Source organism: Pseudomonas brassicacearum, assembly GCF_003732225.1.
In the GTDB taxonomy this organism is placed as follows: Bacteria; Pseudomonadota; Gammaproteobacteria; order Pseudomonadales; family Pseudomonadaceae; genus Aquipseudomonas; species Aquipseudomonas brassicacearum_E.
In genome coordinates this window covers 226,219-283,889 of sequence record NZ_MOBJ01000001.1, presented here as the reverse complement: position 1 = coordinate 283,889, position 57,671 = coordinate 226,219, and the positions used below count along the sequence as shown (strand labels likewise).

The following is a 57,671-nucleotide window of genomic DNA, read 5'->3' as shown; positions in this document are numbered from 1 at the left end:
GGTGTGATTGCCGCTGGGTGTCAGGCCGCGCGTGGTGGAGTTGTCGCTATAGCCGCGTCCGTAAGCGGCACTCAGATCGATGCTTGGGTAGTAGCCTCCTTTGGCAACTTTCACGTCCTCATTGGCAGACAGGCGATTGTCTTGCGCAGCGCGCAGCTCCGGGTGGTTGTCCAGCGTGCTTTGAATCGCTTCGGTCAGTGACATGGCCTGGGTCTGATGTGAACAAGCCATGGCCAATAAAATCGCGCAGCAGAGGGGTTTCGAAACGCCCATAGTCCCTGATCCTGATGGTGCTTATCAGTCGCCAGATAATTGACGAACTTTATAGGTCAAACCGTTTCAGGCTTGTAACAGAGAGCTAAGAACATCTTGGAGAGAAACCAAGAGGAATTTCTCATAAGGTCTATGTCAAAAAAAGCTAATGCGCTCAGCTACCATTTGGGTTTCGGCTCATTCAAGCCAAGCCGGTGTTGAGTGCCCATGGCCCTCCCGACCCCTTCGCCACAAACAGACCGCCAAAATAACGACAGATATCGGCGCAATAGTATCCATTTGTCGGAATATTGGCGCATTACACCTTTCCCTTCGTGTAACACCTTTACAACACCTGACCCGACAACTAAACAAACATCAAACTGATATCAGGGAAGGCCGTCTCCCTGAGTCAGTGCTACCCCAAGACACGGCCCCACCCAGCCATTATTTCAGGAGTCCCTTCCACATGGGCGCTCTCGGTTTATTGCGCGCTATGCGCAGCGCAGCCTCAGGCTCGGTCCCACGTTCGCCCAACCTGTCCTGCGATCCGCTCCTCAAGCGCGGCGAGCTTCTCCACCATCGTGATACCGACGCCCCTCTGCCGGCAGCGCCCATCCAGTCAGGCCCGGCAGTCGGCTGCCCAGCTGGCCGACGATGTCCGGCGGCCGCCTTGCACCGCTCCTGAACAACCTGAGCGGTACAAAAGCGGGACTTCGCCCTAATCGCTTCACAGGCATCGGATGACAACATCGTGAATGGACAGAACACTGCGCCGGTTTGCTCCAGCAAAGAAGAGTCCGTTTTGTGGCTGTTAGCAGTCTGTAGCGATTCTTAAAAAAATTGGAATTCTCGGGAGAAAGACATGGCTAGCACCACAACTACCAGCGGCGGAACCGTTACTTCGTTTTCCAACACGCCGCAGGCAACGGATGACATCTTCACTACTGGTGTTACTGGCACGGGCAGCGTGACCATCACTGAAGATCTGCAGAAGATCGTGTATCTGGACGTCATGTCCAATGATCTCGGCGGCAACGCGAAGACACTCTGGTCACTCGATAACGCGACCAGTCTTTCTACTGCCACCAAGGTTTATGCTCCGGCCGACCTCCTGACCCAAGACACTGGCAGAGTTGAGGCGACGAGTTCTGACACCAGTTTCAATGGTGCAAAGATCTGGATTACGTCGGATGGCACGGTCGGCTACGACGTCGCTACTTTGTCGGATGCTTTCAAGGTACAACTCCAGGCGCTTGCTGTTGGCGAGTCCCTGACGGATAGCTTTACTTATGCGATTCGTCTCGGCAACGGCACGCTCAGTTGGGCCACTGCGACGGTGCAGTTTGCAGGCAGCAACGACGCGCCGGTGGTGACGGGTACAGTAACCGGTAATGCCACTGAGGACGGGCATGCTGTCACGTTGAACGCGTTAGCACACGCCTCAGACGTCGATCATGGCACTACACTTTCTGTCGTTAACCTCCCGGCCTCCCTCCCGGCCGGTGTGAGCTATGACGCGACAACGCATTCTTTCACGCTTGACCCGACGAACGCTGCCTACCAACACCTCGCAGCAGGCGAGCCGATGACGGTGACGGTGAGCTTTGGTGTTACCGACGGCATTGCCACGACTCCCGGGTCGATGTCATGGTTGATCACCGGTACCAACGACGGTCCGATAGCGGTGGCCGATGTGGCCGCCGGCACGGAAAACCAGCCCCTCACTATCAACGTGCTGGCCAACGACACCGACGTCGACGACGGCCATGTGTTCACGCTGAACTCGGCGAGTGCGCCGGCAAACAAGGGCACGGCCAGCGTGGTCGGCAACCAGCTGCTGTTCAACCCAGGGAGCGACTTCGACCACCTGGCACAGGGTGCGGTCGAGCATGTGACGCTCAATTACCAGATGCAGGACGAACACGGGGCGCTCTCGAGCTCCACGGTGGATGTGACCATCACCGGCACCAACGATGCGCCGGTGGCAGTGGCCGATGTGGCCGCCGGCACGGAAAACCAGACCCTGACCGTCAACGTGCTGGCCAATGACACCGATGTCGACGACGGCCACGCGTTCACGCTGAACTCGGTCAGTGCGCCGGCGAGCAAGGGCACGGCCAGCGTGGTCGGCAACCAACTGGTGTTCAACCCCGGGACCGACTTCGACCACCTGGCACAGGGTGCGGTCGAGCACGTGACGCTCAATTACCAGATGCAGGACCAGTACGGGGCGCTCTCGAGTTCCACGGTGGATGTGACCATCACCGGCACCAACGATGCGCCGGTGGCGGTGGCCGATGTGGCCGCCGGCACGGAAAACCAGACCCTGACCGTCAACGTGCTGGCCAACGACACCGACGTCGACGACGGCCATGTGTTCACGCTGAACTCGGCCAGTGCGCCGGCGAACAAGGGCACGGCCAGCGTGGTCGGCAACCAGTTGCAGTTCAACCCGGGGACTGACTTCGACCACCTGGCGCAAGGCGTGGTTGAGCACGTGACGCTCAGCTACCAGATGCAGGACGAACACGGGGCGCTCTCGAGCTCCACGGTGGATGTGACCATCACCGGCACCAACGACGCGCCGGTGGCGGTGGCCGATGTGGCCGCCGGCACGGAAAACCAGACCCTCACTATCAACGTGCTGGCCAACGACACCGATGTCGATGACGGCCACCTGTTCACGCTGAACTCGGTCAGTGCGCCGGCCAACAAGGGCACGGCCAGCGTGGTCGGCAACCAGCTGCTGTTCAACCCCGGGACTGACTTCGACCACCTGGCGCAAGGCGTGGTTGAGCACGTGACGCTCAGCTACCAGATGCAGGATCAGTACGGGGCGATCTCGACCAGCAGCGTAGACGTGACCATCACCGGCACCAACGACGCGCCGGTGGCGGTGGCCGATGTGGCCGCCGGTACAGAGAACCAGACCCTGACCCTCGACGTGCTGGCCAATGACACCGACGTCGACGACGGTCACGCGTTTACCTTGGTCAGCGCCAGTGCGCCGATCGGCCAGGGCAGTGCCAGCGTCGCGGGCAACCAGCTGGTGTTCAACCCGGGGAGCGACTTCGATCATCTGGCGCAAGGCGCCACGGCCAGTGTCACGCTCAGCTACACCATGACCGACGAGCACGGCGCACCGGCCAGCAGCAGCGTGGTGGTGACCATCACCGGCACCAACGACGCGCCGGTGGCGGTGGCCGATACGGCCGCGGGCACGGAAAACCAGACCCTCACGATTGACGTGTTGGCCAACGACACCGACGTCGACGATGGCCACGCGTTCACCTTGGTCAGCGCCAGTGCGCCGATCGGCCAGGGCAGTGCCAGCATCGTGGGCAACCAGTTGCTGTTCAACCCCGGGGCCGATTTCGACCATCTGGCGCAAGGCGCCACGGCCAGTGTCACGCTCAGCTACACCATGACCGACGAGCACGGCGCACCGGCCAGCAGCACCGTGGTGGTAACCATCACCGGCACCAACGATGCGCCGGTAGCAGTGGCCGATACGGCCGCCGGTACGGAAAACCAGACCCTCACGATTGACGTGTTGGCCAATGACACCGATGTCGATGACGGCCATGTATTCACGCTGAATTCGGCCAGTGCGCCGGCGAACAAGGGCACGGCCAGCGTGGTCGGCAACCAGCTGCTGTTCAACCCCGGGACCGATTTCGACCACCTGGCACAGGGCGTGGTCGAGCACGTGACGCTCAATTACCAGATGCAGGACGAACACGGGGCGCTCTCGAGTTCCACGGTGGACGTGACCATCACCGGCACCAACGACGCGCCGGTGGCGGTGGCCGATGCGGCCGCCGGCACGGAAAACCAGACCCTCACGATTGACGTGCTGGCCAACGATACCGACGTCGACGACGGTCACCTGTTTACGCTGAATTCGGCCAGTGCGCCGGCGAACAAGGGCACGGCCAGCGTGGTCGGCAACCAACTGGTGTTCAACCCCGGGACCGACTTCGATCACCTGGCGCAGGGCGTGGTCGAGCACGTGACGCTCAGCTACCAGATGCAGGACGAACACGGGGCGCTCTCGACCAGTAGCGTGGACGTGACCATCACCGGCACCAACGACGCGCCGGTGGCAGTGGCCGATGTGGCCGCCGGTACGGAAAACCAGACCCTCACGATTGACGTGTTGGCCAACGACACCGATGTCGACGACGGCCATGTGTTCACGCTGAACTCGGCGAGTGCGCCGGCGAGCAAGGGCACGGCCAGCGTGGTCGGCAACCAACTGGTGTTCAACCCCGGGAGCGATTTCGACCACCTGGCACAGGGTGCGGTCGAGCACGTGACGCTCAGCTACCAGATGCAGGACGAACACGGGGCGCTCTCGAGCTCCACGGTGGATGTGACCATCACCGGCACCAACGATGCGCCGGTGGCGGTGGCCGATGTGGCCGCCGGCACGGAAAACCAGACCCTGACCGTCAACGTGCTGGCCAATGATACCGATGTCGACGACGGCCATCTGTTCACGCTGAACTCGGTCAGTGCGCCGGCGAGCAAGGGCACGGCCAGCGTGGTCGGCAACCAACTGGTGTTCAACCCCGGGAGCGATTTCGACCACCTGGCACAGGGTGCGGTCGAGCACGTGACGCTCAATTACCAGATGCAGGACGAACACGGGGCGCTCTCGAGTTCCACGGTGGACGTGACCATCACCGGCACCAACGATGCGCCGGTGGCAGTGGCCGATACGGCCGCCGGTACGGAAAACCAGACCCTCACGATTGACGTGTTGGCCAACGACACCGATGTCGACGACGGCCATGTGTTCACGCTGAACTCGGCGAGTGCGCCGGCGAACAAGGGCACGGCCAGCGTGGTCGGTAACCAGCTGCTGTTCAACCCGGGGAGCGACTTCGATCATCTGGCACAAGGCGCCACGGCCAGTGTCACGCTCAGCTACACCATGACCGACGAGTACGGCGCACCGGCCAGCAGCAGCGTGGTGGTAACCATTACCGGCACCAACGATGCGCCGGTGGCAGTGGCCGATACGGCCGCCGGTACGGAAAACCAGCCCCTCACGATTGACGTGTTGGCCAACGACACCGACGTCGACGATGGCCACGCGTTCACCTTGGTCAGCGCCAGCGCGCCGATCGGCCAGGGCAGTGCCAGCGTCGCGGGCAACCAGCTGGTGTTCAACCCCGGGGCCGATTTCGACCATCTGGCGCAAGGCGCCACGGCCAGTGTCACGCTCAGCTACACCATGACCGACGAGCACGGCGCACCGGCCAGCAGCACCGTGGTGGTAACCATCACCGGCACCAACGATGCGCCGGTAGCAGTGGCCGATACGGCCGCCGGTACGGAAAACCAGACCCTCACGATTGACGTGTTGGCCAATGACACCGATGTCGATGACGGCCATGTATTCACGCTGAATTCGGCCAGTGCGCCGGCGAACAAGGGCACGGCCAGCGTGGTCGGTAACCAGCTGCTGTTCAACCCGGGGAGCGACTTCGATCACCTGGCGCAAGGTGCGGTCGAGCATGTGACGCTCAATTACCAGATGCAGGACGAACACGGGGCGCTCTCGAGCTCCACGGTGGATGTGACCATCACCGGCACCAACGATGCTCCGGTGGCGGTGGCCGATGTGGCCGCCGGTACGGAAAACCAGACCCTCACGATCGACGTGCTGGCCAACGACACCGATGTCGATGACGGCCATGTGTTCACGCTGAACTCGGCGAGCGCGCCGGCGAGCAAGGGCACGGCCAGTGTGGTCGGCAACCAGCTGCTGTTCAACCCAGGGAGCGATTTCGACCACCTGGCGCAGGGTGCGGTCGAGCACGTGACGCTCAATTACCAGATGCAGGACGAACACGGGGCGCTCTCGAGCTCCACGGTGGACGTGACCATCACCGGCACCAACGACGCGCCGGTGGCGGTGGCCGATGTGGCCGCCGGCACAGAAAACCAGACCCTGACCGTCAACGTGCTGGCCAACGACACCGACGTCGACGACGGCCACGCGTTTACCTTGGTCAGCGCCAGTGCGCCGATCGGCCAGGGCACGGCCAGCGTGGTCGGCAACCAGTTACAGTTCAACCCGGGGGCCGACTTTGATCATCTGGCGCAAGGCATCACGGCCAGTGTCACGCTCAGCTACACCATGACCGACGAGCACGGCGCGCCTGCCAGCAGCAGCGTAGTGGTAACCATCACCGGCACCAACGACGCTCCGGTGGCAGTGGCCGATGTGGCCGCCGGTACAGAAAACCAGACCCTGACCGTCAACGTGCTGACCAACGATACCGACGTCGACGACGGTCACCTGTTCACGCTGAACTCGGCCAGTGCGCCAGCCAACAAGGGCACGGCCAGCGTGGTCGGCAACCAACTGCTGTTCAACCCCGGGAGCGATTTCGACCACCTGGCGCAGGGCGTGGTCGAGCACGTGACGCTCAACTACCAGATGCAGGACGAACACGGGGCGCTCTCGAGCTCCACGGTGGACGTGACCATCACCGGTACTAATGACGCGCCGGTGGTGGTGGCCGATGTGGCCGCCGGTACAGAGAACCAGACCCTGACCGTCAACGTGCTGGCCAACGACACCGATGTCGACGACGGCCATGTGTTCACGCTGAACTCGGCCAGTGCGCCGGCAAACAAGGGCACGGCCAGCGTGGTCGGCAACCAACTGGTGTTCAACCCCGGGAGCGNNGAGCACGTGACGCTCAACTACCAGATGCAGGACGAACACGGGGCGCTCTCGAGTTCCACGGTGGACGTGACCATCACCGGTACCAACGACGCGCCGGTGGCGGTGGCCGATACGGCCGCCGGTACAGAGAACCAGACCCTGACCGTCAACGTGCTGGCCAACGACACCGATGTCGATGACGGCCATCTGTTCACGCTGAATTCGGCCAGTGCGCCGGCAAACAAGGGCACGGCCAGCGTGGTCGGCAACCAGTTGCAGTTCAACCCGGGGACTGACTTCGACCACCTGGCGCAAGGCGTGGTTGAGCATGTGACGCTCAGCTACCAGATGCAGGATCAGTACGGGGCGCTCTCGACCAGCAGCGTGGACGTGACCATCACCGGCACCAACGACGCGCCGGTGGCGGTGGCCGATGTGGCCGCCGGCACAGAAAACCAGACCCTGACCGTCAACGTGCTGGCCAACGACACCGACGTCGACGACGGCCACGCGTTTACCTTGGTCAGCGCCAGTGCGCCGATCGGCCAGGGCACGGCCAGCGTGGTCGGCAACCAGTTACAGTTCAACCCGGGGGCCGACTTTGATCATCTGGCGCAAGGCGCCACGGCCAGTGTCACGCTCAGCTACACCATGACCGACGAGCACGGCGCGCCTGCCAGCAGCAGCGTAGTGGTAACCATCACCGGCACCAACGACGCTCCGGTGGCAGTGGCCGATGTGGCCGCCGGTACAGAAAACCAGACCCTGACCGTCAACGTGCTGGCCAACGACACCGACGTCGACGACGGCCATCTGTTCACGCTGAACTCGGCCAGTGCGCCGGCGAACAAGGGCACGGCCAGCGTGGTCGGCAACCAGTTGCAGTTCAACCCGGGGACTGACTTCGACCACCTGGCGCAAGGCGTGGTTGAGCATGTGACGCTCAGTTACCAGATGCAGGACCAGTATGGGGCGCTCTCGAGTTCCACAGTGGACGTAACCATCACCGGCACCAACGACGCGCCGGTAATGACGGCAGGTGGGTCTCTGTCGTACACGGAGAACCAGGCAGCGACAGCGATCAACTCGGCGCTGACGGTCACCGATGTCGACAGTAGCAACCTAACGGGCGCTACGGTATCGATCACCAGCAACTTTGCCTCGGGCCAGGACGTACTCGGGTTCACCAACCAAAACGGCATCAGCGGCAGCTACAACTCAAGCACCGGCGTGCTGACACTAAGCGGGACGTCGTCGGTGGCGAACTATCAAGCCGCGCTACGCTCGGTGACCTACTCCGACACCAGCGACAACCCGTCGACGGCACCGCGCACAATTAGCTTCCAGGTGGATGACGGCTCTGCAGCTAACCACGCGAGCAACGTCGCAACGACGACCGTCACGGTGGCGGCAGTCAATGACGCGTCGATAGTGGACTTGAATGGTGGCGGCGCGGGCAATGATGCAACGGCGAACTATCCAACAGGCACCTCGCAGTTATTGATTGCGCCGTCGGCGACTGTCACCGACGTCGACTCGCCGAACCTGTCGTCGATGACTGTCACGTTGACGAACGCTATGGACAGCACCAATGCGAACGTCAGGGAAACACTCTCCCTGAACGCGCCGGCATCGACCGCTGCTACGGGGTTGACGGTGACCGGTGTTGCCAGTGGCGCAAACAATGGGATCTATACACTGACGATCACGGGCTCGGCTAGCCAGGCCACCTACCAGACTATCCTCAAAGGCGTTCAGTACACCGACACCAAGAGCGGAAACCACAACGTTACCGACCGACTCGTGAACGTGGTGATCAACGATGGAGCGGCAAATAGCCTCCTGCACACAGTCACAATCCATGTGGCAGCTCCGGCTGGCGTAGCCGGCGAGGCTATCAACCTGGCACTGACCGATCCCACGCACGACACCTCCGACCTCATTACCTACACGGTGAGCGGGGTTCCGATAAATTGGGTGCTGAGTGCCGGAACCAAAAACAGTGACGGCAGTTGGACGATACAGACCAGCGACCCTTCTGCACTGACCGTCATGACGCCATCCACCTATGCCGGTGCGATGGAACTCACAGTAACTTACGGATGGACCAATGCGGACGGCAGTACAAGCAGTCATATTGTTTCCGACAATGTCGAAGCTTACGCCCCCGGCTCACCGATCTTCGCCTTGTCAGCGGACGATAATCTCACCGCCTCCAGCGGCGCTGACCTGTTCGTGTTCGCTCAGCCGATTGGCAACAACGTCATCCACAGCTTCGATACGGCAGCGGACAAGATCGACTTGATCGGCTTCACGGGCGCCACCGGCTTTGCTGACTTGAGCATCGCTAACGACGCAAACGGCAATGCGCTGGTCAGCATAGGTTCCGGCCAGACGATCACCCTGAAAGGTGTCGATGCGGCGGGCTTGAGCGAAGCGAACTTCCAGTTCAATGTGGACCCGCTCACCACCAATACCGGCACCATCAGCATTGCCGACGGGGCGATCATGCCGCTCGGTGGCAGCATCCATAACAGCGGCACCATCGAGCTCGGCTCCACCGGCAGTGAAACCAGCCTGGAAATCCTCTTCCGTGGCGCGACCTTGACCGGTGGCGGCCATGTGCTGCTATCCGACAGCGCGCACAACGTGATTTTCGGTGGCAGCACCGACACCGTGCTGACCAATGCCGACAACCACATTTCCGGCGCCGGCCAGTTGGGCGCCGGGCAGATGGTGCTGGTCAATGCGGGGCTGATCCAGGCCGACGGGCTGAACAGCCTGGTGCTCGACACCGGCACCCACACCATAGTCAACAGCGGCGTGCTGGAATCCACGGGCGCGGGTGGCATGACGGTGGCCAGTGCGGTCGACAACTCCGGCCACTTATGGGCCAATGGCGGCGACCTGCGCCTGCTGGCCGACGTGACTGGCAACGGCAGCGCCACCATCGACGGTGACGCCAGCCTGATCTTCAACGGCGCCGCCCACGCGTCAGTCGCCTTCCACGGCGAAGGTGCGGGCACGCTGATCGTGGAGCACGCCGCGGATGCCGGCTCGCTGGTCGGCATTCTCGGACTCGAAAGCAATGACTCGCTGATGTTCGGCGATCTCGCCTTCGGCGCCCACACCCAGCTCAGCTACAGCGCCAACGCCCTTGGCTCCGGCGGCCTGCTGACGGTGGACGACGGCGTGCATCGGGCCGAGGTGAACCTGCTGGGGCACTACTCGGTGGCCGACTTCCAGGTCACCGACGGCGGCGGGGCCGGCACCCTGGTCGATTACCACGGTGCATCCAGCGGCACACAGGTGGGCAGCATGGCGGCGGACGTGCTCAGTGGCGGCGACGGCAACGACATCCTCGCGGGTCGTGGCGGGGCGGACACCCTCAGCGGTGGCGCGGGAGCCGATGTGTTCGCCTACCTCAACCCGAACGACGGCGGGGACACCATCCTCGACTACCACTTCGCCGAAGGTGACGCGCTTGACCTCTCCGCGTTGCTCAAAGCCAACTTCGTTAGCGGCAGCAGCCAGGTGTCCGACTTCGTCCAACTGGTGAAGTCCGGCAGCGACATCACCGTGAAGGTGGATACCGATGGTGCAGCCAATGGTGCGCATTTCACCGATGTGGCGGTCCTTGCCCACGCGGGCACGACCGGCGTCGATCTGGTGCGTACCTGGTTCGGGGATGCCGAGCATACGCTGACGGTCTGACAGACTAGAGCTACCCGGGAGGGCAAACATGTGCCTCCCGGGCTGCCAGACAGGGTCTGACCTAAACGGCGCAGCGGGCATGACCTACGTTTTCGATAAGGGTTACTGCGATTACAACTGGTGGCACCAGATCGATCAGGTGGGGGCCTTCTTCGTTACTCGACTCAAGAAAAACGCCAATGTGGAACACGTAGAAAACATAAGGAAAGAGGGGGCGGCAGATTTCATTGAGACGGACGAGGCCGTGTTGTTCGGCAAGAAATACCTGAACACTCGACGCCTGAATCACTATCACGACCAAGCCGTACGCCGGGTCCAGATTCGTCGAGATGACCACGATACGCCGCTGATTTTGGTGACCAACGACTTTTCGCGCTCAGCCGAGGAAATCGCCGACCTGTACAAGCAACGCTGGCAGATCGAGCTGTTTTCAAGTGGATAAAGCAAAACCTCAAGCTCAAACGGTACTCCGGTTTCTCCGAAAACGCCGTGCGCTTGCCGATTTACAGCGCGTTGATCACCTATCTCTTGCTGCATCTTTATAAGCAACGCTCAGGCAGTTCGGATTCGATTTCAGACTTTGCTATCCGGCTGACCCACAGCTTGTTCGAGCGCCCGCTCAGTGAGGCACACCATGAATACCGAAGGCAAAAACGAACATAGCTGAAGGCCGCCCAAGGCAGCCTTTAGCTATGAGAGAGTTTTACCGGACACTCGTGACGCAGAGCATGGGAACGATCTTTACCTGGAGCGACTCCGGGCATTCAATCCATCAACGCCGACGCGAGGATCGCCGCGCTGGATTTAAGGATCGGCAGCGACTTGAGCACTGGAAAACACAGCCCGGTGTCCTGTGAACAATAGAACCCATCCAGGTTTTCCAGCGGCAGATTGGAGCCCGGCACCGAAAACACCTTGCCGGGACGGCGGACGGTTGGAGCGTGGCGGGTCGCGACGTCGGGAGGGGTGATGACAAAACAGACCGTGGGATTGAGCGGGTTGGGTGAGGTTTTTATCGGGATCTGCTCGACCAGGGTGGCACCGAGCTGTTCAACGACCCCGGCGATGTTCTTGATGTAACCCAACCGATCCATACGCTGTCGGCCTTGCTCACTGTTGATTTCGTAGCACGGCTCGAAGAGCACCAGTTTGTCGATCGTCACGCGGAACAACTCTTCCAGCAGTTCGCTGAGCGTTTCGCCATTGGGTTCCAGCGCATGGCTTGAAACGGTGATGTTGACGGATTTGTCGAGCAGGGGGATTTCGCTGATGTCGGCGATAAACGGCGTCAGTCGTTCGAAGGTGTCGCCCATGTGTTGCTGCGCGAATGCCATGCCCTTGTGCACCCGTGACCAACTGATGTCGAAGGCATAAAGGTGATCGGGCGGGAAGGGTAATTGCCGGGCGATCAGGCTCAGGGTCGTCAATTCACCGGTCCCGATGTCCAGCAGTGAGTCCTGAGGCTTGAGGTGCTGGCTCAGTAGACCGGCCAGTTCTCCCGCGTAGGCCTGCGCCTGGGTGAGATTGTTTTCGACGTAATCGATGTACGTGCCGGCCTGCAAGTCGTAGGCGGCTTCAATGATCTCGGGGGAGTTGTAGCTCAGTTGCTTTTGCTGGCGAAGCAGCTCCGTTATGTTCTGGCCTTGTGCGTACGCCTGTCGGGCGGCCAGCATATTGAAGTGCTTGAGCGCAGTCCTTGTCGTGTTCATGGGCGGTCGCTGTGTCGAATGTGGAGGTCAAAAACGCGCACAGTTTGCCCTGCTTTGAACCCTGTCGGGCAACGGTGGGCTAAATAATCCTCCTGCACTGGCCAGCGCCACAGGGCGTTCGCCTGATGAGTCGCCTACATGGGCGCTGGCGGTCCGATCAGCCGGCCCATGACGCCGAACAATCCCAGCGACTTGATCGCCTCCAGCTCACCCGGTGTCTCTACCTGCTCGGCTATCAACGGTAAATCAATGCTGTTGGTGGCGCGGAAAATAGCTTCGATGAACAGGCGTTTGTCGTTTTGCTGATCGATGGCGCGAAGGTAGCTGCCGTCGATTTTCAGGTAGGCCAAACCCAGTTGGGTGAGGTTGCCGATCTGGCTGAAGCTGCCGCCGAAGTGTTGCAGGCCGATCCCATAACCGGTGTCGCGCAGGTTCTGACTCAGCTGACGCAACTCTTCGGGCGGCGGCAGTTGGCGCTCGTCGAATTCAAGGGTCAGCAACGGTGCGAGGGCGGGCAGGGCGTCGAGCATATCGAGGATCAGGCGCAGCTGTGCAGCATCGCGCAGGGTGCTGCCAGACACACTCAAGGCCAACGGCCAACGGTGTTCGGCCAGGTAGTCGAGGGTGTGTTCAAGCATGGCCACATCGAACCGTGCCGACCAGCCCAGACGCTCGATCCATGGTAGAAAGTGTCCGGCCGAAATGGCTTCGCCCTGCGGGTCGAGCAACCGCGCCAGCACTTTGTGATGCAGCACCTGGCTGGTGTCGGCACATAGCACCACGGGTTGGAAGTACAGCTGCATTTTGCCGTGGGTCAGGGCGTCATCGATCCAGGTGCGCCAGTCATGCTGCGTATGGTTCGGTGCATTATCGGACTGCTCCAGATGCACCCACGGCCGTTCTGGATGCCGCTGAGCTTCAGTCAGTGCCTGATCGAGGCGCAGCAGGACGTTAGTAGATGCCTCTCCCGGTGTGTAGGCGACTATTCCCAGATGCGCCACCGGCATGCAGTCACTGGCGCCGGTCAGACGCAGGTTTTCCAGGGTGGCGCTGATCTCTGCGGCCAGGCGCGCCGCGTCCTTGCTGTCCAGGCCCGGGGTCAGCAGGCTGAACTCGCCGTCACGATTGCGCGCGGCCAGCCAGGTGTGACGATCCGGTTGCTGGATCAGACGCTTGAGTAGTTGGCCGACAGCAGTGATCAGCGCGTCGGTGCGCTGGCCACCCAGTCGCTGATTGAGCCCTGCCAGGTCATTGATCCGCAGCATCAGCAGATGCCCGGCACTGCTTTGTTCGGTCACCAGCAACTGGTCAGTGAGTTGCTCATTGAGCAGGCGTCGGTTGGCCAATCCGGTGAGGCTGTCCTGATACGACTCGGCGTGAAGTTTTTCACTGCGCGCGACTTCTTCGGCAAACAGCCCTTTGAGTTTTTCGACCATTTGGTTCATCGCCAGCACCACGCGTTTGAGTTCCGGGGTGCTGGGCACCTTCGGCAGGCTGAGAAACTCGCGTTTGCTGATGGCTTCGGCCTGTTTGACCATGGCGTCCAGTGGGCGCAGTTGCCGGCGTAGCAACCAGCCGCCGAACATCGCGCTGAGCAACCCGCACAGCAGTAACCAGATCAGGCTGCCAAGGCTGCTGTCCCACAGTTTGGCCAGGGCAAACTGTGGGGTGCTCACTACTTCGACGCGCGCTACTTGCTCCCAATCGCGCATGACCAAGGCATCGCCCCCTTGCGGGTGCAGGTTCACCAGATCGACGAACCAGCCCGGCACGCCGCCGGTGGTGGCGGCCGCGTTGCGTTCCACCAATACATGCTCGTCCGCAATGTTGATGACCCGAATACTGGAAAAGTAGCCGCTGTCGAAGATCGAGCTGACCATCAACTCGATCATCGCCCGGTCGTCGATCTGCGTGCTCAACGACAGCCCCAGCGCAGTGGCGGCGTCCTGGGCGTGCGAACGCAATTGACCGAGCATTTGCTCGCGCGAGCTCTCCAGGCTGACAAAAAAACTGCCGCTGAAGGCCACCAGCAAGAACAGGCAGATGGCCAGAAACAACTGTTTGAGTAGCGACATGAAGCGCTCCCGAGACATGACTTTCCTCGGCGACAGGATTTGTCTGGCCGCTGACGTGCAGATGTCTGGAGTTTAGGCGCTGTTTTGTGAAAAGCAGGGCAGGTCGTTGGAGGATGGGTGTATCGCCAGGATGGTTGGCGGCTGGCATTAAGGTAAGTCCCCTTCGCCACAAGGGCGGGAGGTATTCAGGATTTGGTAAGGGTTTTCTGCCGCAGGATGTACACCGTCACCAGCACCGCGCTGGTCAGCATGAAGCCGCGTGCCCAGGGCAGGGGGACGAGGACACAGGACAGGCCAATGCTCAGCCACATCAGGCCAATGGTGTAGACCTTGCCCTTGAGCGGGATACCATTGCCGTCCAGATAGTCGCGAATCCATGGACCGAGTCGTGGATGCTCGACCAGCCATTGATAGAACCGCGGCGAACTGCGGGCGAAACAGGCGGCCGCCAACAGCAGGAAAGGGGTAGTGGGCAGTACGGGCAGGAAAATCCCGATCACCCCCAGCGCTACGCTCAACCAGCCGATGGCCAGCAGCACGTAACGCAGGATCAGGGGGCGGTTGCCTATGGGGTCAGCCACAGGCAACGACTCAGTGGTGACGAGGCTTGAGGATCGCCGGTTTTTCGTCTGGTGCGTTGCACAGCAGGTACAGCGCGGTCAGGGCTTCCGGAATCTGCACGATCATGTCGTCCATCAGGTTGGCGTCGGCCGCAATGTCGGAGAACTCAGGCTGCTCATCGAACAGGCCGGAACCGACCATGATCGGCAACAGCATTTCGCTGACTTCGTCTTCGGCGGTTTCGAACCAGGCTTCTTCGCGCAGGAACACGCCTTCCATGAAACCGATGCACCAGCCGCGCAGGTCGGAATCATCCGGCTCTTCGCCCAGGTCGAGGTCGCACGGCAGCTCGAATTCTTCATCGGACGCCAGTTGGCGAGCGATATGAGCCTTGAGGGCAATCAGGGTCGATTCGATTTCTTCACGCTCGGCGGCGTCGCGATAATGCGGCTCTTCGGCGAATAGCGCGTCGATCCACTCACGATCAGGCACCGTCTCGGAACAGATCGACAGGGCTGTCAGATAGCCGTGGGCGGCCACATAGTCCAGCGCCTCGTCATGCAGCTCGTCGGCGTCGAGGAAGGCTTGCAGGCGGGTTAGTTGCTCAGCGAAGGACATTGAAGGGCTACCTTGGGAATATACGATGCCCAATTCTAGGCGTTCTTGAGCGGTCCGGCCAGCCGCGCGGCAGATTTGCCCGCATTCCAGGCCGGCCTGAACCCGATCTGTAGCAGCTGGCGCAGCCTGCGTTCGGCCGCGTAGCGGTCGTAAACCCTGACGATAAGGTTTATCTGATACACCGAGTAGTCTGATTTACGGCTGCTATGCAGCCGAACGCAGCCTCGCAGGCTCGGCAGCTGCTACGGGGGGAATTGTTGATCTGGACGGGGTGGCTATTCGTCAGGGGCGCCCTTTGCCCGGGATGGCTCGGGTATACTCGCGCGTTTTGCAAAGCCCTGCAGGTGTCGCGACGGCTCATGACAAATCCGCTTACGGATCTGTCCGTGAACAATGCGGTTTTTTGATCCAGCCTGCATGCAGGGATATTCAGCACCATTTGGAGTTTTTCATGCTCGAACAGGCTCAACGCGTCCTCAAGGACATCTTCGGCTACGACAGTTTCCGTGGCCGTCAGGGTGCCATCATTGAGCGCGTAGCCAGCGGCGGTGACGCTCTGGTGCTGATGCCGACCGGCGGCGGCAAATCCTTGTGTTTCCAGGTCCCGGCGTTGCTGCGCGATGGTCTGGCAGTGGTGGTTTCACCACTGATTGCGCTGATGGACGATCAGGTCGCGACCCTCGAAGAGCTCGGTGTCGCGGCGGCGGCGCTCAATTCGACCTTGAGCGCCGAGCAACAGCGCGATCTGGCGGCGCGGATCAAACGCGGTGAAGTGAAGATGCTGTACCTGGCGCCTGAACGCCTGGTTCAGCCACGGATGCTGGCGTTCCTGCAAAGTCTTGAAATCTCTCTGTTCGCCATCGACGAAGCTCACTGCGTGTCCCAATGGGGTCATGATTTCCGCCGGGAATACCTGCAACTGGGCCAGTTGGCGGAACTGTTCCCCAACGTCCCGCGCATCGCCCTGACCGCCACGGCCGACAAGCGCACCCGCGAAGAAATCGTCGAGCGCCTGCATTTGCAGAACGCCGAGCGCTTTCTGTCGAGTTTCGATCGGCCGAACATCTTCTATCGCATCGTGCCCAAGGAGCAGCCGCGCAAGCAGTTGCTGGCGTTCCTTGCGGAGCGGCGCAGCGACGCCGGCATCGTTTATTGCCTGTCGCGCAAGAAGGTCGACGAAGTCGCGGTGTTCCTCAGCGAGCAAGGTTTCCCGGCGCTGCCGTACCACGCCGGTTTGCCCAACGATACGCGCGCCCACCACCAGAAGCGCTTCCTCAACGAGGAAGGCCTGATCATGGTCGCCACCGTGGCGTTCGGCATGGGCATCGACAAACCCAACGTGCGCTTCGTTGCGCATCTGGACTTGCCGAAATCCCTTGAGGCCTATTATCAGGAAACCGGTCGAGGCGGCCGTGACGGTCTGCCGGCAGATGCCTGGATGGCTTACGGCCTGCAAGACGTGGTGATGCTCAAGCAGATGCTGCAGAACTCCGAAGGCGATGAGCGCCACAAGCGTCTGGAGCAGCACAAGCTCGACGCCATGCTCTCGCTGTGCGAAGAAACCCGCTGCCGCCGTCAGACCTTGCTGGCCTATTTCGACGAAGACATGCCGCAACCCTGTGGGCATTGCGACAACTGCGTCGACGGCGTGCAGACCTGGGATGCTACCGAGCCAGCCCGTCAGGCGCTCTCGGCGATCTACCGCACCGGCCAGCGCTACGGCGTAGGGCATCTGGTGGATGTGTTGCTGGGCAAGGACAACGAAAAAGTCCGCAGTTTCGGCCATCAGCATCTGTCGGTGTACGGTGTCGGCAAGGCGCGGGCTGAAGGCGAATGGCGTTCATTGTTCCGACAACTGGTGGCGCGCGGTCTGGCAGACATTGATCTGGAGGGCTACGGAGGCTTGCGCTTGAGTGACAGCTGCCGGCCGCTGCTCAAGGGGGAAGTGACCCTGGAGCTGCGCCGCGACCTCAAGCCGCAAACCACCGCGAAAAGCAGCAGCACCAGCCACGCCAGCCAACTGGTGCGTGGTGAAGAGCGCGAGCAGTGGGAAGCCTTGCGCGCCCTGCGACGCAAGCTCGCCGAAGAACATGGCGTGCCGCCGTACGTCATTTTCCCCGATTCGACCTTGCTCGAAATGCTCCGCAGCCAGCCAAGCTCCTTGCCGGAAATGGCCAAGGTCAGCGGCGTCGGTGCGCGCAAGCTGGAGCGCTATGGCGAGGCCTTCCTCGAAGTGCTGGGCGGTCAGGCCGAAGCACCGAAAGTGGTCGCCGATCTGCGCCACGAATTGATCACTCTGGCGCGCGCCGGCATGACGCCGATGCAGATTGCCGGTCAGTTGCAATGCTCGGAAAAGAACGTGTACACGATGCTCGCCGAAGCCATTGGCAAGCAGCAACTGTCGCTGGAGCAGGCGCTGGACCTTCCGGAAGACCTGATGGGTGAAGTCCAGGACGCGTTCCTGGACGGCGAGGGCGAGTTACCACCGGTGTCGGAGATTTCCGCGTTGTTTGCCGGCCGTGTCCCTGAGGGCGTTTTGTACTGTGTGAGAGCGGCGCTGCAGTCGGAGTTTGAAATTTAAGTGCCGAATATCAAGATGTAACGATTCAGTACAGACCGAACCTTGCTTAGAGTCGAGGGTCATGCTTAGCTGACTAATAATTAGTTTCAGCTTATTTCAGTCTAACCATGAGTTTTTTATGCCGTTAACCGATCAACACCGTTTTGGCATGCAGTTGGCGCAGATGTCTCGCGGCTGGCGCGCCGAACTGGATCGCCGTCTCGCCGGCCTCGGCCTGTCCCAGGCCCGCTGGCTGGTGCTATTGCACCTGGCGCGTTTCGAAGAAGCCCCCACCCAGCGTGAACTGGCACAGAGTGTCGGTGTTGAAGGGCCGACTCTGGCACGCCTGCTCGATAGCTTGGAAACCCAGGGCCTGGTGCAGCGTCAGGCGGTGGCGGAAGACCGCCGAGCGAAAAAGATCGTGCTGTGTGCGCCCGCCCGTCCCTTGATCGAACAAATTGAAACCATTGCCGCCGAGTTGCGCCACGAGCTGTTCGAGGGTGTCAACGAAGAAGACCTGCGGGTGTGTATGCGGGTTCATGGGCACATTCTGGCCAATCTGGAAAAATCTTGAGGCATAACCACACAGCAGACTTTTGAGAACTGGCGCAGAGCAGACTATAAGAACTACCAGGCAATAACGTGTTCGTACTGGAAGTGCGAATGCGCACAGGTGGTTCTGGTTAGCTAAGGGATGCTTATGCTCGAGAGTTTGCAGTCTGTGTTACGGCGTTCCGTCAGCCTGTTGGCGGTCGCTGGCGCCTTGAGTTACTCGGCATTGGCACCTGCGCTGGGGCTGGGCGACATCACGTTGCACTCAGCCTTGAACCAGCCGTTGAATGCCGAGATTGCCTTGGTCGATCCCGGTGATCTGGGCGAGGGTGAACTCTCGGTCAGCCTGGCGACGGCGGAGGAGTTCGCCCGCGCCGGTGTCGAGCGAGTGTTTTTTCTCAACGACCTGCGTTTTACCGCCGTTCTGCGTGGCGACCGCAGCGTGATTCGGGTGGTCTCCAGTAAACCGGTCAATGAACCTTTCCTGAATTTTCTGGTGCAGGTGAACCAGCCCAATGGGCGTTTGCTGCGCGAATTTACGCTGCTGATCGATCCCCCCGGCTCGCCTGGGATCGTGCCGGCGAGCAGCGTCGAGCCGGCACCTGCGATCAGCCCGCAACCCACTGCCGTCATGCCTGCCAAAAGGCCCACAGCCGCCCCGGCAAGCACGGTGCCTGCGGTTATCGACCCCGCTTCTGAGTTGCTGGCGGCCAGCGTTCTGGAAAACCAGCAGCTGAAACAAACCGTCGATCAGTTGAACGCCCGGCTACAGGCTCAGGATGAGCAGATCGCCAGCCAGCGCAAGCAAGTCAGCGATCTGCAAACCGAGTTGGCCGAAGCCAAAAAGCCCCTACCTGCACCGGCCATTCCTGCCGCGCCAGTCCCGGTGCCGGTTACCCCCACGGATGAGACGAACAGTGGATGGGCGTTGTGGCTGATCGTCGGCCTGCTGGTGCTTGGATCGCTGTTGTTGCTGGGCCTGTTTGCGCTCCGTCAGCGGCGGGTAAAGCCTGTATCGGAACCCGCGCCGCGACATGAGCCGGTGGTCAGTCGGGCCGCGCCCGAAACCGCGCAGAAATCGCCGATTGAGCTTTCTACGACGCAAACCACCCCCGCGAGCCGCGAAACCGTTCAAGGGGCAGAAGTGCTTGAGGGTGTCGGTATCTACCTGACCTATGGCCGTTTCGCCGAGGCGGTCGGTCTATTGCGCGAAGCCCTGCTCAAAGAGCCGCAGCGCAGTGATTTGAACCTGAAGTTATTGGAGGTGCTAGGGCAGCAGGGCGACATCGCGGGGTATACGGCTCAGGAAAACAACCTTCTCGAAGCTGGTTTCAGTGCCGAGGTGCTGGAGCCGATTCGCGCGCGCTCGCCAAAACTGTCCAGTGCGCAACCGTCTGCGGTCATTGCATCGAATGCAGAACCTGCTGCTTCAGCGCGGGATGAGTTCCAGTTGAATCTGGATGACTTGTCGATGGATTCAAGCTGGGATCTGGTCAGCCCGTCCGACATAAATGCGGCAATGGCTAAACCCGTGGATCAGCTGGAGCCGCTGGACGATGGCTTCCTCGATGACTTCTCCGAAGTCTCATCGCCCCTGGCGCTTGAGCCGTTTTCAGTAGAGTTCGCAGGGCAGGAACGCGAAGAGGTCCACGCCGGCAAACTCGAAGAGGCGCAGAACTGTATCGACGACGGCGATCTGGACAGCGCCATTCAGCTGTTGAACGAGTTACTCAAGGACAGTGACGAGTCCTTGAAGCAAACTGCCCGCAGCCTGTTGGCGAGTATTCGCTGACCTTCCTGTAGGCGGCTATTATAGCGACGCCATCGAGCTCAGGAGTCCAGCGCACCATGACCACCAGCAAGCCGGAAGTTGTCATCACCTATTGCACGCAATGCCAATGGCTGTTGCGTGCCGCCTGGTTGACCCAGGAACTGCTCAGCACCTTCGGTGACGACCTGGGCAAGGTTTCACTGGTGCCGGGAACCGGCGGGGTGTTTCACATTAGCTGCGACGGGGTACAGATCTGGGAACGCAAGGCCGATGGTGGCTTCCCGGAAGCCAAGGTACTCAAGCAGCGGGTTCGCGATCAGATCGATCCCAACCGCGACCTCGGCCACAACGACCGTTAGGTGACGAAAACCGCCTGCGCATCGATCATGCTGCGTTAAAAGCAGGTTCGAAATGCTCATTGACTAGCGTCAACTCCGCTTTCTCACCTGCTTTTGCCTTGCCTGATCTTCGCTCGGCTGGTTTTCGTCGAACCTAATGAGACGCCACTTCAGCCGCCACGTTTTTCTTGCTTGAGCTGCCAGACAAACTGCTGGACACCACGATGGCGATGATGATCAGCGCGCCACCGATCAGCATCCGCAGCGTCGGGTTTTCGCCGAACAATAGCCACGCCACGGTGATGCCATACACCGGCTCCAGGGCAAACACCACCGCTGCGGTGCGAGCCTTGATCACCGCCAGGCTGGCAACGAACAGACTGTGGGCGACGCCGGTGCAGAACACTCCCAGCAGACCGATCCACAGCCAATCGATGGCACGCACGTCACTCAAGCCCGGTGCCGCCACCGGCAGCAGGCAGAGCGCGACCACCACGTTCTGACACAGCGCGGCCTGCACGGCCGGGATGCGCCCTGAGCTGGCGCGGTTGGTCAGCGACAGCAGAGCGAACAGCAAGCCTGAACCTATGGCCCAGAGCAGGCCACTGGTGGCTTCACTGGCCAGGTCGAAATCCGGGGTGACCAGCACCAGGCCGACGCTCACCAGCACCACCAGCAGTATTTCATTGGCGCGAATTCGCTCGCGGAAGATCAGGCCCTCAAGGATCACGGTGAACGCCGGGAAGCTGGCGAAGCCCAGGGTCGCAATCGCCACGCCGGCGACTTTCACCGCAATGAAAAAGCTCACCCAATGCCCGGCCAGTAGCAGGCCGCTGAGCAGCAGGCGACGCCAGTCCACGGCTTGCAGTTTCTGCCAGCCGGTGTTGCTGGCGAAACGGGCGAAGAATGTCAGAGCGATCACTGCGAATGCCGCACGGCCAAAGACAATGATGGCAGGGGAGGCAGCGGCGAGTTTGCCGAACACACCGGTCAGGCCAAACATCAATGCGCCGATATGCAGGGCGCCAAGGGCGGTACGCGGAGTCATTTCAATCCTTAATCCATAGAGGCAATTGCGACATTGAACCTCGTGATCACCTGACCTGTCTGTCGCCAGACTCGCGTTTTTTATCGTCAGCCTAGCGCTTGCTCACCGTACGACGCAGCGCACCCGGGGAGGCGCCGAACTCGCGCATCACCGCTGCGGCGAAGGCACTCTGGGAGCCATAGCCGACACGGCTGGCAACTTCGCCGATGGGCAGTGCGGATTCACGCAGCAACTTCACCGCGATGTGCAGGCGGCGACTGCGAATGTAATCCATCGGCGTTTGTCCGCATTCGGCCACAAACCGTGCGTGCAGGCGCGCGCTGGACAGCCCGGCGATGCGCGCCAGATCGGCGACTTGTAGCGGATAGGCGGCGTATTGGTCGATGTGTGCATTGAGCGCGGCGTAGGGCAACCGTCGCCCGGCGATGCTGCCCGGCGCGACGTTGTTGAGGCTGGCGAGCAACAACACGGCGCCTTGCTGGGCGATCAGTGGGTCACTGACCGGGCTGCTCGCCAGCCAGCTCACCAGTTGACTTTGCCCCGCGTCCAGCGGCAAACGCCCGGCGTTGTCGAGCAAGCGCCGACTGGCATCGGCATGCTCGCCCAATGATTGCGAAACCCACTGATCGCTCGGTACATCGAGCACCAGGCAGCGGCTGCCATTCGGGCTGCCACAGGCGTGATGGGCACCTGACGGTACGACCACGAAACTTTGCTGCACCACCTGGCTGCCATGTCCACCGACCTCGAAGTCGAGCGCACCCGACAGGCCGAACACCAGTTGCGCGTGGTCGTGGCTGTGGACGATCAAGTCGTGGGTGTATTGGCGTAGCGTGAGGATCGGTCTCATCGCAGTCTCCTGGGCAGACTCGCAGTCTACACCGGCCGCGCCCGGGTTCGGGTTGTCATCAGACTGCCGCATTTGTGTCATGGGCTATTAATCGCTGGGGTGCAAGCTTGCGAAAAATCTCGCAGAGGTTGTCCATGACCAGCGCCGAACTCGCCAAACCCAGCCGTAAACAACGCGTGCGCACCTTGTGGATCTCCGATGTGCACCTCGGCACCCGGGATTGCCAGGCAGAGCATTTGTCGCAGTTCCTCAAAGGCTATCAAGCCGACAAGATCTATCTGGTCGGCGACATCATCGATGGCTGGAAACTGCGCAGCGGCATGTACTGGCCGCAGGCTCACACTAACGTCATCCGCCGACTGCTGACCATGAGCAAGCGTGGCACCGAGGTGATTTACGTCACCGGTAACCACGACGAGTTTCTGCGGCGTTATTCGAAGCTGATCCTGGGCAATATCCAACTGGTGGACGAGGCGGTTCACGTCACCGCGGATGGTCGGCATCTGTTGGTGATTCACGGCGACCAGTTCGACGTGATCACCCGTTATCACCGCTGGCTGGCGTTTCTCGGCGACTCGGCCTATGAGTTCACCCTGACCCTCAACCGCTGGCTCAATCACTGGCGCGCGCGGTACGGCTACGGTTACTGGTCGTTGTCGGCGTACCTCAAGCACAAGGTCAAGACCGCGGTCAGTTTCATCAGCGATTTTGAAGAAGCCATTGCCCACGAGTGCGTCAAGCGCGAGCTGCACGGGGTGGTGTGCGGGCACATCCACCATGCCGAAATCCGTAAGGTCGGCGAGGTGGATTACCTCAATTGCGGTGATTGGGTGGAGTCGTGCACGGCGTTGATCGAGCATTGGGATGGCTCGATCGAGTTGTACCGGTTGGCGGATGCTCAGGCGCGAGAGGCACAATTGAAAGCGGAGTCGGTGAAGGTCGCGGAACCGGTTTGATGCGGAAAAGATCGCAGCCTGCGGCAGCTCCTACGGGATCAGGATTGTAGGAGCTGCCGCAGGCTGCGATCCCTTGGTCTCAGGCCGGCGCGTGTTCTTCCATCGCTGCCGTGTAGATCGAGTTTTTCGGTCGGGCAAACAGGCGTTCCATCATCGGTTCGAAGAAACTCAGCGGCAATGTGTCGTACGCTGGATCGAAGGCCGCTGCATCGTACCTGGCGCAGAATTCGACGGTCTGCCGGTACTGCGGGTGTTCGCCAAATTGCTCGCGCAGGTGCCGGTCCATGCCCAGGTGATGGAAAAAGTAGTAGCCCTGGAAGATCCCGTGTTTTTCCACCATCCACAGGTTTTCAGCGCTGACGAATGGCTTGAGGATCGCCGCCGCGATGTCCGGGTGGTTATAGGAGCCGAGGGTATCGCCAATGTCGTGGAGCAGCGCACACACCACGTACTCTTCATCCCGACCGTCGCGCCAGGCGCGGGTGGCGGTTTGCAGTGAGTGGGTCAGACGATCGACCGGGAAACCGCCAAAATCACCCTCCAGCAGTTTCAGGTGCGCCACAATCCGTGTCGGCAAATGTTTGGCGTAGGCACTGAAGTCTGCGGCGATGATCGCCCAGTCTTCTTGCGTGCCATCCTTCATGTGGGTGAAACGGGCGTGCGCATTCATCGGCTATCCTCTTATTGTTTTCGAAGGGACGTTTTGCAGTGTAGAGCTTGGATCCAATGCTGCACTGACCGCATGGGACGGCTTGATGGCCCGGCGAGCCTAGAAAGGCACTTTGCCGAGGATCATGTCTCGGTACATCACGAAATCGCCGAGCAGGCTGTAAAGCGGGTGCTGGAATGTCGCCGGGCGGTTTTTTTCAAAGAAGAAGTGACCGACCCAGGCGAAGCTGTAACCGGCGAGAGGCAGCGTCAGCAACAGCATCCAGGCACCTTTGCCGATAGCGAAGGCCAGGATGAAAATCACCAGGCTGGTGCCGACAAAGTGCAGGCGTCGGCAGACACTGTTGCTGTGTTCGCTGAGGTAGTACGGGTAAAACTCGGTGAAGCTGCTAAAACGTTTGATGTTTTCCACGACTGCGATCTCTGTGGTTTTTGTTTTGCTGACCGGATGTTCTGCGGGGAGCTTATTTGAGTCTAGAGTCATCAGTGGCAACAGCCAGTGACAATAGGCGCCACTTTAGTATCCTTCTGAAAATTGGCCGTGACACGCGGCTCATCAAGTAAGAAAACGCCATGAGCGAACGAACGACTTCTGCAAGCTGGGCGATGGGGATTGTCAAAGCACTGGAGATGGACGGCCTGGATTGCCGGGTCTTGTTCAAACAGTTGGGGCTCGACTACGCGGCACTGGATGATCCGGATGCGCGCTTTCCTCAAGATTCGATGACGCGGCTCTGGCAGCGCGCGGTAGAGCTGTCCGGCAACCCGGCAATCGGTTTGAACATGGGCAAGCTGGTCCGCCCGGCATCGTTTCATGTGGTCGGTTATGCGTTGATGTCCAGCCAGACCCTGGCTGAAGGTTTTCAGCGTCTGGTGCGTTATCAGCGGATCATTGCCGAAAGCGCCGACCTTAGCTTTCGACTGTTACCCGAAGGTTATGCACTGATTCTCACGGTGCATGGCGACCACCTGCCACCAACCCGGCAAAGCGCCGAAGCATCGCTGGCCTGCGCGCTGAGCCTGTGCGGCTGGCTGACCGGGCGCACCTTACAGCCACGCAAAGTGTTGATGCAGGGCGATCAACCGGTAGACCTCGAACCCTATAAACAAGCCTTTCATGCACCGCTGGAGTTCAACGCTCCGTATGACGCGCTGATTTTCGAACAAGCAGACATGGACGCCCCGTTGCCGACTGCCAACGAGGCCATGGCGTTGTTGCATGACCGGTTTGCCGGCGAATATCTGGCGCGATTTTCTGAAAGTCGGGTCACCCACAAGGCGCGGCAGGTGCTCTGTCGCTTGCTGCCGCAAGGCGAGCCCAAGCGCGATACGGTGGCGCAAACCCTGCATTTGTCCCAGCGCACCTTGCAGCGACGCTTGCAGGAAGAGGGCACGAGTTTTCAGACACTGCTCGACGACACGCGTCGCGAGTTGGCCGAGCAGTACCTGGCACAACCGAGCATGACCCTGCTGGAAATTGCCTACCTGTTGGGGTTCGCCGATCCGAGCAATTTCTTTCGGGCCTTTCGGCGCTGGTTTGATACCACACCCGGCGAGTACCGGCTGCGGCTGATGGAAGCCCCCAAAGAGCTTAGTGACGCCAGAACGCCGGAATACACAGCACAAACACGGTAATGATCTCCAGCCGGCCGAGCAGCATGCCGAGGGAAAGAATCCACTTGGCGGCGTCGGGCAGGCTGGCGAAGTTTCCGGCCGGGCCGATGGTTTCACCCAGCCCCGGACCCACTCCGGAAACCGTACTGGCCGCACCGGTCAGGGCCGTCATCCAGTCCACGCCGAGCAGCGATAGCGCCAGGGCGATGGCGCAAATGGTGATCGCAAAGAAGAACGAAAAGGTCAGAATCGAACGAACAATTTCTTCGTCGAGACGGTGGCCGTTGTACTTCTGCTTGATTACCGCGCGCGGGTGGATCAGTTGGTTAAGGTTGGCCTTGAGCAGGATAAAGGCCACCTGGAAACGGAAGATCTTGATCCCGCCAGCGGTCGAGCCCGAGCAACCACCGACAAAGCCCAGATAGAAGAACAGCATCAGTGAGAAGTTGCCCCACAGGCTGTAATCCCCCAATGCAAAACCGGTGGTGGTGACCACTGACGTGACGTTCAGCGCAACATGGCGCAATGCGTCCAGCCAATGCAGGTTGGTGGTCCACCAGTACCAGGTGCCGAGTACCAGCCAGGTCACCAGCAGCATGCCGAGCAATCCCTGCACCTGTTGATCCTTGATCAACGCCCGCCGATTGCCGCGCAAGGTCGCCACGTACAGGGTAAACGGCAGGCTGCCGAGAATCATGATCACCACTGCGACCCAATGCACGGCCGGTTGTGTCCACTTGGCCAGTGACTGGTCGGAGGTGGAGAAACCACCGGTGGAAATCGCCGACATCGCATGGTTGATCGCGTCGAACGGGCTCATGCCCGCCCACCAGAACGCCAGGCTGCCGAGGATCGTGATGCCGACGTAGGCGGCGACGATCAGCCGAGCCACCATGTGCGAGCGCGGCATGACCTTTTCGGAACGGTCCGACGACTCGGTCTGAAACAGCCGCATGCCACCAATGCGCAGCAGTGGCAGAATGGCGACCGCCATGCCGATAAAGCCGATACCGCCCAGCCAATGCAGCAACGAACGCCACATCAGGATGCCCGGAGACATAGTGTCCAGGCCGCTGAGTACAGTGGAGCCGGTGGCGGTAATGCCTGACATGCTTTCGAAAAACGAGTCGGTGTAACTGATGCGCTGGGTCAGCAGAAACGGCAAGGCGGCGAAGATGCAGACCACTACCCAGCTCGAAACGGTGAGCAGGTACATGTCCCGCGGGCGCAGGTGTATCTGCTCGGGTCGTCCGGGGATGACCAGCGCCAGGCCGGCGACGAAGGTGATCATGCTGGCCCAGAGGAACGACGGCAAGTCGCTGGTGCGGTCGTAAATTACTAGCGTCGCCATCGGCACAACCATGCTGACGGCCAGGGTGATCAGGAAGATGCCGATGATAAAACCAATAATCCGTAAGGTCGGCAACGCCATGAAATCCGCTCGGGCTGATAGGGGAAGGGCGCCATTCTACCTGCGAGGCAGGGCATGTAAACCGGCACCACGGCGCCGGTTGCCGCTAGAATAGCCAGACATTTTTTTCAGGAGGTGGCCGATGCAGGCTCTCGACGCTTTGCTCAACCGTGTTTCCGTTCCGCGTTTGCTCGACCCGGCGCCCACCGCTGCACAACGGGAAGTGTTGTTTGCCGCAGCCATGCGCGCACCGGATCACGGGCATTTGCAGCCGTGGCGCTTTCTGACAGTAGAAGGCGCGGCGCGCGAGCAATTGGGCGAGATACTGGCTGAGGCTGCACGTCTGCAAGACGCCGATGTACCTCAGGCCCTGGTGGACAAGGCGCGTAATGGCCCGCTGCGCGCGCCGCTGGTAGTCGTTGTGGTGGCCCGTCTGCAAGACCACATCAAGGTGCCGAAGTCCGAGCAGATGCTGGCTGCAGGTTGTGCGGCTCACGCAATCTTGCTGGCGGCTTACGCTCAGGGTATCGGCGCTGTGTGGCGTACCGGCGAGTTGGTTTATTCGGCGCATGTGGCCAAAGGCTTGGGCCTGGCGGAAGGTGAAGAGGTGATTGCGTTCCTTTACCTGGGCACACCGCAGAACGAACCGCGTGTGGCCGGTAAAGTCGATCTCGCCGAGTTTGTCAGCGCTTGGCCGCCTGAGGCCTGAATCATTGGCAGATTGATTTAATGTGGGAGCGAGCTTGCTCGCGATGACGGCTTCACATTCAACATTGATGTCGACAGTCATACCGCTTTCGCGAGCAAGCTCGCTCCCACAAGATTCCACAGGTTTCAGGGTTATACGGTCGCGCCGGGTTCCAACGGCAAATCCACGCTGGCAATGAATCCGCCCTCCGGGTGATTGGCCAGAATCAGGCTGCCACCGTGGCGCTCTGCCGCGCGACGGGCGATGGCCAATCCCAGGCCATGTCCGGCAGCCGTCTGGCCGGGAGCCCGATAAAACGGCTCCCCCAGTTGGCTCAAATGCTCGGCCTCTACACCGGGACCATGGTCGCGCACACTGACCACAATCCGGTCCCCGTGACGCAACGCCAGAACTTCAATCGATTGTCCGATCGGGTTGAAGCGTTGGGCGTTGCGCAACAGGTTGTCCAGCGCCCGCTCGATCATGGTCGGCCAACCCTTGAGGCGTAACTGCTGTTCGGCTTCGATGCATATGTTTTGCTCCGGCGAGCCAAGCTGAGCGTCTTTTTGCAGCGTGTTCAGCAGCGCGTTGAGGTCAACTTCTTCGGCACTGGCGTTATCGGCGTCGACCCGTGCCAGCACCAGAATTTCACTGATCAGCGCTTCCAGGCGATCACATTCGCGGGTCAGCCGTGGCCAGAGTTTTTCGCGTTCTTCGGGGCCGGCCCGTTCTGCGAGGGCCAGGGCGATACGCAACCGGGCCAACGGTGAACGCAGCTCGTGAGACACGTCGCGCAGCAATTGCCGCTGACTGCCGATCAGGCTCTGCAGGCGTGCGCCCATGCGGTTGAAGTCGTTGGCCAGCACCCCAAACTCGTCACGGCGGTTGGCCAGCCGCGCCAGGCTGTTTTGCTGATAGGTCGTCTGGCCGAGGTCATGCACCGCACCGCGCAGACGGCTCAACGGGCGGGTGATGGACAGCGTCACCAACAGGCTGAACAGCGTCAGCACGACCAAGGCAATCGTCAGCGCACTGAGGGGCCAAAGCAGGCTGCTGCGGTGCCAGGCGTTGAGCTCCGGGTGTGGAATACGGTAGATCAGCAAGTACGTTTCAGCGCTTTTCGGGCTGGTGTACTCGACGGTCAGGCGTCGCCAGGGCAGGTGACGGTCGTTGTTGTCGGGGTTGTCGTTCTGTCGTGCTTCCAACGCCGCCGCGCGCCGAGGAAAGGTCCCGCGCACCACCGGGTCGCCACTCTCGTTCAGCACTTGAACGTCGATGTGGTAACGCCGTTTGCGTTGTTCGAGCAACGCCTGTGCGGCGTCCTCGCCTTTTTCTTCGTAGAGCTGCGTCCACTCTTGCGCCAGGGTACTGAGGCCCGGGTGGCGACTGAGAATCCAGGCGTCCTGGTTCAACATGTGCCCGAGCAGAATCGACAGCCCTGCAACCAGAGCGATGGCCAGCCAGAAACTGGCAAGGATGCGCCAGAACAGTGAACGCACGGGAAGTCCTCAAACAAGGAAAGCCCAATGGCGATCAACCATTGGGCTGGGAAGTAGCGCTAGAATATTATTGCGTTTTTTTCGGTTGTTGGGCTTTCCACGCCTGAAACTCGGCCCATTCGGCTTTGCGTTCGGCCTGCTTCTTTTGGATCGCATCGAACTTCTGCTGTTGGTCCGGCTTGAGAAGGGCACGAATGTCTTTCTCGGTTTTCTGGCGGCCGGCCGCCATTTGGTCTTTCATGGCCTGCTGATCGGCTGGCGAGAGTTTTTGCAGGTACTGCTCTACCAACTCTTTGCGCGCATGCATCTGCTCGCCAATCAGTTTACGGATCTGCTCGCGTTGTTCGCGGCTCAGATCCAGTTCTCTGTACATGCCTTTGCCGCCATGCATGTGCTCGCTGTAACCGTGGCCTTCCATTGGGCCCATAGGGCCTTGGCCTTCTTGCGCGGCCATGGCAATGGTCGGCAGTGCGGCAGCGAACATCAAAGCGATAAGGGTCTTGCGCATGGTGTGTCTCCTGTCTCGTTCCCGGTGTGTTCCGGATGAGTACAGATTACGGAGATCAAGGTCAGCGGCGGTCAGCGGAGCGTAAAGCTTGAGTAAAGACGTTTTTGCGGCAGCCTGACAAAACACACTCCCCTGTAGCAGCTGGCGTAGCCTGCGTTCGGCTGCGAAGCAGTCGTGAAATCAGGCACCGCAGTGTTTCAGGTAGACCGAATCGATAGGGTTTACGACTGCTTCGCAGCCGAACGCAGGCTCGCGGGCTCGCCAGCTGCTACAGGGACGTGTGTCGGTCGTTAGAGGCTGTAGTAATAACCGCGGCTGCGCAGGGCAATGATGCGTGGCCGGCCGTCGGGGTGTGGGCCGATCTTTTTGCGCAGGTTGCTGACGTGCATGTCCAGGCTCCGGTCGTACAGGGTCAGCTTGCGCCCAAGCGCGATCTGCGCCAATTCCTGCTTGTCCAGCGGCTCACCGGGTTGTTTGAGCAGGGCTTCGAGCAGGCGACTTTCGGAGACGGTCAGGGTGAACTCCTGTTCATCGATGCTGACTACGCCACGGACCGGGCTGAAACACAGATCGCCGAGTTCCATCTGGCTGGATACCGCCGCCGGATGACTGCGCCGCAGTACTGCGCGCAGGCGGGCTGTCAGCTCCCGTGGATCACACGGCTTGGCCAGGTAATCGTCGGCGCCCAGCTCCAGGCCGAGGATACGGTCCAGTGGCTCGCCGCGGGCCGAGAGCATCACCACCGGCAGATCCGGGTGGTCGCTGCGCAATTGCTTGAGCAGTTCCAGACCGCTGCCATCGGGCAGCATCACGTCGAGCACTACCGCTGCCGGCGCGGATTCGGCCAAGGCGCGGCGCGCACTCAGACCATCGTGGCAAGCGCGCACGACAAAACCTTCCTGGCTCAGCCAACTGCTCAGGAGCTCACACAGCTCCTGATCATCATCAATTAGTAACAGCTCGCTCATGACTCACTCAATTTAGCCATTGCCGACGTTTTCTACGTCCACCACTGGCGAAGATACCGCAGAGCAGGGCCAATAGCGCTACTCCCGCGCCTGTGACGAACCACTGCTGTTGATCGGTCAGCAGGCGCGGCAGCGGGTTTGCCTGGGCTTCCTTGAGTTGCAGCTTGAGGCGCTGATTCTCTTGGCGCAACCGGCCCAGCAACGCGCTTTCGCGATCGTTATCGGCATTTTGCAGTTGTTTGTTCAGCTCTTCCCGTTGCCGTTCGCTTTCTTTCAAGCGTTGCTGCAATTCAGTGATCTGGCTGCCGGCGCTTAACGACAGAGGCGTTGAATAGCCTGAATCCGAGTGCTCTTCGGCATGGGCGAAGGCCCCGATCGATAACGTGACCAACAGCAGACACAGCGGACCTTGGCGCATCGAAACTCCTGATTCCAATCGAGTGTTGGGCAGGTTGTCGGCCGTTGAACGAGAATAATGAGCAATTGAACGCGCGATGAACCGAAGGTTCATCGCGCAGATGCCGGGTTACGGCAGGACTTGCTTGAACGGTTTGACCAGAACGTTGGCGTAGACGCCTGCGGCGATATACGGATCGGCGTCGGCCCAGGCTTTGGCCGCTTCCAGGGAGGCGAACTCGGCGACGATCAGACTGCCGGTGAAACCCGCAGCGCCCGGATCATTGCTGTCGACGGCAGGGTGCGGACCGGCCAGTACCACGCGGCCCTCGGCCTTGAGCTGTTGCAACCGCTCGATGTGCGCAGGGCGCGCAGCCAGGCGGTTTTCCAGGGAGTTGGCGACGTCTGTAGCAATGATTGCGTATAGCATGTCAGTCCTCGGTTTTTTGCGTAGTAGTGTCGGCGTCGTGCAGGTGGCGGGACAGGTAAATGCCCTGGCCGACCAGGAACAGCAAGGTCATGCCCAGGCTGCCGAATACTTTGAAGTCGACCCAGTAGTCCTGGAAGGTGAACGCCACGAACAGGTTGGCGGCACCGCAGAACAGGAAGAAAGCGATCCAGGCAATGTTCAAACGCAGCCAGACCGGATCCGGCAGGGTCAGCGCATGGCCCATGATGCGTTTGATCAGCAGGCGGTCACCGATGAAATGGCTGCCGATAAAGGCCAGAGCGAACAGCCAGTTGACCACCGGGGCCTTCCACTTAAGGACGGTTTCGCTGTGGAAGGCCAGGGTCAGGCTGCCGAAGACCAGGCAGGCGATGAGGGTCAGCCACTGGCTCTTCTCCAGCTTGCGCTGTTTGATGAACAGCGTGCCGTAGACCACCAGGGAGCTGATGATCAGCATCGCGGTGGCGCTGTAAATACCACCTACCGTCAGTTGATGACCGGCGATGTCGACGACCCGTGGATCGATTTTGTAGACGATGAAAAACAGCAGAAGCGGGATGAAGTCGATGAATTGTTTCACAGTGGCAGCCAGAAGCAGGATGTGGCGGCATAATAACAAACATATTGGGTCGCGAAAGCGCCAGCTGATTTGAGGTTACACAGTCCTGTGAATGTTGATTTGCACTGCCATAGCACGGCCTCCGATGGCGCACTGGCGCCTGCGGTACTGGTTGCGCGTGCGTTCGAGAAAGGCGTGCGAGTCCTGGCCTTGACCGATCACGACACCCTTGAAGGCCTCGACGAGGCCCGCAGCGCTGCGGTTGCGCTGGGGATGCAACTGGTCAACGGCGTCGAATTATCCTGCACCTGGGGTGGCGCGACCATTCATGTGCTCGGTTACGGATTCGACGTCAACGCGCCGGCGTTGGTCGAGGCGATTGCCAAATTGCATGACGGACGCTGGCTGAGGTCCGAAGAAATCAGCCGCAAGCTCGAACTCAAGGGTATGCCGGGCGCGCTGGAAGGCGCGCGCGCTATCCAGCAGGAACTCGGTGACAGCGGCAATGCGCCAGCCCGACCGCACTTTGCCGACTATTTAGTCCGCGCCGGTTTCGTCAAGGATCGCGCCGAAGCCTTCCGCAAGTGGCTGGGCGCCGGCAAGCTGGGGGACGTCAAGCAGCACTGGCCGACCCTGGAAGAAACCGTCGAAACCCTGCGTGCCGCCGGGGCCTGGGTCAGTTTGGCGCATCCTTGGCACTATGATTTCACCCGCAGCAAACGCCGTCGCCTGATTGCCGACTATATTCAAGCAGGTGGCCACGCTATCGAAGTGGTCAACGGCCATCAGCCGGCCGAACAGGTCGGCAGCCTGGCTATTCTTGCTCGTGAGTTCGGTCTGCTGGTCAGTGCCGGCAGTGATTTCCATGGACCCGGAGGCTGGTCCGAGATCGGCGAGTACCGCCCACTCCCGGAGGACCTGCCACCGCTTTGGTGTCGGTTCAAACATGACCCAGCCGTTATTGCCGTCTGAACAGGTAGAAAATGTGAGTCAATTTTTCCAGATTCATCCGGAGAACCCGCAAGCGCGCCTGATTAAACAAGCGGTAGAAATCATTCGAGCCGGCGGTGTGGTGATCTATCCCACCGACTCGTCCTACGCCATTGGTTGCCAGATCGGTGACAAGAATGCTGTGGAACGTGTGCGCCGGCTGCGTCAGCTGGATGAAAAGCACAATTTCGCGCTGATTTGCAGCGACCTGTCACAACTGGGGCTGTTCGCCAAGATCGATACCGGCACCTTCCGTTTGCTCAAGGCCCACCTGCCGGGGCCTTACACCTTCATTCTCAACGCCACCCGCGAAGTGCCGCGCCTGTTGCTGCACCCGAAGAAGCGCACCATTGGTTTGCGGGTGCCAAGTCATCCGATTGCCCTGGCGTTGCTCGAAGAGCTGGGCGAGCCGCTGATGAGCGTGACCTTGATCATGCCCGGCGACACCGACCCGTTGAGCGACCCGTATGAAATGCGTCAGTTGCTCGAGCATCAGGTCGACCTGATCATCGACGGCGGTTTTGGCGGTATCAAAGCCTCCACGGTGATCAACCTGGCCGACGGCGAGCCAGTAGTGATTCGCGTCGGTTGCGGTGACCCAGCGCCGTTTACGGTTGAGGCCTAGATGTCTGCAGTAGAGCCCGTCGATAGCCAGGCCGGCGCCCAGCAAGAGCTGCCGTTCGCCATGGTGTATGGCCAGGCGGTCATGGAAATGCCGCTGGATCTGTACATTCCGCCGGACGCGCTGGAAGTCTTCCTTGAGGCCTTCGAAGGCCCGCTCGACTTGCTGCTGTACCTGATCCGCAAGCAGAACATCAACATCCTCGACATCCCAGTGGCGGAAATTACCCGGCAGTACATGGGTTATGTCGAGTTGATGCAGTCGGTGCGGCTGGAGCTGGCCGCCGAGTACCTGGTGATGGCGGCGATGCTCGCCGAGATCAAGTCGCGGATGCTGCTGCCGCGTTCAGCCGAGATCGAAGAGGAAGAAGACGACCCGCGCGCCGAGCTGATCCGCCGCTTGCAGGAGTACGAGCGCTTCAAGGCGGCTGCCGAAGGCATCGACGGCCTGAGCCGGGTCGGCCGCGATGTTCTGGTGCCCAAGCTGGATGCCCCGGAGGCGCGGGCGCGCAAGTTGCTGCCGGACGTGAGTCTGGAAGAGTTGCTGATGTCCATGGCCGAGGTGCTGCGCCGTGGCGATATGTTCGAAAGCCATCAGGTCAGCCGCGAGGCATTGTCGACCCGCGAGCGCATGAGCGATGTGCTGGAACGGCTCAAGGGCGGCGGTTTTGTGCCCTTTGTCGAGCTGTTCACCGCTGAGGAAGGACGCTTGGGTGTGGTCGTGACCTTTATGGCGATCCTCGAACTGGTCAAGGAATCCTTGGTCGAGCTGGTGCAGAATGAGCCTTTTGCGGCTATCCATGTGCGGGCGCGAGCCGAATAACGAGCAAAATCAATGAATCTGAGTGAACCCCGCGAGCTGGCGCCACTGCTTGAAGCCTTTCTGTTGGCCTCGGGAAAGCCGCAGTCGATGGAGCGTCTGTTCGAACTCTTCGAAGAGGGCGAGCGCCCGGAGCCGCCGGTCTTCAAGAAGGCCTTGGCGATTCTGGCCAAATCCTGCGACGGCCGGGCCTTTGAGCTGAAGGAAGTTGCCTCGGGCTACCGTCTGCAAATTCGCGAGAAGTTCGCGCCTTGGGTCGGGCGCCTGTGGGAAGAGCGCCCGCAGCGCTATTCCCGAGCGATGCTGGAAACCATGGCATTGATCGCCTATCGCCAGCCGATCACCCGGGGCGAGATCGAGGATGTGCGCGGTGTGGCGGTCAACAGCCACATCGTCAAAACCCTGCTGGAGCGGGAGTGGATCAGGATCGTCGGTTACCGTGACGTACCGGGAAAACCGGCGATGTTCGCCACCACCAAGGCGTTTCTCGATCATTTCAACCTGAAAAACCTCGACGACCTGCCGCCGTTGGCCGAACTGCGCGAGCTGGAGCCCGAGCCGATGCTCGAGTTCGACGACGCACCGGTGCCGCAAAGCCTGCAAGAACTGGCCGATGCCAGCGCCGAGCCGGAAGAACCGAAGGACGAAACCAGTTTCCATACGTTGTTGCTGGAACTGGACTCGATGGAGGAGGGGATCAAGACCGACTTCGATGACTTGCTGCGGGATGGGGCGGTCAGCGACAGCGAGCCGCAGATTCCAGACGATGTGCCCGTCGAGGTTGCGGTAGAGACCGAACTTCAGGTCGAAGCCGAGGCAGAAGTTGAGGACGAGGCTGAAGATGACATCCTGGGCGTTGCCGAAGCCCGCGAGAAACTGCTCGCCGCCGTCGCTGCGCTGGAACAGCCCAAGCCAGAACCCGAGCTGAGCGATGAAGAAGCCGAAGCCCAGGCCCTGGCTGAAGCAATCGAGAACGAACGCCGCCAGTTCGACGACTGACACATACCACTGTGGGAGCGAGCTTGCTCGCGAAAGCGGTATGCCAGGCGACATTGATGCTGAATGTGACGCCGTCATCGCGAGCAAGCTCGCTCCCACAATGATTCCAGTGTTTGATGAACCTCTGGGTCACCGGTCGGCGGAAAAACAATTAACCAACCGTTTATCCGCTAGTCTCTGATGCGCAAGCGGCGTCATGCGCGTATGATTCGCGGCCCTTCGGCGATCCTTTCGCCCAAAGACCAGATTTCAAATCTTCAGGCCAAGGCCTGAACAGACCACACCGGGAGGTGCCCAGATGAGTATCAACGACCAGAAAGACGACCAGGAAATCGGCCCAGCAGGCGAAAAACTGCAGAAAGTCCTCGCCCGTATCGGCGTTGGCTCGCGCCGCGACGTAGAAGCCTGGATCAGCCACGGCCGGATCAAGGTCAACGGCAAAGATGCCACCCTTGGCCTGCGAGTCGACCTGCACGACGCCATCACCATCGATGGCAAGGTGATCAAGCGTGAAGAAGCGGCCGAATCGGTCCGCCGCGTGATCATGTACAACAAACCCGACGGCGAAATCTGCACCCGTGACGACCCTGAAGGCCGTCCGACCGTGTTCGACAAAATGCCGAAACCAAAAGAAGGCCGCTGGATCAACATCGGTCGTCTGGACATCAACACCACCGGTTTGCTGATGTTCACCACTGACGGTGAGCTGGCCAACCGTTTGATGCATCCTTCCTACGAAATGGACCGTGAATACGCGGTACGTGTCCGTGGCGAAGTTGATGACGAAATGATCGAACGCCTGAAGGCGGGCGTGGTTCTCGAAGATGGCCCGGCGAAGTTCACCGACATCAAGCAGGCTCCAGGTGGCGAAGGTTTCAACCACTGGTACCACTGCGTGGTGATGGAAGGTCGTAACCGTGAAGTCCGTCGTCTGTGGGAATCCCAGGGGCTGGTGGTCAGCCGTCTGAAGCGCGTGCGTTTCGGTCCGGTGTTCCTCAACTCTGACCTGCCGATGGGCCGCTGGCGCGAAATGAGCCAGTACGAAGTCGACGTGCTGAGTGCTGAAGTCGGTTTGACCCCGGTGGCCATGCCGCAAATGAACGCCAAGAGCAAAGACAAGCTTGAGCGTATGCAGCGCAAGTCGTCCCGTCCGGTCGGCAAGAGCGAGCGTGTGCGGACCTTGCGTCCAGCGGCCGGTGCTCCAGCAGCTGCTGGTCCGCGTCCAGCGCGCGAGCCGCAGATCGAAGGCGAGCGTCCGGCACGCAAGCCTGCGCCACGTCAGGACGGTGAGCGCGGTCCACGCACTCCGCGTCCGGCCAACGGTCGCACTGAACGTGGCGAAGGCCGCGGTGCTCCAACCGGTGGTCGCAGCGATCGCGGTGCTCCGGCAGGTCGTGGTGAGTCGGGTCGCGGTACGCCAGTGGCAGACCGTCCATCCGACACCAAGCGCCCGGCCAAGCCAGCGCCGAAGAAGCGTCCAGGCATCGTCCTGGTCGACCGTGACGCGCCATCGGGCAAGCGTCGCGGCGCACCGGCCGGTTCCGGTCAGCGTCCAGGCTTTGGTCGTCGCAAACCGGAATAATCGGTAAGCGCCCATAAAAAACGCCAACCCTCGGGGTTGGCGTTTTTTTTTTGCCCAGGCTTTAGTAATGCAGTGTTTTTGAGTCTGTCATCGCGAGCAAGCTCGCTCCCACAGGTGAACGAGATCGTTCAGATAAATGCGATCAAGTGTGGGAGCGAGCTTGCTCGCGATGAGGCCAGTAGCTACACCATTATCTTCGGGACTAAAACACAAACCGCCCATCAAACACCGGCTTGTCATCCAGCGCCAACACGCCGCTGGCGAAGATCAGGTCCAGGTGATGGCTGCCCTTGGCGCCACCGCCTAACCCCAGGTGCAGGCCGCAATGGCGCTCTTCGAAACCGGCGTTGCGCGCATACAGCTTCTTGACGCCCTCATTGGTACCGATCCCCAATTCCTCGATGCGTCGGTTGGACGGGTTGGCGTCCAGGTACTTGTTGAAGTCATGTTCCAGCCCCGGCACTTGCGTGGCGATTCGGCTGATGGTCGAGTTCTCGATCCACAACTCCAGCGGCGATTCGAGCACGCCATATTTGCGGGCGAAGGGGATGGTGCCGAGGAAGGTACCGACGAACTTCACCTGGCCATTGATGGCTTCGCTATGGGTCGCGATCTCGCCGGGCGCGAGGTCGAAATTGCCGACGCCGTTGATATTGGTCCACCTCTTGATGCTGCTCAGCGGCGTTTCGAAACAAGAGCCGTGCCGATCACTGAAGCTCAGGGTGGTGGCCTGGGACATGCGCTGGATCAGGTGGCTGTTGAGCCCGGCGATACGTTGCGGTGTAACGCTGAAGGTGTCGTAGAAGTAATCGCCGTAATCCTTGAACAACAGCGACTTCTTCCAGTTGTCGGCCATGACGCTTTGCAGGGCACGAACAAACTCCGGGCCGTCCGGGCGCGGGTTGGGCAGGGTCGACGAGTCGTAGAAGAAAATATACAGATCGCAGTCGGCAATCGCCTGCACCAGGGTTTGGGTCGGTTCGAGGTCCAGGCGCATGGCGCTGAACCGGAACGGCTCGTTGGCCGCTTGTTCGATGATCGCCCCGGTCAATACTTCGTAAGGCGCGGTGTGCCCAAGCAAAACCTTGGCCGGACGTACGCCAACCAGCGCGGGGTGGTGTTCGAGGTAGTAAAGGAAATGCGAAATGGCGCGGTGTCTATCCATGAGTCCTCCCTGACAGTCAGCGAAAAGTGGCAGGTACGCCCGGCCGGCTCGTACCTGCCTGGATGTCTTACATCGGCCACATCGCCGTGCCGAACGGAACGACCGCATCGGCTTGCATCATTTCAACGGCAGCGTCATGGGTAGGCGCTTCAAACCAATCGTCCAGTTGCAGTTCAGTTTCCAGGTCTTTATCCATTGCTTGCATAGTGAATCTCCCAGATGACTTCAAGGTTGAATGGCGGTGCTGTTTTCAGCGCATGAATAAATCATGCTGACCGAATCAAGCGGCCGCTGACTTGTCGGGCGTTGGATCCCGGCAAGTGGCTGGAAACCTAGTCCAGTGCTTTTTAAAGTGCAATTTAATATTTAAATTCAACTTTTATGAAATTATTATTCTGTTTTTTATTGTCGATTTTTCCAATTAAAAACAAAACGCTAACGCGACCTAGACTGTAGGAATAGGACTACCGTCAATTTGCAGTCAGCCTACAGAAAGATCTGTAGTGGAAAAAATACGTTACGTCCCGTAAAGGAGGGTTTACGAAAAGCCGCGTTCGGAACCATAGATTCGCGTTGATACGATGGTTGTAAGGAAAAGCTTCCGGTTGGCCCCCGGCAATGCGGTTTTCAGGGCTCTGGTCCGCTTGTTTCAGGACGCTTTCAACGGTGAGATGCGCCCATGCCTGTCGTGCAGGTGCATAACAAGAAGGAGGCGCAATGTACGCCGTGAGTCATCTCCATCTCTCCTCAACGGGCGATTTTTTCATCGCTCCCGTCAACGACCCGCAAAGGTCTGACCCCATTTTTGCAGCCGCCCGAGACCCTCGGGGCGGACACAGGCAATCCCGGCAAACGACGCGCTGATTCAGCGGTGTCTGGCAGCAGGGGGTTACAGGTGTACAATGCGCCGCGTTTTAACTGTGACCTCCCTGCGTAACTGCGCAAAACTCAAGGCTATCCGCTTTGTTAACTCCGCCGCGCCACAAGCGTGACGGGTTCGATTTCGTCACAGATAAAAACAAACAGGTGACGCATGACCGGTAAAAAAACGCTGAACTCCTGGTGCCTGCGCTGGGGTTTGATCCGCGCTGCTTGATCCTGATCCGAGCAGCAACGTCTTAACGAACATCATCAAACCTTGCGTGAGACCCTTTTCATGAGTGGACAAAACTCGCATTCAGGCGAGCTTAAACGCGGCCTGAAAAATCGCCATATTCAACTGATCGCTCTCGGTGGCGCGATCGGTACCGGATTGTTCCTGGGCTCTGCCGGTGTATTGAAATCGGCCGGCCCGTCGATGATCCTCGGCTACGCGATCTGTGGCTTCATCGCTTTCATGATCATGCGCCAACTGGGCGAAATGATCGTTGAAGAGCCGGTGGCCGGCTCGTTCAGCCACTTCGCCCACAAGTACTGGGGCGGTTTCGCCGGCTTTCTGTCGGGCTGGAACTGCTGGATTCTGTACATCCTGGTCGGCATGTCGGAGCTGACCGCCGTCGGTAAATACGTGCATTACTGGTGGCCGGACGTCCCGACCTGGGCCTCGGCTGCAGTGTTCTTCGTGATGATCAATGCGATCAACCTGGCGAACGTCAAAGTTTTTGGCGAAGCGGAGTTCTGGTTCGCGATCATCAAAGTCGTGGCCATTGTTGGCATGATTGCCTTGGGCAGCTACCTGCTGGTCAGCGGCAACGGCGGCCCGCAAGCCTCGGTGACCAACCTGTGGGAACACGGTGGGTTCTTCCCGAATGGCGTCAGTGGTCTGGTGATGGCCATGGCGATCATCATGTTCTCCTTCGGCGGCCTGGAAATGCTCGGATTCACCGCAGCTGAAGCCGACAAGCCGAAAACCGTGATCCCGAAAGCCATCAACCAGGTGATCTACCGGATCCTGATTTTCTACATCGGCGCACTGGTGGTTCTGCTTTCGCTGACTCCGTGGGACAGCTTGCTGGTGAGCCTGAACGCGTCCGGCGATGCCTATAGCGGCAGCCCGTTCGTTCAGGTGTTCTCGATGCTGGGCAGCAACACCGCGGCGCACATCCTCAACTTCGTGGTACTGACTGCAGCGCTGTCGGTGTACAACAGCGGCACTTACTGCAACAGCCGCATGTTGCTGGGCATGGCTGAGCAGGGCGATGCCCCGAAAGGTCTGGCGAAGATCGACAAGCGCGGCGTGCCGGTGCGTTCGATCCTGGCCTCGGCGGCGGTAACGTTCGTCGCGGTGGTGATGAACTACCTGATCCCGCAGCACGCGCTGGAACTGCTGATGTCGCTGGTGGTTGCAACGCTGGTGATCAACTGGGCGATGATCAGTTTCTCGCACTTCAAGTTCCGTCAGCACATGAACCGCACTCAGCAAACACCGCTGTTCAAGGCGCTGTGGTACCCGTACGGCAACTACATCTGCCTGGCGTTCGTGGCCTTCATCCTGTGCATCATGCTGATGATCCCGGGGATCCAGATCTCGGTGTACGCGATCCCGGTGTGGGTCGTGTTCATGTGGGTGTGCTACAACATCAAGAACAAGCGCAGCGCTCAACACGCGCTGAATGCTGCTGCTCCTGCGGTGAAGTAACGCAGAAAGCAGAAACAACAAACCCGGCATTGGCCGGGTTTGTTGTTTCCAGGGTTCATACAAAACCCTGTGGGAGCGAGCTTGCTCGCGATGAGGCCAGTACAGTCGAGATTGATGCTGAATGTGATGCCGCTTTCGCGAGCAAGCTCGCTCCCACAGTTGATCTTCGGCGTGCTGAATATCTCATTCAGGGTATCCTGATGCCCCCCTAACGCGGACACGCTTTTCCATGCTGGAGATTTCCAACAACGTGCATCTGCCGGATGCCGAGATCGAATTGACCGCCATTCGCGCGCAAGGCGCGGGTGGGCAGAACGTCAACAAGGTCTCCAGTGCGGTGCACTTGCGCTTCGATATTCCGGCGTCATCCTTGCCAGAGTTCTACAAGGAACGGTTGCTGGCGCTGCGTGACAGTCGGATCACCAGTGACGGCGTGATCATCATCAAGGCTCAGCAATACCGCACGCAGGAAGCCAACCGCACCGATGCGCTGGCGCGTTTGACCGAGTTGATCCTCAGCGCCACCAAGGTTGAAAAGAAGCGTCGTCCGACCAAGCCGACCCTGGGGTCGAAGAAGCGTCGGCTGGAGTCAAAAACCAAGCGTGGCTCGATCAAGGCCGGGCGTGGCAAAGTCGACTTCTAGCGCGCTTCGCGTTCTTCACGATACTTTTCGTTTAGATGCTGTGGCGCTTGACGGTACAGGTAGAAGCTGAGCATCAAACCGCTCAGAGCGGCGAGAGCGGCGAACAGGAAGATTGAGGCAAAACCGAATCCGGCCGCGATGGCGCCCGCCAACGGCCCGGTGATTCCCAGCGACAAGTCGATGAACAGCGAGTAAGCCCCGACCGCCGCGCCACGGCTGGAAGCGGGCACCAGATTCACCGCTTCCACGCCCAGTGCCGGGAACACCAGCGAGAAGCCGAACCCGCTCAACGCCGCGCCCGCCAGTGCCCAATGGGCGTCCGGAGCTATCCACAACAGCAACAAGCCGAGGGTTTCGACCGACAGGCAGGCCATCGCCACGCGAAAGCCGCCGAGGCGATTGATCAGGTTGCCGAACAGCAGGCGCGCACCAATGAAACAGGCGCCGAACAGGCTCAGGCAGAGCACGGCATTGTCCCAGTGTCGGGTGGCGTAATACAGGGTGATGAAGGTGGCGATGGTGCCAAATCCGATCGACCCCAGCGCCAGTCCGCAACCGTGGGGTAGCACCCGCCCCAGGACATGCATGAAAGGCAGGCGTTCGCCGGCGACGATCGGCGCGGCGGTTTTTGGCCAGGCCAGCAGCAGCCCCAGCGCTGCCAGCAAGAGAATGCTCACCCCCATGCTCCACAGCCCGAAATGCTGAACCAGCAGCACGCCCAATGGTGCGCCGACAGCCAGTGCGCCGTAACTGGCAATACCGTTCCAGGAGATGACCTTGGCGGTATTCGCTGCCCCGACCCGGCCGATGCCCCAGCCAATCGATCCCGAACCCACCAGGCTTTCGGCGCTGCCCAACACCAGTCGACCGATCAACAGGCTTATCAGGCTCAAGGTCGGCAGGCTCTGCGCCCAGGCCGATAGCAGCATGAACACCCCGCTCAAGCCACAACCGGCCAAGCCATACATCACTGCGCGTTTGCTGCCCTGGTTATCGATGATCCGTCCCGCGTACGGGCGGCTGAGCAGGGTGGCGAGGTATTGCACGCTGATCACCAGGCCTGCGATCACCGCGCCAAAACCCAGGTCGCTGTGCACATAACCCGGCAACACGGCCAAGGGGATGCCAATGTTCAGATAGCCGATAAAGGTAAACAGGACGATAGAAACGACTTGCAGCGTGACCGCCATGGGGCGCTGGGGATCTGGCATGGGAAAAGTCCACGGGACAGCAGGATAGATAGGCTGCTTATGATACCGGTGGTTGGATGCGGTGAGGGGGAGAAATTGGAACTCTGTGCGTGCGGTCGTTTTGTCAGCGCGAAATCAGGATTTGGCGGGTGCGACCAATTGCGTGGTGACCAGTGCCGCGAGGGCGTTTTCCTGGCTGCCGAAGCGGGCCAGTAGTAGGGTTTGTTTCTCGGGTGTCAGGCGGTTCCAGACATCGATCATCTTTTCAGCAGTGCCGATCAGTACGCTGGCCTGGCTTTCGGTGAAGGTGTCGGTCATGTGCGGGTCCTTGATTCAGGCTGTGTGGAAAGCGCATGAGTTAGCGCTTTCCACACGGTCTGGGTAGTGCTTTTTCAGTCTTCGCTGTCGGCCTTGCGGCTACCAGTGGCTTCTTTCGGCTCGGGCTGTTGGGCGCCGGCTTGTTGCGGGGTTGTCTGCGCAGTTTCGTGCAGGCTTGGGAAGGGGAGATTAGGAATCTCGTGCATGTTGGTTGCTCCTCGCAAGGTCTGTTTTTAAATCGCTGTGTAGATCCGCGCTTTTAAAAAGCCTTGGCAGGATACAGCAGGGGAGATGACAAAAAGACTTTTATCTCCCTTTGTTGCGACGGATGGCCGCAGTGTGGAGTTAGAGCTGATGGATCTTGCACGAGGTCGAAGACGCCGCGATCCGTAGCAGCTGGCGTAGCCTGCGTTCGGCTTCGGCAGCTGCTACGGGGGCGTATCAGGCCGTTAGTCTGCGCAGACGTCAGCGATGGCTTGCGCCAGCAAATCCAGGCGTGTGGCGTCAATCCCGGCGACGTTGGCGCGGCCGGAGTTGACCATGTACACGCTGTGCTTGTCGCGCAGGTTTTTCACCTGAGCCGGTGTCAAACCGGTGTAGGAAAACATCCCGCGTTGCACACCGATATGCGCGAAGCGTTCGCCCAAACCGTGCGGCTCCAGCGCCTCGACCAAGCCCGAGCGCAGCTGCGCGATACGCATACGCATGGCTTCCACTTCGTCGGCCCACAGCTGCTTCAGCTCCGGGTCGCCAAGGATGGTCGCCACGACGGCAGCGCCGTGATCCGGTGGTGTCGACCACAGGTTGCGAGCGATGTTGGCCAATTGGCTGCGGATATCCACCAGCTTCTCGGCATCCTTCGCGCAGACGATCAGCGCGCCAGTGCGGTCGCGGTACAGGCCGAAGTTTTTCGAGCAGGAACTGGTGATCAGCAGCTCAGGCAGTTCAGCGGCAAACAACCGCACTGCCCAGGCGTCCTGCTCCAGACCATCGCCAAAACCCTGATAGGCGAAGTCGATCAGCGGCAGCAGTTCGCGGCTGCGAACCACCTCCAGCACACGGCGCCAGTCATCGTGAGACAGGTCGAAACCGGTCGGGTTATGGCAGCAGGCGTGCAGCAGTACCACATCGCCTTCAGGAATCAGGTTCAGGGTTGCCAACATCGCTTCGACGTCGAGGCGGTTGTCGCTGCCCACGTACGGGTAGTGGCTGACCTTGAGGCCGGCGGTGGCGTAGATGGTTTCGTGAATCGGCCACGTCGGGTTGCTCAGCCAGATGCCACGTCCCGGCAGGCATTGTGCAATGAAGTCGGCGCTCAAGCGCAGGGCGCCAGTGCCGCCCGGGGTCTGGGTGGCGCCGACACGCTGCTCGGTGATCAGCGCTGAATCAGCGCCGAGCACCAGATCATTGATCACTTTGCCGAACGCCGCGTCACCGTGACCACCGATGTAGGTCTTGGTGGTCTGCCGATCCACCAGCCGCAGCTCGGCGAGTTTCACCGACTGCGGAATCGGGGTCAGGCCCTGGGCATCCTTGTAGACGCCCACGCCAAGGTCGAACTTGCGCGGATTGCTGTCCTGCGCATAGGCCTCCATCAGGCCGAGAATCGGATCGCCGGGTACTCGGCCGATGGCGTTGAAATGCATTATTTGCGGCCCTCGGCGTCTTTCGCCACTTCGTCAGTGCGCGCAGCCATGATGAAGTCGTTGCGGTGCAGGCCTTTGATTGAGTGGCTCCACCAGGTCACGGTGACTTTGCCCCACTCGGTGAGCAGGCCTGGGTGGTGACCTTCGGCCTCGGAGATTTCACCCACGGCGTTGGTAAAGGCCAGGGCGAATTTGAAATTCTTGAACAGGAAGACTTTTTCCAGCTGCATCACGCCGTCGCGAACTTCGATGTTCCAGTCTGGGATCTGCTTGATCAGTACCGGCAGTTCTTCGTCGCTGACTTGTGGGGCATCGGCACGGCAGGCTTCGCAATGGGCTTGGTTCAGAGCGTTCATGGTGGGTTCCCAAATCAATTCTTGTTAGACGTTACTATTTTTTGAGGGGCGCCGCGACTGCGGCGCTCTCAGGCCGCCTTGGGTTTAGGCGGAAATTTCGGTGCGTGCAGGCCTAGCTGCATGCCTTGCTGGACCATGCCCATGATGTCCTCGTGGGCCAGATCGAACAGGCGCTTGAGGTTGGGCAGGACGAAGTACAGCGGTTGCAGGATGTCGATGCGATACGGCGTGCGCATCGCTTCCAGCGGATCAAAGGCTTGATGCTCTGGCTCGCCGGACAGGCTGTACACGGTTTCTTTTGGCGAGGAGAGGATGCCGCCGCCGTAGATGCGTTGGCCGTCCGGGGTGTCGACCAGGCCGAACTCGATGGTCATCCAGTACAGGCGCGCCAGATAGACGCGTTGTTCCTTGGAAGCCTGTAGGCCGAGTTTGCCGTAAGTGTGGGTGAATTCGGCGAACCAAGGGTTGGTCAGCAGCGGGCAGTGGCCAAAGATCTCGTGGAAAATGTCCGGCTCTTGCAGGTAATCCAGTTCTTCGCGAGTACGAATAAAGGTCGCGACCGGAAACTGCTTGTTAGCCAGCAATTCAAAGAAGGTCTGGAACGGAATCAGCGCCGGCACCCGGGCGACTTGCCAGCCGGTGGTCTCGCCGAGGACTTTGTTGATTTCGTCGAGTTGCGGAATGCGGTCATGGGGCAGGCCGAGCTTTTCGATGCCGTCCATGTATTCCTGGCACGCACGACCCTCGAGCACTTTCAGCTGGCGAGTGATCAGCGTATTCCACACCGCGTGTTCTTCAGCGGTGTAGTGAATAAAACCTTGCGCATCGGGCTCGCGGGCCACGTATTGCGTCTGCTTCATGCTGCTCTCCTGCAAAGGGATACGTTCTTGTTATGTCTTGCCTATGGACCTAGAGATAACCCCAAGTGTGAGATTTTGCAGCAAGGTTTTGGTGTTGTGTGTAGGAGGATTCCTGTTTTTTCGTAAAGTATTCGTTACGGATTGACGGCTATGGCGCAGGTATTGAGATTTCCGGGTTTGAAAAGGCCTCGAGCTGTCACATAATCTTGACGACTAACTTTGCGTCTTGGCAGAAAAAACCTCGCCACGCGCTCTATCCACTACCGTTCGGGCCTTTATATGCGTATCAAAGTCCATTGCCAGAACCGCATCGGCATCCTGCGCGACATCCTCAACCTGCTGGTGGAGTACGGGATCAACGTCGCTCGCGGTGAGGTCGGCGGCGAGCATGGCAACGCGATCTACCTGCATTGCCCGAACCTGATCAACATTCAGTTCCAGGCGTTGCGTCCGAAGTTCGAGGCGATAGCCGGTGTATTCGGCGTCAAGCGTGTAGGGCTGATGCCCAGCGAGCGTCGGCACATGGAGTTGAATGCCTTGCTCGGTGCGCTGGAGTTTCCGGTGCTGTCGATCGACATGGGCGGTTCGATCGTTGCGGCCAACCGCGCGGCCGCGCAGTTGCTCGGTGTGCGGGTGGACGAGGTGCCGGGCATTCCCTTGTCGCGTTATGCCGAGGACTTCGATCTGCCGGAGCTGGTGTGCGCCAATAAGTCGCGGATCAACGGCTTGCGGGTCAAGGTCAAGGGCGACGTATTCCTCGCCGATATCGCGCCGTTGCAATCGGAGCATGACGACAGCGAGGCGATGGCCGGTGCGGTGTTGACGCTGCACCGGGCGGATCGGGTCGGTGAGCGCATCTATAACGTGCGCAAGCAGGAGTTGCGTGGCTTCGACAGTATTTTCCAGAGCTCCAAGGTGATGGCCGCGGTGGTTCGGGAAGCGCGGCGCATGGCGCCATTGGATGCGCCGCTGTTGATCGAAGGCGAGACTGGCACCGGTAAAGAGCTGTTGGCGCGCGCCTGCCATCTGGCCAGTCCGCGTGGCCAGTCGCCGTTGATGGCGCTCAATTGCGCCGGGTTGCCGGAGTCGATGGCCGAGACCGAGCTGTTCGGCTACGGCCCGGGTGCGTTCGAAGGGGCGCGGGCCGAAGGCAAGCTCGGGCTGTTGGAGCTCACGGCGGGCGGTACGTTGTTTCTCGATGGTGTGGGGGAGATGAGCCCGCGTTTGCAGGTGAAATTACTGAGGTTTTTGCAGGACGGATGTTTCCGCCGGGTCGGTAGCGATGAAGAGGTTTATCTGGATGTGCGGGTGATCTGCGCCACCCAGGTCGATTTGTCTGAATTGTGTGCGAGCGGCGAATTCCGTCAGGATCTTTACCATCGATTGAACGTGCTTTCGCTGCACATCCCGCCGCTGCGTGAATGCCTCGACGGCCTGACGCCGCTGGTGGAGCACTTCCTCGATCAGGCCAGTCGGCAGATTGGTTGTCCGTTGCCGAAACTGGCGCCGGCGGCGATGGACCGGCTCAGCCATTATCACTGGCCGGGCAATGTCCGGCAGTTGGAAAACGTGCTGTTTCAGGCGGTTTCGTTGTGTGAGGGCGGCACGGTCAAGGCTGAACATATTCGCCTGCCGGATTACGGCGTGCGCCAGCCTCTGGGGGATTTCTCGCTGGAAGGCGGGCTGGACGAGATTGTCGGGCGTTTCGAAAAGGCCGTGCTGGAGCGGCTCTATTCCGAGCACCCGAGCAGTCGCCTGCTGGGCAAGCGCCTTGGCGTGTCTCACACCACCATCGCCAACAAACTGCGTGAATATGAGGTTGGCAAGACCGAGCCATAGCGGGTACCTGCTTTGTTTGTGCTGGCCTCATCGCGAGCAAGCTCGCTCCCACATTGGGTCTTCAGTGGTCACATAATTTGTGAGCACTCCACAACCCTGTGGGAGCGAGCTTGCTCGCGATGGCGGTAGTGGCCGCTGCTAAAGATCAAAGGTTGCCGCGAAGCGGCATAACCGCGCCGGTTTTTCGTCTTTGACACAATCGCCCATTTCCCTCTGATCCCCCTCAAGTCCTTTGTTTAGAGGGCTTCGATCCTCTGTGTGGAAGTTGGTCTGCAAATTGCTTGAGGCTCAGCAGTACAGCGGTGGGCGGCAAACGTCCGACATGCAGAGGAAAGACTGTGGACAAGTACCTTTATGTGGCAATGACCGGCGCCAGCCAGAACGCACTGGCGCAAAAGGCTCATGCCAACAACCTGGCGAACATCTCCACCAACGGTTTTCAGAAGGACCTGGAGCAGGCGCGATCGATGCCGGTGTTTGGTGACAGCTTTCCGGCGCGCGCGTTTGCCATGACCGAACGCCCGGCCACCGACTTCTCTCCTGGCGCGATGATTCAAACCGGTCGCGACCTCGATGTAGCGGTCCAGGGCAACGGCTGGATTGCCGTACAGAACCCGAACGGTGGCGAAAGCTATGTGCGCACCGGCAGTCTGAATGTCGACGCTCTGGGTGTGCTGCGCGCCGGCAACGGTATGCCGGTGATGGGCAACGGCGGTCCGATCGCCGTGCCGCCCGAGCAGAAAATCGAAGTGGGTCAGGACGGCACGATCAGCATTCGGGCAATGGGCGAAGGTCCGCGTGTCATGGCCGAGGTCGACCGCATCAAGCTGGTCAATCCGGACATCAAGAACATGACCAAGAGCCTGGACGGCACGATCCAGACCGCAGACGGCAAGCCGGCACCGGCCGATGCCAATGTGCAGCTGGTGTCGGGTTTCCTTGAGTCGAGCAACGTCAACGCCGTTGAAGAGATGACCTCGGTGTTGGCCTTGTCCAAGCAATTCGAGCTGCACATCAAGATGATGAACACCGCCAAAGACGACGACCAAGCCATGGCTCGGGTCTTGCAGATCAGCTAATTATCAGAACGTCGCGCCGTAAAACAGGCGCACGAGGAGAATCGAATGCTTCCGGCTCTATGGGTTGCCAAAACAGGTCTGTCCGCCCAGGACACCAACCTGACGACTATTTCCAACAACCTGGCGAACGTATCGACCACGGGTTTCAAACGTGATCGTGCCGAGTTCCAGGACTTGTTGTACCAGATCAAGCGTCAGCCAGGCGCCCAGTCGACCCAGGACAGCGCATTGCCGTCGGGTCTGCAATTGGGTACCGGTGTGCGCATTGTCGGCACTCAGAAAAACTTCACCGCCGGTAGCCTGCAAACCACCGACCAACCGCTGGACATGGCGGTCGACGGTCGCGGTTTCTTCCAGATCCTGCAGCCGGATGGCACGACCGCCTACACCCGTGACGGTACGTTCCACCTGGACTCCAATGGCCAGATCGTCAATGCCAGTGGCTTTGCTCTCGAGCCGGCCATCGTGATTCCGAACAACGCACAGACCTTCACGGTCGGTCGTGACGGCACAGTGTCGATCACTGTTCCAGGCGCCGCCGCCGCGCAAGTGATCGGCAACCTGCAAACCGCCGACTTCATCAACCCGGCCGGCCTGCAGGCCATGGGCAACAACCTGTTCCAGGAAACTGCCGCCAGCGGTGCGCCGCAAATCGGCACCCCGGGCCTGAACGGTTTTGGTACCACGCTGCAGAACACCCTGGAAACCTCCAACGTCAGCACCGTTGAAGAGATGGTCAACATGATCACCACTCAGCGTGCCTACGAGATGAACTCCAAGGTGATTTCCACCGCCGACCAGATGCTCTCGTTCGTAACGCAGAATCTGTAATCAAGTCTATGAGGCGGCATGAAGCCGCCTGCAACACCGTGAGGTAGGGTCATGAATCGCTTTGTATCTGTTCTCGCACTGAGTGGGATCGCGTTGCTCGCGGGCTGCGTCGGCCCGACGCCGAAGCCCAATGACCCGTACTACGCGCCCGTGTTGCCTCGTACACCACTGCCGGCAGCGGCGAACAACGGGTCGATCTATCAGGCCGGTTTCGAGCAGAACCTGTACGGCGACCGCAAGGCTTTCCGGGTCGGTGACATCATCACCATCACCCTGAACGAGAAGACCCAGGCCAGTAAAAACGCCAACTCCCAGGTGGACAAAACCAGCAAGACCGGACTCGGTCTGACCTCGTTGTTCGGTGGCACTCCGGCCACCAATAGTCCTCTGAGTCTGAGTGCAAATTACAGCGGTGACCGCGCAACCAAGGGTGACAGCAAGGCAGGGCAGGGCAACAGCCTGGTCGGTTCGATCACCGTCACCGTGGCCGACGTGCTGCCCAACGGCATCATTGCCGTGCGTGGCGAGAAGTGGATGACCCTCAACACCGGTGATGAGCTGGTGCGTATTGCCGGTCTGGTCCGGGCGGACGATATCGCCACCGATAACACGGTGTCGTCGACGCGTATCGCTGATGCGCGCATCACCTATTCGGGCACCGGTTCGTTTGCCGATGCGAGTCAGCCAGGCTGGTTCGACCGTTTCTTCTTAAGCCCGTTGTTCCCTTTCTAGGTGATGAAACGACTCATGTTTAATTTCAAGCACCTGATGGCGGCCATGTTGTTGCTGTCCACCTCCCTCGGCGCTCAGGCCGAGCGGTTGAAGGACATCGCCAGTATTTCGGGCGTGCGTTCCAACCAATTGATCGGTTACGGCCTGGTCGTCGGGCTTAACGGCACGGGTGACCAGACCACGCAAACTCCGTTCACCCTGCAGACCTTCAACAACATGCTCTCGCAGTTCGGCATCAAGGTACCGGCGGGTTCGGGTAACGTGCAGTTGAAGAACGTCGCGGCGGTGTCGGTCAGTGCCGATTTGCCGGCGTTCGCCAAGCCGGGTCAGCAGGTCGATATCACCGTGTCCTCGATCGGTAACTCCAAGAGCCTGCGCGGCGGCACCTTGTTGCTGACGCCGCTCAAGGGTATCGACGGTAACGTCTATGCGATCGCCCAGGGCAACCTGGTGGTCGGTGGTTTTGATGCCGAGGGTCGCGACGGTTCGAAGATCACCGTCAACGTTCCGTCGGCTGGTCGCATTCCGGGTGGTGCTTCGGTCGAGCGTTCGGTGCCGAGCGGTTTCAACCAGGGCAACAGCCTGACCCTGAACCTCAACCGCTCCGACTTCACCACCGCCAAGCGCGTCGTCGACAAGATCAACAACATGCTCGGCCCGGGTGTTGCGCAGGCGATTGATGGCGGTTCGATCCGCGTCACCGCGCCACTCGATCCAAGCCAGCGCGTCGACTACCTGTCGATTCTGGAAAACCTCGAAGTCGATCCGGGTCAGGCGGTGGCCAAGGTCATTATCAACTCGCGGACCGGCACCATCGTGATCGGTCAGAACGTCAAGGTTTCACCGGCCGCCGTGACTCACGGCAGCCTGACCGTGACCATCACCGAAGACCCGATCGTCAGTCAGCCAGGGCCTTTGTCCAACGGTCAGACGGCAGTCGTGCCGCGCTCCCGGGTCAATGCGCAGCAAGAAGCCAAGCCAATGTTCAAGTTCGGTCCTGGCACCACGCTGGACGAGATTGTCCGGGCGGTGAATCAGGTTGGCGCGGCGCCGGGTGACTTGATGGCGATTCTCGAAGCCTTGAAACAGGCTGGCGCCCTGCAAGCCGACCTGATCGTGATTTGATATGGCGAACATGGATCTTCACAAGAGCGGGTTGGTCAGCAGCGGCGATTCGGGTTCGTACTCGGACCTGAACCGGCTTAACCAGCTCAAGGTCGGCGACAAGAACAGTGATGCGAACATGCGCAAGGTGGCGCAGGAGTTCGAATCGCTGTTCCTCAGCGAGATGCTCAAGTCCATGCGCTCGGCCACCGAAACGCTGGGCAAGGACAATCCGCTCAACACGCCTGCGGCCAAGCAGTACCAGGAAATGTACGACCAGCAGCTGGCGGTTTCCATGTCTCGTCAGGGTCATGGTATCGGTCTGGCCGACGTGCTGATGCGCCAGATGTCGAAGAACAAGCCGTTGGCTCCGGGCGAGGCCGCGGCGATGTCTGCCGCCAAGCAGGAAGCGGCGAAAGCGGCGGTGACGACTCCGGTGGCTGCCGGCACCGTGGGCACCAATGGGCCGTTGTCGCGGGTTAATGGCGAGCGTCCGTTGTGGGCTTCGCGGTCGGTCAAGGCGCCGCTATCAACGGCCGATCACCGTAATGACGTGGCGCTGCTCAACCAGCGGCGACTGGCGCTGCCGCCGAAGCTCGCGGATCGCTTGCTCGCCGGTCTGGTGCCGTCGGCATCGACGACCGCTGCGACCACAGCGACGGCGCTCAACAACATCCCATCGCCTCAGGGTACCAAGACCGGTTCAGGTCCCCTGTTCAATGGCGATTGGCTGGCCTCGCAAACGGATTCGGCATCGAGCGGGCAGATGCAGATTTATGGTCGTGCCATGGCTCAAATACCACTGGCGCCGGCGAAGAAAACCTTCAGCTCTGCCGACGAATTCGTCAACACCATGATGCCGATGGCCAAAGCGGCCGCTGACCGTATTGGCGTCGATCCGCGCTATCTGGTTGCCCAGGCAGCACTGGAGACCGGCTACGGCAAATCGGTCATGCGCGCCCAGGATGGCAGCAACAGTCATAACCTGTTCGGCATCAAGGCCGGCAGTAGCTGGCAGGGCGATTCGGCGCGGGCGATCACCAGCGAATTCAGAAATGGCGCGATGGTCAAGGAGACGGCCGAGTTCCGTTCCTACGACTCTTATCAGGACAGCTTCCATGACCTGGTGACTTTGTTGCAAAGCAATAATCGCTATCAAGATGTTGTGAAGTCGGCCGATAACCCAGAACAGTTTGTACGCGAGTTGCAAAAGGCCGGGTATGCAACCGACCCGAACTACGCCAGCAAGATTTCGCAGATTGCCAAACAGATGAAGAGTTACCAGAACTACGCTGCGGCGGGCTCTTCCACGACGCCTTTATAGGCATAAGGTATAAGGTCTGAACCATGAGTTTGCTCAATATCGGGATGTCGGGGTTGAATGCGGCCTCATCGTCTTTGGCGGTGACCGGCAACAACATTGCCAACGTTGATACGGCCGGCTACTCGCGCCAGCAAACCGTGCAGACCAGCAAGTCCTCGATTCAGTACGGCAACAACGTATTCATTGGCACGGGCACGACCCTGGCGGACGTGCGTCGGGTGTACAGCGCGTACCTCGACACCCAGTTGCAGACCAGCACTTCGCTTAACGGCCAGGCATCGTCCTACCTGGGGCAGGTCACGCCGGTCGACACGCTGCTGTCTGACAAGGACACCGGCCTCAGTGGCGCGCTGCAGAAGTTCTTCACTTCCCTGCAAAGTGTCGCGACCACGCCTTCCGATGATGCGTCCCGCCAATCGGTGATGACCAATGCCAAGGCCCTGAGCGATCGCTTCAACTCGATTTCCAAGCAGTTGAACGACCAGAACACCGGTATCAATTCCAACCTGTCGGACATGGCGTCCCAGGTGAATAAGCTGGCGAGCTCGATCGCCCAGTACAACCAGCAGATTTCTCAGACATCGGGTAGCAACACCAGCAACAGCAGTGGGCCGAGCGACCTGCTCGACAAGCGCAACGAGGCGGTGCGTCAGCTGTCCGATCTGGTCGGTACTCAGGTTGTCGAGCGTGGCACTAACTACGATGTCTACATCGGCAGTGGTCAGCCGCTGGTGATGGGCAGCACCACCAACACCCTGCAAACCGTACCGAGCAAGACTGATCCGAGTCAGTCGATGCTCCAGATGAACCGCGGTTCGAGCGTCATCGATATTACGTCGGTGGTGACGACGGGGCAGATGGGTGGTTTGCTGAGCTATCGCAGCGAAGTGCTCAACCCGGCAATCAATGAGTTGGGACGCGTGGCGCTGGTTGTTGCCGATCAGATGAACCAGCAGCAGGCCCAGGGCATCGACAAGAACGGCAACTTCGGCTCGGCGATCTTCAGCAACATCAACAGTGCCACGCTGATCTCTCAGCGCAGCATTGCCCAGGCAGGTAACAGCGCCGGTTCCGGTAACCTCAATGTCACCATCAACGACACGGGCAAGCTGACCACCAACGATTATCAGGTGACCTTCACCAGCGCCACGAATTACAGCGTCACGCGCTCCGATGGCACCAACATGGGTGCCTTCAGCACCACCACGACACCGGCTCCGGTAATCGACGGCTTCAGCATGGCGCTCAATGGCGGCGGGGCCATGAGCGCCGGCGACACCTTCAAGGTGACGCCGACCCGCAGCGGTGCCAGTGATATCCAGACCGTGATCACCGATCCGAAAACGCTCGCCGCGGCCGCGCCTCTGAGCGGTGTCGCCAGTGCCAACAACAAAGGCACCTACAGCCAGCCAACGTTGACCAGCACCCTGGATATCTACAACCCGGCGGCCAATGCCGACCTGCAAACCGGGCTCCAGTATTCGACACCGGTCAAAGTGGTGTTCGATCCCGCGGCTGCCGGGACTCAGGGTTATAAGCTTTACGATGCCAAGGGCGTCAGCATGGGGACGGGCACCATCGTTCCTGGCCAAAGCAATACCCTGAGCCTGCAAGTGAATATGGTCGATGGCACAGGTGCCCCGATCCTGGACGGCGCGGGGGTACAGAAGACGTTCTCGGTTCAAACCACCGTCAGTGGCTCGCCTGCTTCGGGTGAAAGCTTCAGTATCTCGTTGACCGGTGCCAACTCCTCGGACAACCGTAACGGTACCGCGCTGGTCGGCTTGCAGACCAGGCAGACGGTGGAAACCGGCTCGGCGAGCAAGGGTGTGAGCATCTCGGATGCTTACGGCAAACTGATTTCCAATGTCGGTGCCCAGGCTGCTCAGGCCAAGTCTGACGGCGACGCCGCCTCGGTGATTCTGACCGGCGCCAAGAGTGCCCGCGATGCTCTGTCGGGTGTCAATCTCGATGAAGAGTCCGGCAACCTGGTGAAATACCAGCAGTACTACACAGCCTCATCGCAGATCATCAAGGCTGCGCAGGAAACTTTCAGCACGCTGATCAACAGTCTTTAAGGAGTCGTAATTCATGCGCATTTCTACCGCCCAGTATTACGAAACGACCGCTGCCAACTATCAGCGTAACTACAGCAACGCACTGCAGACCAGCGCCGAAGCGAGCAGTCTGACCAAGGTCAACACCGCAGCCGATGATCCGATTGGTGCTGCGCGTTTGATTCAGCTCGGGCAACAGAGTTCGATGCTGGATCAGTACGCTGGCAACATCAGCAACCTCAAGGGTTCGTACAGCCAGGCCGAAACCGCCTTGAGCGCCATTGGTACCGCCTTGCAGCGAGCCAAGGAGCTGACGTTGGGTGCCAGCAACGGCACGCAGACCGATGCCGATCGTCAGGCCGCGGCCCAGGAGTTGGGGCAGATCCAGGACCAGGTGTTCGGTCTCATGAACAGTCAGGACGCCAATGGCAACTACCTGTTTGGCGGCTCCAAAACCAGCACGCCTCCGTATACCGCAAACTCCGATGGCACCTACAGCTACAACGGTGACCAATCCGATCTGAATCTGGCCATCGGCGATTCCATGTCGGTTGCCAGCAACATTACCGGTTGGGATGCTTTCCAGAAGACCGTCAACACCAGTCGCTCTCTGACCACCATGACCGCACCCGCGGTGGATGACGGTCGGGTGACGCTGTCCAGCGGCCAGATCAGCAATAGCGCAACGTTCGATTCCAAGTTCGCGGCAGGTCAACCTTATACTGTGAATTTTGTCAGCAGCACGCAGCTGCAGATCACTGATGCGCTGGGTAACGATGTCACTGCCGAGGCCAGCCAGAACGGTGTGATCAGCAATAAAGACGCGTCTAACCAGACGGTCAGTTTCCGCGGCGTGGACATGACGCTGAACATCAATCTGAAGCCTGGCGATGCCGTTCCGGACGCAGTGATTGCCGGCCATAGCTTCCAGTTGGCGGTCAAGCCGGACACTATCAACACTTCGCGCAGTCCGGGCAACCCGTCCGTGGCGGTGATCTCCGGTGCCACCCAGACCAACTCGACCGCCTATAACAGCACCTTCCCGACGGGCGGGGCGATCCTCAAGTTCACCAGCGCCACCGCTTACGATCTGTATGCATCGCCGATCACGGCGAACAGCAAACCGGTTTCCTCGGGCGTCATGGCGGGCTCTACGGCGACAGCGGCAGGGGTCACTTTCACGCTCGGCGGTACTCCAGCCGCCGGCGATCAGTTTGTTGTCCAGCCCAATGATCACCAGACCCAGAACGTTCTGGACACCCTGAGCCAGTTGCGTACGGCGTTGAATACCCCGGCAGATAACAACGCAGTGGCCTTGCAAAAAATGCAGGCAGCTGTCGCCTCGGGCATTGGTAACCTGGACACTGCGCAGGCGCAGCTGGGTTCAGCCATCACTGCCGTGGGCGTGCGTGGTCAGGCCCTGGATGATCAGACGGCAACCAACCAGAGTCTGAGCCTTGCCAACACGGCCAGCCAGTCGGCTATCCGCGACTCTGATCCGGCGGCGGTCATGACCCGTCTGACGCTGCAGCAAACCATGTTGCAGGCCGCGCAACTGGCGTTCAGCAAAATCAGTCAGCTGGGTCTGTTCAACAAGATCTAAGGGGGCCTGGCGCGAAAGCGTCCGGCCGTAAACCGCCGAATACCAATCGCCTTTTTTCAGCGGTTTCAGGGGCTCACCCGACCGGGTGAGCGTCCGCCGCTTGAGAGCCCCGCCGTGAATCCAGTCCCGTTAGTCAGCCTCGTCATTCCCGCCTTCAATCCACGCTTCTTCGCCCAGTCCCTGCGCAGTGCCCTGATCCAGCAATACGCCAACCTCGAAATCATTGTGTGCGACGACAGTCGCGGCGATGAGATCCAGCAGGTTGTCGAGTCGCTGACGGGCGACGCAGCGGAGCGCGTGCGGTATGTACGAAACCCGCAGACGTTGGGGTTTGTCGGCAATCTGCTGGCGTGTCTGGGTGAGGCAAAGGGCGAGTACATCAAGTTCCTCTGCGATGACGATCAGCTATCTCCTGCGTGTATCGAGCGTCAGGCGCAGGTCCTGACCGAGCAGGCGGACATCAATCTGGTGCTGGCCCAGCGGGTGTTCTGGGATGCTGACGATCACCCGTTGCCGTCACGCCTGGAGAACAGCACGCTGTCGCCGGTTTGCGGGATATTCAAGGGCGATGACCTGCTGGCGATTTTCGAGAGCTTCCCGGTCAACTTCCTCGGTGGTTTCAGCAGCGCGCTGTTCCGCCGCAAGGATATGCAGGAGCTGATGCCCGCCCTGACTCAGCCCGGCCATTGCTTTGTCGCGTCGCTTGATCTGGCCTTGTACATCTGCCTGATGCGCCGGGGCAACATGGCGCAGCTCAACTACGTGTTGAGTGTCGAGCGCTTGCATCCGGAGCGTTTGATTCGTCAGCAGCCGATGATAGATGCGGCGGCGCTGGAAAAACACTGGCTGGTGCAAATGCTCAAGGTTCGTGGTGGCGAGGGC

The 57,671-nt window shown here is 60.1% G+C and carries 49 protein-coding genes (2 of these 49 only partly in view); 25 read left to right on the top strand and 24 right to left on the bottom strand.

All coding sequences use genetic code 11. The features are described 5' to 3' along the window. A protein-coding gene (locus BK659_RS01375) for a TolC family outer membrane protein (protein ID WP_123423395.1) crosses the window boundary here: on the bottom strand, positions 1 to 273 show its 5' portion. The gene continues 1,092 nt to the left of window position 1, outside the view; the window shows 273 of its 1,365 coding nt (coding positions 1–273); it begins with the start codon at positions 271 to 273; its stop codon lies off the left edge, out of view. Between the two features lie 844 nt (positions 274 to 1,117). Between BK659_RS01375 and BK659_RS01370 the strand changes: the two genes are divergently transcribed. Next, positions 1,118 to 10,654, top strand: a complete 9,537-nt coding sequence (locus tag BK659_RS01370) for an Ig-like domain-containing protein (RefSeq protein WP_123423394.1) — start codon at positions 1,118 to 1,120, stop codon at positions 10,652 to 10,654. 79 nt (positions 10,655 to 10,733) lie between these two features. After that, entirely contained in the window at positions 10,734 to 11,096 is a 363-nt protein-coding gene (locus tag BK659_RS01365) for a transposase (protein ID WP_185015268.1), read from the top strand. Between the two features lie 322 nt (positions 11,097 to 11,418). On the opposite strand, the gene BK659_RS01360 is transcribed toward BK659_RS01365, so the two are convergent. From BK659_RS01360 to BK659_RS01345, 4 genes are all read right to left on the bottom strand, one after another. Then, entirely contained in the window at positions 11,419 to 12,363 is a 945-nt protein-coding gene (locus BK659_RS01360; RefSeq protein WP_148050408.1) for a class I SAM-dependent methyltransferase, read from the bottom strand. A 134-nt stretch (positions 12,364 to 12,497) separates the two neighbouring features. Next, entirely contained in the window at positions 12,498 to 14,438 is a 1,941-nt protein-coding gene (gene lapD / locus BK659_RS01355; RefSeq protein WP_123423391.1) for a cyclic di-GMP receptor LapD, read from the bottom strand. 185 nt (positions 14,439 to 14,623) lie between these two features. Then, on the bottom strand, positions 14,624 to 15,019 hold the full coding sequence (locus BK659_RS01350) for a YbaN family protein (protein ID WP_123423390.1): 396 nt from the start codon (positions 15,017 to 15,019) through the stop codon (positions 14,624 to 14,626). Positions 15,020 to 15,029: 10 nt separating this feature from the next. Continuing rightward, complete coding sequence (locus tag BK659_RS01345) at positions 15,030 to 15,617, bottom strand: UPF0149 family protein (protein WP_123423389.1); 588 nt, start codon at positions 15,615 to 15,617, stop codon at positions 15,030 to 15,032. A gap of 451 nt (positions 15,618 to 16,068) precedes the next feature. On the opposite strand from BK659_RS01345, the gene recQ reads away from it, so the two are divergent. The 4 genes from recQ to BK659_RS01325 all read left to right on the top strand — a co-directional run bounded on the left by recQ (position 16,069) and on the right by BK659_RS01325 (position 20,859). After that, a complete protein-coding gene (gene recQ, locus BK659_RS01340) occupies positions 16,069 to 18,198 on the top strand; it encodes a DNA helicase RecQ (RefSeq protein ID WP_123423388.1) in 2,130 nt (709 codons plus the stop codon). A 118-nt stretch (positions 18,199 to 18,316) separates the two neighbouring features. Then, complete coding sequence (locus tag BK659_RS01335) at positions 18,317 to 18,751, top strand: MarR family transcriptional regulator (protein WP_123423387.1); 435 nt, start codon at positions 18,317 to 18,319, stop codon at positions 18,749 to 18,751. 126 nt (positions 18,752 to 18,877) lie between these two features. Next, positions 18,878 to 20,521, top strand: a complete 1,644-nt coding sequence (locus BK659_RS01330) for a FimV/HubP family polar landmark protein (RefSeq protein WP_123423386.1) — start codon at positions 18,878 to 18,880, stop codon at positions 20,519 to 20,521. A gap of 56 nt (positions 20,522 to 20,577) precedes the next feature. After that, positions 20,578 to 20,859 carry an Rdx family protein gene (locus tag BK659_RS01325; RefSeq protein WP_123423385.1) on the top strand — a complete coding sequence of 94 codons (282 nt, stop codon included), beginning with the start codon at positions 20,578 to 20,580 and terminating at the stop codon, positions 20,857 to 20,859. 133 nt (positions 20,860 to 20,992) lie between these two features. Here the strand turns inward: BK659_RS01325 and BK659_RS01320 are convergent, their stop codons facing one another. Further along, positions 20,993 to 21,886, bottom strand: coding sequence for a DMT family transporter (locus BK659_RS01320; RefSeq protein WP_123423384.1), 894 nt, complete (start codon positions 21,884 to 21,886; stop codon positions 20,993 to 20,995). Between the two features lie 91 nt (positions 21,887 to 21,977). Continuing rightward, a complete protein-coding gene (locus tag BK659_RS01315) occupies positions 21,978 to 22,736 on the bottom strand; it encodes a helix-turn-helix transcriptional regulator (RefSeq protein WP_123423383.1) in 759 nt (252 codons plus the stop codon). 134 nt (positions 22,737 to 22,870) lie between these two features. Between BK659_RS01315 and BK659_RS01310 the strand changes: the two genes are divergently transcribed. Next, positions 22,871 to 23,692: a UDP-2,3-diacylglucosamine diphosphatase gene (locus tag BK659_RS01310; RefSeq protein WP_123423382.1), complete on the top strand. Its 822-nt coding sequence runs from the start codon at positions 22,871 to 22,873 to the stop codon at positions 23,690 to 23,692. Between the two features lie 79 nt (positions 23,693 to 23,771). Here BK659_RS01310 and BK659_RS01305 read toward each other — a convergent pair whose 3' ends face one another. Together BK659_RS01305 and BK659_RS01300 are read right to left on the bottom strand one after the other, a co-directional pair. Continuing rightward, a complete protein-coding gene (locus BK659_RS01305) occupies positions 23,772 to 24,362 on the bottom strand; it encodes an HD domain-containing protein (protein WP_123423381.1) in 591 nt (196 codons plus the stop codon). Between the two features lie 99 nt (positions 24,363 to 24,461). After that, the gene (locus BK659_RS01300) at positions 24,462 to 24,773 is read right to left on the bottom strand and encodes an Mpo1-like protein (RefSeq protein ID WP_123423380.1); all 312 of its coding nucleotides are present in this window, start codon (positions 24,771 to 24,773) and stop codon (positions 24,462 to 24,464) included. Positions 24,774 to 24,934: 161 nt separating this feature from the next. Here BK659_RS01300 and BK659_RS01295 point away from each other — a divergent pair, with 161 nt between their 5' ends. Further along, a complete protein-coding gene (locus tag BK659_RS01295; protein WP_123423379.1) occupies positions 24,935 to 25,996 on the top strand; it encodes an AraC family transcriptional regulator in 1,062 nt (353 codons plus the stop codon). Here BK659_RS01295 and BK659_RS01290 read toward each other — a convergent pair. Next, positions 25,953 to 27,407, bottom strand: a complete 1,455-nt coding sequence (locus BK659_RS01290) for a TrkH family potassium uptake protein (RefSeq protein ID WP_123423378.1) — start codon at positions 27,405 to 27,407, stop codon at positions 25,953 to 25,955. The genes BK659_RS01295 and BK659_RS01290 overlap by 44 nt on opposite strands. Before the next feature lie 121 nt (positions 27,408 to 27,528). Here BK659_RS01290 and BK659_RS01285 point away from each other — a divergent pair, with 121 nt between their 5' ends. After that, positions 27,529 to 28,095, top strand: a complete 567-nt coding sequence (locus tag BK659_RS01285; RefSeq protein WP_123423377.1) for an NAD(P)H nitroreductase — start codon at positions 27,529 to 27,531, stop codon at positions 28,093 to 28,095. 131 nt (positions 28,096 to 28,226) lie between these two features. Here the strand turns inward: BK659_RS01285 and BK659_RS01275 are convergent, their stop codons facing one another. The 6 genes from BK659_RS01275 to BK659_RS01245 form a co-directional block, all read right to left on the bottom strand. Then, complete coding sequence (locus tag BK659_RS01275; protein WP_123423376.1) at positions 28,227 to 29,573, bottom strand: sensor histidine kinase; 1,347 nt, start codon at positions 29,571 to 29,573, stop codon at positions 28,227 to 28,229. A gap of 67 nt (positions 29,574 to 29,640) precedes the next feature. After that, positions 29,641 to 30,081 carry a Spy/CpxP family protein refolding chaperone gene (locus BK659_RS01270; protein WP_123423375.1) on the bottom strand — a complete coding sequence of 147 codons (441 nt, stop codon included), beginning with the start codon at positions 30,079 to 30,081 and terminating at the stop codon, positions 29,641 to 29,643. 290 nt (positions 30,082 to 30,371) lie between these two features. Beyond that, positions 30,372 to 31,049, bottom strand: coding sequence for a response regulator transcription factor (locus BK659_RS01260; protein WP_123423374.1), 678 nt, complete (start codon positions 31,047 to 31,049; stop codon positions 30,372 to 30,374). Between the two features lie 7 nt (positions 31,050 to 31,056). Further along, positions 31,057 to 31,467 (bottom strand): SH3 domain-containing protein, encoded by a 411-nt coding sequence (locus tag BK659_RS01255; protein ID WP_123423373.1) that lies wholly within the window; start codon positions 31,465 to 31,467, stop codon positions 31,057 to 31,059. A gap of 108 nt (positions 31,468 to 31,575) precedes the next feature. Continuing rightward, entirely contained in the window at positions 31,576 to 31,875 is a 300-nt protein-coding gene (locus tag BK659_RS01250) for a YciI family protein (protein WP_123423372.1), read from the bottom strand. A gap of 1 nt (position 31,876) precedes the next feature. Continuing rightward, entirely contained in the window at positions 31,877 to 32,473 is a 597-nt protein-coding gene (locus BK659_RS01245) for a septation protein A (protein WP_123423371.1), read from the bottom strand. Between the two features lie 87 nt (positions 32,474 to 32,560). Between BK659_RS01245 and BK659_RS01240 the strand changes: the two genes are divergently transcribed. The 5 genes from BK659_RS01240 (at position 32,561) to rluB (ending at position 37,464) form a co-directional block, all read left to right on the top strand. Next, positions 32,561 to 33,424 carry a PHP domain-containing protein gene (locus BK659_RS01240; RefSeq protein WP_123423370.1) on the top strand — a complete coding sequence of 288 codons (864 nt, stop codon included), beginning with the start codon at positions 32,561 to 32,563 and terminating at the stop codon, positions 33,422 to 33,424. A gap of 13 nt (positions 33,425 to 33,437) precedes the next feature. Then, positions 33,438 to 34,067 (top strand): L-threonylcarbamoyladenylate synthase, encoded by a 630-nt coding sequence (locus BK659_RS01235; protein ID WP_123423418.1) that lies wholly within the window; start codon positions 33,438 to 33,440, stop codon positions 34,065 to 34,067. A gap of 120 nt (positions 34,068 to 34,187) precedes the next feature. After that, entirely contained in the window at positions 34,188 to 34,886 is a 699-nt protein-coding gene (locus BK659_RS01230; protein ID WP_185015271.1) for a segregation and condensation protein A, read from the top strand. Between the two features lie 12 nt (positions 34,887 to 34,898). Continuing rightward, positions 34,899 to 35,882 (top strand): SMC-Scp complex subunit ScpB, encoded by a 984-nt coding sequence (scpB, locus tag BK659_RS01225; protein ID WP_123423368.1) that lies wholly within the window; start codon positions 34,899 to 34,901, stop codon positions 35,880 to 35,882. A gap of 298 nt (positions 35,883 to 36,180) precedes the next feature. After that, positions 36,181 to 37,464, top strand: a complete 1,284-nt coding sequence (rluB, locus tag BK659_RS01220; protein WP_123423367.1) for a 23S rRNA pseudouridine(2605) synthase RluB — start codon at positions 36,181 to 36,183, stop codon at positions 37,462 to 37,464. A gap of 202 nt (positions 37,465 to 37,666) precedes the next feature. Here rluB and BK659_RS01215 read toward each other — a convergent pair whose 3' ends face one another. Beyond that, entirely contained in the window at positions 37,667 to 38,629 is a 963-nt protein-coding gene (locus BK659_RS01215) for a M29 family metallopeptidase (RefSeq protein ID WP_123423366.1), read from the bottom strand. A gap of 67 nt (positions 38,630 to 38,696) precedes the next feature. Then, on the bottom strand, positions 38,697 to 38,834 hold the full coding sequence (locus BK659_RS27700; protein WP_185015267.1) for a hypothetical protein: 138 nt from the start codon (positions 38,832 to 38,834) through the stop codon (positions 38,697 to 38,699). 951 nt (positions 38,835 to 39,785) lie between these two features. Between BK659_RS27700 and BK659_RS01210 the strand changes: the two genes are divergently transcribed. Together BK659_RS01210 and arfB are read left to right on the top strand one after the other, a co-directional pair. Then, entirely contained in the window at positions 39,786 to 41,207 is a 1,422-nt protein-coding gene (locus tag BK659_RS01210) for an amino acid permease (protein WP_123423365.1), read from the top strand. A gap of 229 nt (positions 41,208 to 41,436) precedes the next feature. After that, a complete protein-coding gene (arfB, locus tag BK659_RS01205) occupies positions 41,437 to 41,850 on the top strand; it encodes an alternative ribosome rescue aminoacyl-tRNA hydrolase ArfB (protein ID WP_123423364.1) in 414 nt (137 codons plus the stop codon). On the opposite strand, the gene BK659_RS01200 is transcribed toward arfB, so the two are convergent. The 6 genes from BK659_RS01200 to phhA form a co-directional block, all read right to left on the bottom strand. Then, positions 41,847 to 43,061, bottom strand: coding sequence for an MFS transporter (locus BK659_RS01200; RefSeq protein WP_123423363.1), 1,215 nt, complete (start codon positions 43,059 to 43,061; stop codon positions 41,847 to 41,849). The genes arfB and BK659_RS01200 overlap by 4 nt on opposite strands. Before the next feature lie 114 nt (positions 43,062 to 43,175). Continuing rightward, positions 43,176 to 43,358 (bottom strand): hypothetical protein, encoded by a 183-nt coding sequence (locus BK659_RS01195; RefSeq protein ID WP_123423362.1) that lies wholly within the window; start codon positions 43,356 to 43,358, stop codon positions 43,176 to 43,178. A 74-nt stretch (positions 43,359 to 43,432) separates the two neighbouring features. Beyond that, positions 43,433 to 43,564 (bottom strand): hypothetical protein, encoded by a 132-nt coding sequence (locus BK659_RS27865; protein ID WP_256676601.1) that lies wholly within the window; start codon positions 43,562 to 43,564, stop codon positions 43,433 to 43,435. A 243-nt stretch (positions 43,565 to 43,807) separates the two neighbouring features. Then, positions 43,808 to 45,004, bottom strand: a complete 1,197-nt coding sequence (locus BK659_RS01190) for an amino acid aminotransferase (protein WP_123423361.1) — start codon at positions 45,002 to 45,004, stop codon at positions 43,808 to 43,810. Next, positions 45,004 to 45,360: a 4a-hydroxytetrahydrobiopterin dehydratase gene (locus BK659_RS01185; RefSeq protein ID WP_019692410.1), complete on the bottom strand. Its 357-nt coding sequence runs from the start codon at positions 45,358 to 45,360 to the stop codon at positions 45,004 to 45,006. The genes BK659_RS01190 and BK659_RS01185 overlap by 1 nt, the downstream gene beginning before the upstream one ends. 68 nt (positions 45,361 to 45,428) lie before the next feature. Then, positions 45,429 to 46,220 (bottom strand): phenylalanine 4-monooxygenase, encoded by a 792-nt coding sequence (gene phhA, locus BK659_RS01180; RefSeq protein ID WP_123423360.1) that lies wholly within the window; start codon positions 46,218 to 46,220, stop codon positions 45,429 to 45,431. A gap of 279 nt (positions 46,221 to 46,499) precedes the next feature. On the opposite strand from phhA, the gene BK659_RS01175 reads away from it, so the two are divergent. The 9 genes from BK659_RS01175 to BK659_RS01135 all read left to right on the top strand — a co-directional run. Beyond that, on the top strand, positions 46,500 to 48,059 hold the full coding sequence (locus BK659_RS01175; RefSeq protein WP_123423359.1) for a sigma-54-dependent transcriptional regulator: 1,560 nt from the start codon (positions 46,500 to 46,502) through the stop codon (positions 48,057 to 48,059). A 338-nt stretch (positions 48,060 to 48,397) separates the two neighbouring features. Further along, positions 48,398 to 49,138: a flagellar basal body rod protein FlgF gene (locus BK659_RS01170; protein WP_123423358.1), complete on the top strand. Its 741-nt coding sequence runs from the start codon at positions 48,398 to 48,400 to the stop codon at positions 49,136 to 49,138. A gap of 45 nt (positions 49,139 to 49,183) precedes the next feature. Further along, positions 49,184 to 49,969, top strand: a complete 786-nt coding sequence (flgG, locus tag BK659_RS01165; protein ID WP_054596270.1) for a flagellar basal-body rod protein FlgG — start codon at positions 49,184 to 49,186, stop codon at positions 49,967 to 49,969. A 51-nt stretch (positions 49,970 to 50,020) separates the two neighbouring features. After that, entirely contained in the window at positions 50,021 to 50,701 is a 681-nt protein-coding gene (flgH, locus tag BK659_RS01160; protein WP_123423357.1) for a flagellar basal body L-ring protein FlgH, read from the top strand. A gap of 15 nt (positions 50,702 to 50,716) precedes the next feature. Next, positions 50,717 to 51,826, top strand: coding sequence for a flagellar basal body P-ring protein FlgI (locus BK659_RS01155; RefSeq protein WP_123423356.1), 1,110 nt, complete (start codon positions 50,717 to 50,719; stop codon positions 51,824 to 51,826). A 10-nt stretch (positions 51,827 to 51,836) separates the two neighbouring features. After that, positions 51,837 to 53,129: a flagellar assembly peptidoglycan hydrolase FlgJ gene (flgJ, locus tag BK659_RS01150; RefSeq protein ID WP_123423417.1), complete on the top strand. Its 1,293-nt coding sequence runs from the start codon at positions 51,837 to 51,839 to the stop codon at positions 53,127 to 53,129. A 23-nt stretch (positions 53,130 to 53,152) separates the two neighbouring features. Then, the gene (flgK, locus tag BK659_RS01145) at positions 53,153 to 55,207 is read left to right on the top strand and encodes a flagellar hook-associated protein FlgK (protein WP_123423355.1); all 2,055 of its coding nucleotides are present in this window, start codon (positions 53,153 to 53,155) and stop codon (positions 55,205 to 55,207) included. Positions 55,208 to 55,220: 13 nt separating this feature from the next. After that, the gene (locus tag BK659_RS01140; protein ID WP_123423354.1) at positions 55,221 to 56,789 is read left to right on the top strand and encodes a flagellar hook-associated protein 3; all 1,569 of its coding nucleotides are present in this window, start codon (positions 55,221 to 55,223) and stop codon (positions 56,787 to 56,789) included. A gap of 114 nt (positions 56,790 to 56,903) precedes the next feature. Next, positions 56,904 to 57,671, top strand: the 5' end (the start) of a protein-coding gene (locus BK659_RS01135; protein ID WP_123423353.1) for a glycosyltransferase. 2,829 nt of this gene lie beyond the right edge of the window; 768 of the gene's 3,597 nt are visible here — the first part of the coding sequence; it begins with the start codon at positions 56,904 to 56,906; its stop codon lies beyond the right edge, outside the window.

Bases quoted from the DNA above. Each gene is read 5' to 3' on its own strand.
- BK659_RS01365 (WP_185015268.1), top strand. From the start codon at position 10,734: ATGACCTACGTTTTCGATAAGGGTTACTGCGATTACAACTGGTGGCAC.
- BK659_RS01360 (WP_148050408.1), bottom strand. From the start codon at position 12,363: ATGAACACGACAAGGACTGCGCTCAAGCACTTCAATATGCTGGCCGCC.
- lapD (WP_123423391.1), bottom strand. From the start codon at position 14,438: ATGTCGCTACTCAAACAGTTGTTTCTGGCCATCTGCCTGTTCTTGCTG.
- BK659_RS01345 (WP_123423389.1), bottom strand. From the start codon at position 15,617: ATGTCCTTCGCTGAGCAACTAACCCGCCTGCAAGCCTTCCTCGACGCC.
- recQ (WP_123423388.1), top strand. From the start codon at position 16,069: ATGCTCGAACAGGCTCAACGCGTCCTCAAGGACATCTTCGGCTACGAC.
- BK659_RS01335 (WP_123423387.1), top strand. From the start codon at position 18,317: ATGCCGTTAACCGATCAACACCGTTTTGGCATGCAGTTGGCGCAGATG.
- BK659_RS01330 (WP_123423386.1), top strand. From the start codon at position 18,878: ATGCTCGAGAGTTTGCAGTCTGTGTTACGGCGTTCCGTCAGCCTGTTG.
- BK659_RS01325 (WP_123423385.1), top strand. From the start codon at position 20,578: ATGACCACCAGCAAGCCGGAAGTTGTCATCACCTATTGCACGCAATGC.
- BK659_RS01320 (WP_123423384.1), bottom strand. From the start codon at position 21,886: ATGACTCCGCGTACCGCCCTTGGCGCCCTGCATATCGGCGCATTGATG.
- BK659_RS01315 (WP_123423383.1), bottom strand. From the start codon at position 22,736: ATGAGACCGATCCTCACGCTACGCCAATACACCCACGACTTGATCGTC.
- BK659_RS01310 (WP_123423382.1), top strand. From the start codon at position 22,871: ATGACCAGCGCCGAACTCGCCAAACCCAGCCGTAAACAACGCGTGCGC.
- BK659_RS01305 (WP_123423381.1), bottom strand. From the start codon at position 24,362: ATGAATGCGCACGCCCGTTTCACCCACATGAAGGATGGCACGCAAGAA.
- BK659_RS01295 (WP_123423379.1), top strand. From the start codon at position 24,935: ATGAGCGAACGAACGACTTCTGCAAGCTGGGCGATGGGGATTGTCAAA.
- BK659_RS01290 (WP_123423378.1), bottom strand. From the start codon at position 27,407: ATGGCGTTGCCGACCTTACGGATTATTGGTTTTATCATCGGCATCTTC.
- BK659_RS01285 (WP_123423377.1), top strand. From the start codon at position 27,529: ATGCAGGCTCTCGACGCTTTGCTCAACCGTGTTTCCGTTCCGCGTTTG.
- BK659_RS01270 (WP_123423375.1), bottom strand. From the start codon at position 30,081: ATGCGCAAGACCCTTATCGCTTTGATGTTCGCTGCCGCACTGCCGACC.
- BK659_RS01260 (WP_123423374.1), bottom strand. From the start codon at position 31,049: ATGAGCGAGCTGTTACTAATTGATGATGATCAGGAGCTGTGTGAGCTC.
- BK659_RS01255 (WP_123423373.1), bottom strand. From the start codon at position 31,467: ATGCGCCAAGGTCCGCTGTGTCTGCTGTTGGTCACGTTATCGATCGGG.
- BK659_RS01250 (WP_123423372.1), bottom strand. From the start codon at position 31,875: ATGCTATACGCAATCATTGCTACAGACGTCGCCAACTCCCTGGAAAAC.
- scpB (WP_123423368.1), top strand. From the start codon at position 34,899: ATGAATCTGAGTGAACCCCGCGAGCTGGCGCCACTGCTTGAAGCCTTT.
- rluB (WP_123423367.1), top strand. From the start codon at position 36,181: ATGAGTATCAACGACCAGAAAGACGACCAGGAAATCGGCCCAGCAGGC.
- BK659_RS01215 (WP_123423366.1), bottom strand. From the start codon at position 38,629: ATGGATAGACACCGCGCCATTTCGCATTTCCTTTACTACCTCGAACAC.
- BK659_RS27700 (WP_185015267.1), bottom strand. From the start codon at position 38,834: ATGCAAGCAATGGATAAAGACCTGGAAACTGAACTGCAACTGGACGAT.
- BK659_RS01210 (WP_123423365.1), top strand. From the start codon at position 39,786: ATGAGTGGACAAAACTCGCATTCAGGCGAGCTTAAACGCGGCCTGAAA.
- arfB (WP_123423364.1), top strand. From the start codon at position 41,437: ATGCTGGAGATTTCCAACAACGTGCATCTGCCGGATGCCGAGATCGAA.
- BK659_RS01200 (WP_123423363.1), bottom strand. From the start codon at position 43,061: ATGCCAGATCCCCAGCGCCCCATGGCGGTCACGCTGCAAGTCGTTTCT.
- BK659_RS01195 (WP_123423362.1), bottom strand. From the start codon at position 43,358: ATGACCGACACCTTCACCGAAAGCCAGGCCAGCGTACTGATCGGCACT.
- BK659_RS27865 (WP_256676601.1), bottom strand. From the start codon at position 43,564: ATGCACGAGATTCCTAATCTCCCCTTCCCAAGCCTGCACGAAACTGCG.
- BK659_RS01190 (WP_123423361.1), bottom strand. From the start codon at position 45,004: ATGCATTTCAACGCCATCGGCCGAGTACCCGGCGATCCGATTCTCGGC.
- BK659_RS01185 (WP_019692410.1), bottom strand. From the start codon at position 45,360: ATGAACGCTCTGAACCAAGCCCATTGCGAAGCCTGCCGTGCCGATGCC.
- phhA (WP_123423360.1), bottom strand. From the start codon at position 46,220: ATGAAGCAGACGCAATACGTGGCCCGCGAGCCCGATGCGCAAGGTTTT.
- BK659_RS01175 (WP_123423359.1), top strand. From the start codon at position 46,500: ATGCGTATCAAAGTCCATTGCCAGAACCGCATCGGCATCCTGCGCGAC.
- flgG (WP_054596270.1), top strand. From the start codon at position 49,184: ATGCTTCCGGCTCTATGGGTTGCCAAAACAGGTCTGTCCGCCCAGGAC.
- flgH (WP_123423357.1), top strand. From the start codon at position 50,021: ATGAATCGCTTTGTATCTGTTCTCGCACTGAGTGGGATCGCGTTGCTC.
- BK659_RS01155 (WP_123423356.1), top strand. From the start codon at position 50,717: ATGTTTAATTTCAAGCACCTGATGGCGGCCATGTTGTTGCTGTCCACC.
- flgJ (WP_123423417.1), top strand. From the start codon at position 51,837: ATGGATCTTCACAAGAGCGGGTTGGTCAGCAGCGGCGATTCGGGTTCG.
- flgK (WP_123423355.1), top strand. From the start codon at position 53,153: ATGAGTTTGCTCAATATCGGGATGTCGGGGTTGAATGCGGCCTCATCG.
- BK659_RS01140 (WP_123423354.1), top strand. From the start codon at position 55,221: ATGCGCATTTCTACCGCCCAGTATTACGAAACGACCGCTGCCAACTAT.